The sequence below is a fragment of the Desulfosarcina cetonica JCM 12296 genome (genome assembly GCF_001311845.1).
In the GTDB taxonomy this organism is placed as follows: Bacteria; Desulfobacterota; Desulfobacteria; order Desulfobacterales; family Desulfosarcinaceae; genus Desulfosarcina; species Desulfosarcina cetonica.
On the sequence record NZ_BBCC01000009.1, the window covers coordinates 1 to 56,823 of the forward strand.

Below are 56,823 nucleotides of genomic sequence, written 5' to 3' on the forward strand. Positions count from 1 at the left end.
CGGCCCCGGCGACGCCCACCCCGGCCTCGGCCGGCAGCGGCCTGTTGGATCAGATCCTCGATGCCGGCACGCGTTGCCGGAAAAGGCCCCTGAATCCGGGCCGATATCCGACTGGGACCGTTTTCTCGATCAGGTGGTCGGCCCCTACCTGGTACCGGATATCGAAAAAGAGCAGGAGAAAATGGTTGCCGGGGTGGATCGCGCCATTGCCGGGATGATGAATGCGATCCTGCACCACCCCGATTTTCATAACCTGGAAGCCCGTTGGCGGGGATTGCGGTGGATCGTGCGTCGCCTGGAGACCGGCGAGCAGCTCCAGATCGATCTGTTGGATCTGACCCGGGCTGAATTTTCCGCCAGCCTTACCGGTAACGACGATCTGGCCGATACATCGATTTACAAAAAGCTGGCCACCGCTGGAGCGGCCGAAGGCGGCCAAACACCCTGGTCGCTGATGCTCGGCCTGTACGATTTTGCCAAGACCCGCGCCGACGCCGTGATCCTGGCCCGTGCCGGCGCTCTGGGACAGGCGCTGAACGCCGCCTTTGTCGCCGCCGCCGACGGTTCGGTCATCCATTGCCGCAACCTTGCCGAAGCACCGGACCCGGCGGACTGGACCGCTACGGCGACCGGGACCGATGCGCAGGCCTGGCAGGTGATGCGTGGATTATCCGAGGCGGCCTGGGTCGGGTTGGCCATGCCGCGTTTTCTCATCCGGCTGCCCTATGGCGTGGACACCGATCCGGTGGACGCCTTCGATTTCGAGGAAATGCCGGAAACGCCGATTCACGAAAACTATCTTTGGGCGCACCCGGCGTTTGCCGTGGCACTGGTCATGGGGCGCAGTTTCGCCCAATCCGGATGGCATTTCATGCACCACCTGGAAAACCACATCGCGGGCTTGCCGCTGCATGTTTACACCAGCGACGGTGAAAGGACATTATCCCCTTGCTGTGAGGTGCCGCTGGGCGAGCGGGCCCTGCAGCAAATGATCGCATCCGGCGTCCTGCCCCTGATCGGCCTGCAGGGGCGGGATCAGGCGGTGCTGCCCAGGTTGAGGTCGCTGGCTATGTCCGATACGCCTTTGGCCGGGCCGTGGTGATGCCTTCGCCGGCGCCGGCGGGGAGACTCTTGAAATGGGCGCCGAGAGATTCCTCAATGAACGGATAACTACCCGATGTTTCAATAAATGGCCAAAGGCTGAGGTTGACAAGAAAAGGGACGCCTGCTACATTGAGACTCAATTTTGCAATTCCACCGTTAACTGCTTTTATCCCCGTCGGGTGCGGGTAACCGAGGCAAAAAAGCAGTTGCCTGTCTTTTGGGGAACCGTTTTCCGACCGCAATCCATCCCGGTACACGCCGGTGATGGGTTTTTGCCAACTGTTCAATAAAAACGACCGATCCTGGTCAGCGTTTCCGGACGAAAAACCTTTCCGGAACAGTCGAGGACCTTTCATGAGCATCGCACCGGACAATCGTTTTATCACCGTTGAAACGCCCTTTGGCCCTGATGTTCTGGCCATCATCGGGTATCATGGGGGCGAAACCATTTCAGAGGGGTTCCGCTTCGAACTGGATCTGTTCAGCGAGGATCCCGATTTGGCGTTCGAGGAAATCGTTGGCAAACGGATCACCATCATCGTCTCCATGCGGGATGACCGGACACGCTATATCAACGGTATTGTGGCGTCCTTCGAGCATGGCCATCGGACCACGGAAAAGGAACAGGGGCTCGGCGGGCATGCATTCTACCATGCCACCATCGTGCCCTGGTCCTGGATGCTTGGCATGTGGACCAATAACCGCATCTTCCAGGAAAAGACCGTCAAGGAGATTGTCGATCAGGTCTTTGCCGATCGGGGGTTCATTGACCGCGAATGGAAGCTTGGCCAAACGCTGAATAAGCGAACCTATTGTGTGCAATACGACGAGACGGACCTCAACTTTGTCTCGCGACTGCTGGAGGAAGAGGGGATTCATTACTATTTTCGCCACGAGAAGAGCCGCCATGTGATGGTCCTGTCCGACGCTTCCGATAAAAGCGATGCCTGCGAGGGCCATGAAACGGCCCGGTTTCACGCCAGCCGCACGGAATTGTTGGATGAAGATTTCATCGAGCAATTGACCTGCGCACGCAACATCACCCCCACCCAGTATACCCTGACCGACTATAATTTCGAATCCCCCAATGCCAATTTGCTGGTCAGCACCAACACCCAGAAGGACCAGACCCATGCCGTGGACGGGCAGCGTGAGATCTATGCCTATCCGGGGAATTACATGGAGTACAACGACGGCGAACGCTATGGCAAGCTGCGCATGGAGGCCGAGGAAGTGGGGATCACGGCCATCAAGGGCGCAAGCCTGTGCCGGGGGTTTTGCGCCGGATACCAATTCCAGCTGGACGGTTACGGTCGCAGCGAGATGAACGGGATGAATTTACTGCTGGTATCGGTGGACCACCGGGCCCGGCAGGGATGGGAGGAACTCGGGGATGCCTATGACCAGGAATACCGTAATACGTTTACCTGCATCCCTGCCGACGTGCCCTTCCGGCCACCGCAAAGGAGCCGCAGGCCACGCATCAGGGGGGTTCAGACCGCCGTCGTGGTTGGCCCTTCGGGTGAGGAAATCAATACCGATGAACATGGCCGCATCAAGGTGCAGTTTCACTGGGACCGGGAGGGCAAACGGGACGACAAGAGCTCCTGCTGGATCCGCGTGAGCCAGACCTGGGCCGCCGGCAGTTGGGGGGCGGTGTTCATCCCGCGCATCGGGCAAGAGGTGATCGTCGAATTCATCGAAGGCGATCCGGACCGGCCGATCATTACCGGATGTGTCTACAATGGCAATAACAAGCCGCCCTATGGGCTGCCGGCCGAAAAGACCAAGAGCACGATCAAGTCCAACTCCTCAAAGGGGGGCGGTGGTTACAACGAGTTTCGCTTCGAGGACAAGAAGGGCGAAGAGGAGGTCTATCTCCAGGGTGAGAAGGACTGGAACATCCTGATCAAGAACAACAAGGGCCAGACCATCGGGAACGATGAAACCATGAGTGTCGGCCACGACCGCACCAAAACGGTGGGCAACAACCAAAGCGAGACGATCGGTGTCAACAAGACCATCTCCGTGGGCAGCAACCATTCCGAGGCTGTGGGCTCCAATATGTCCCAGACCGTCGGGGTCAACAAGGCCGAAACCATTGGGGCGGCCAAGGAGCTGACCATTGGCGCCGCCTACCAGGTCTCGGTCGGCGCGGCCATGAACGAAACCGTTGGGGCGGCCAAGGCCGAAGAGATCGGCGCGGCCAAATCGGTCCTCGTCGGTAAGGACAGCAGTGAATCCATTGGCAGTAACAAGTCCGTGGACGCCGCCAAGGATATTTCCGAGTCGGCGGGCAAGAACATCACCATCAACTCGGGAGAAAAGATGTCCCTGACGGCCGGCGACGATTTTTCGTTGGCGGGCAAGAAGAAGGGCGTGATCGATATAAAGGATCAGTTGACCATCAAGGTCGGCAAGGCCACGATCACCCTGAAGAAGAACGGTGACATCACGCTCTCGGGGGCGAAGATCAACATCAAGGGCTCCGGTAACATCACCATCAAGGGGTCCAAGATACTGGAGAACTGATATGGCAGGGTCGGTAGCGGAAAAAGTCAGTCCCTTGGGGCGCGTGCCGCAGATTAGCGGCATCAAAACCGGAACGATCGATCGCATCGATGAAACGGGATCCGTCTGGGTGGACTTTCCCGGAAATTTGACCGGGGGGCCGGTGAAGGCCCGTCTGACCGCCGGCGTGGTCGGGCACCTGCACACGGCCGACAGGGATAACCTGCCGCCGGTGATGCTGGCCTTTGAGGAGAATGATCCCGGACGGCCGTTGATCGTGGACCTGATCTGCGACACGCTGGCAGCGCCGCCGCCGGCAATCGGTGTCCGGCGCAACGATCTGGACGAGGTGCGTATCGACGGCGAGACGGTGACCTTTGATGCCAATAAAGAGATTGTCCTGCGCTGTGGCAAGGCCAGTATCACCTTGACCCGCGCCGGCAAGGTGCTGATTCGCGGCGCGTATCTGCTCAACCGGTCATCGGGGGTGAATCGGATCAAGGGCGGGTCGGTGCAGATCAACTAGTGCCCATCCGGAAATGGCCAATTTGTCCGATATCTGCGTTGCCCGAAAAATTTTATCCTCGGAATATCAACCATATGCCTCCGGTAAAATTTTTCGGGCGCCTTGATCTCGACCCAATTTGCCTATTTCTGGATGGGCACTGACTAAAAGATTATTTCCGTATAGGGACGGACCGGAGCAAAACGATGCGGCTGGACAATGTCACGGACATGGTGGCGGGATATACGATGGGCATGAAACCCGACGGCCGGGAACTGTTGGTGGTCTGCGTCAAGGCGACCTACGATTTCCCGAATAGCGGCGAGGTGCCCCGATTGTCCAAGAATCAGCTGCCGTTGGTGCAGGCCGACACCTTTACCGGAGATCCCGCCTGTCGGCACCCCTGGTTGAAAGCGACTACGCCTACTTCAAGCCTCGTTGCGATATCCTGCTCAACGGTGCGGCCCATGCTCCCCATCGCCAACCGGTGCGCAGGGTGCCGGTGAGTCTGCAATTCGGCAGCATGCAAAAATCCTTTGTGGTCGTGGGGGATCGCTTTTGGCAAAATGGCCTGCTATCCCTTGGAACGACTCCGCCGCGTCCATTTATTACCCTGCCGATTACCTATGACCGTGCTTTCGGTGGGGTGGATCGCATTCCTGCGGATCCTGCAAAACACGTTGCCATGATGGAAAATCCCGTGGGCGTGGGGTTCCACCAGCATCTGGATTCCCGTTTGATCGACGGGAACCCCCTGCCCAACACCGAGGCGGTCAATCAGCCGATTAAAAACCCAACGGCGAATACCGTCCCATGTCCTTCGGGCCCATCGGCCGCGGGTGGCAGCCGCGCGCGGCCCTGGCCGGTACTTATGACCAGGAATGGCTGGACAACGTCTTCCCCTTCCTGCCGGCCGATTTTGACGAAGCCTATTTCCAGGCCGCACCCGTCGATCAACAGGTGCCTTATCCAACTGGTGGCGAGCCGGTGGCACTGATGAACCTGACCGACCAGGAACGGTTTTGGTTTCCTTTCCCCAAGGTCAATGCGATGGTCTGGTTTTTCCGCAAAAATGGCGAGGAGGCCGAAAACCTGGCCGTGGTGGATACCGTGGTGATCGAGCCGGAATTGAAGCGCTTCAGCGTCACCTGCCGGACCGCGTTGCCCCTCAAGCGTAACATGCTGGAAATGGAACTGGTGGTTGTGGGACGTGATCCTCATGACTTGGAACGCGCTCGATCGCGTGAGGAACCGGTTTTCCCGCTGATCGATATGGACAATGAGGACGACGATGAAGCCCAGGAGGACCGCTAAATGGTTGCCGTCGCGGTGGATGCCTGTGGAATGGTGTCATCGGTCGGACTCAGCGCGCCGGCCGCCTGCGCGGCGGTTCGTTGCGGCTTGACCAACGTTTCCGAGACGCGCTTCATGGACGGCACCGGTAACTGGATCATGGCGGCCCAGGTGCCTCTGGAAGAGCCTGGCGGGGGCGTACCAAACTGCTGAAAATGGCTGCTGGTGCCATCCGCGAATGTATCCTGGATTTGAAGCCGACCGATCTGGCCCATACGGCCCTTTTGCTCTGCGTGGCGGAAAGGGAACGGCCGGGGAGAACCGCTGGCATCGACAACCTGCTACTGGCCGAGGTTCAGGAAGACCTGGGTGTCCAATTCCATTCTTCCTCTACCCTGATTGCCGAGGGCAAAGTCGGCGGTGCCAGTGCTATCCAGACGGCCATCGACCTCTTGACTCGCGCCGGAATGCGCTACTGCATTGTTGCCGGGACGGACAGTTACCTGACCGCCGGTACGCTAAGCGGGCTGGAAGAGAATCAGCGTCTTCTCACCGACAGCAATTCCGACGGCTTCATTCCCGGCGAGGCCGCCGCTGCTGTACGATTGGCCTTGAAGGCCAATGCCCCCACTGCCCCTGTCACCATCACCGGCATCGGGTTTGGCAGTGAGAAGGCAACCATTGTTTCGGAGGAACCGTTGCGAGCGGACGGTATGGTTGCCGCCATCAAAAGTGCCCTCGCCATGGCCGGATGCGACATGGGTGCGCTGGATTTTCGTATCTGCGACCTAAGCGGCGAACAGTATGGTTTCAAGGAAGCGGCCCTGGCGCTGACCCGTCTGCTGCGGGTCAGGAAAGAAGAATTCGATATCTGGCATCCGGCTGAATGTATTGGCGAGACCGGTGCGGCCATCGTGCCCGTGGTGCTGTGCGTGGCTGCTGCTGCCTTAAAAAAAGCTACGCCAAAGGAAACGGTATTCTCTGCCATTTTGCAAACGATGCCTCCCAACGGGCCGCCATCATCGTCAACCGGAGCTGAAAGGAACGGATTAATGGGAAATAATGTCTTCGCCAACGGCAGGGAGATTTCCTGCAAAGCCGCTGACGGCAAGGCGCTGGCCGCTTTCCCCGATGTCTGTTTCACCCCGCCGCAAACACCGGCCACTCCACCAGGCGTGCCGATTCCTTACCCGAACAATGCCTTTGCTTCGGATGCGACCAAGGGCAGCAAGAAGGTCAAGATCTCGGGCAAGGAAGTGATGCTCAAAAATAAGTCCTACTTTAAAACATCCTCCGGCGATGAAGCCGGTTCTGCGCCGAAAAAAGGCGTCGTTACCAGTAAGACCAAAGGGAAGGCTTTTTTCACCGTATGGTCCATGGATGTCAAGGTTGAGGGACAAAATGTCGTTCGGCACTTAGATCTGACGACGCATAATCATGGCTCCTTTCCATCAAATACGACGCCCTGGCCATATGCGGACAGCATGGCTTTCGCCGCAGGCGGCCCATGCGCCGGAATCAGTCAGGATTTTAAATTGGTGCCTTACAAAAGCAAAGATGAATCCGGTGAAAAAACACTTAGTTGCGGTCGAAAAAGTCCACCGATGACGGGGCATCATCTTATCCCGGGAAGATGTCTGCGAACCCGGACAACCGCGGGGGGGAACCCGGCTTATGCAAAAGGCTGCAGCCATGACAATGCTCCGTGCGTATGCGTCAACAATGAAAACCAGTATGATGGGACCCACCGGGATTGTCATTCGGTATTCGATCCCATCGAATATGGTGAAGCTCAAAAATCCCCGAAGGGGAAAATGACCTATAAAAAGGCCAGAGACGCTGCGGCGAAATCTGCTGCCGGGGTGAATGGTGGAAAGGAACCCACACAAAAGCAACAGGATTGCATCAAGGCGCAACTGGACAACTATTATAAAAATTGCCTGAAGAACAAAGATGGTTCCATTAGTCAAAATGCCCAACTCAATGCTCAGGAAGATCGGGCGGGGCTGGTACTTGATAAGCTGGATTCGGCCGGTAACGTTGGGTTCTAAGGAGCATTTTTATGAAAAAAAAGAGAAAACTGGGAGCACTCTATTTTACCGGTCTGGATATTGTAGACGATGATATTGTCGTCCTTACCGGTCATTACTACGCCCTGGAAAATACGGACGACGAGCGAACGGCATTTCTTTCTTTCAACAAAGGTGTTTGGGGGAGCCTAAACGTATCGGGTATTTCGCATGCCATACGATTCAAGCCAGGATCGAAGACGATCAAGAGAGAATGCCTTCTTCTTGAACGAAATCGTGGGTTGTACCGTATCGCCACGGCAACGGATGTGAAATTTGAAAGAATTGCCGAGAAAAGGGACGGCTTCTTGATGGATCTGCGGCAGATCGCAGGCCATTGGTATGCAGTTGGCGGACATCATCAAGTCCATGTGGAACAGAACGGCCATTGGACGCCTTTCGATAACGGCATTTACGTTCCCGGTGAAGCGGGCGAAGCCAAAATCCTTCTTGGCATTGATGGCCTTTCGCAGGATGACATATATGCCGTTGGTTTGAATGGCGTGATTTTTCATTATGACGGCGTCTCGTGGAAGCTGATGGATTCACCCACCAACCTCGGTCTGCAGCGGGTTCTTTGTATAAACAAAGACGAAGTCTATCTTTGTGGAAATGGAAACGGCCTTTACAGAGGATCCAAGAATACGTGGGTACCGCTTACCGATCCGGATAAATCCGTTACCTTTTGGGATATGGAAAGTTTTCAAGGGGAGGTGTATGCGTGCACCAAGGAGGCATTGTTTAAAATAAAAAACGATCAGCTGTCAAAGGTCGATATACCATTGGACGGTCCACTGGCTTTCTATCGCATGGCATCGAATAAGTCTCAGTTGTGGGCCTGCGGCAACGAATGCCTTTTGAGATATGATGGTAAGCGTTGGAAACAATATGCTTTTATCGACAACCAATAAATGATAGGGGTGACAATCCCATATCAATGATATGAGAAGTTCCATTTCGAAAGTGAAGAAGAAAGATGCCCACCATTCGAATGATCATTGAACAGCATGCCGAGGAGGTGGCCTTCAACTGGATCCTTCGTAATGGTGCCGTATCTGAACCCCATTACGATCTGTCCGATCTGGCCCATCTGGACGGCAGCGTCGAAGCCAACCTGGATGGCCTACGCATTGCCGGCGCGGATGGATGGGAGATCTGCCAAGCGGCCATGGCGCTTGAGGAGGCGGGGGAGATCTTTACCGCCGGCGTAATGGCCTTCGAATCCCTGGACCCCGATCGCATGGACAGCATGCTGGCGGCCGTGGAGATGGAGACCGATCTCCAGCGCGCCCTGGTTTCCGCCCTGGGTTGGATCGACTTCGACCGCATTGCCGAGCCGGCCCGTCGGCTCATGGAGGCCGATTTGCCCTTTTTACGGCTCATCGGCTTGGGTGCTTTCGGCGTACACCGCCAACCGCCCGGTCCCTTGCTGGCCCGCCTGGTCCAGGATCCGGATGAAACAGTAAGGGCCAGGGCGCTCAAGGCCGTCGGCGAACTCGGTCGTAGCGAACTTCTCGCCTTGCTGGCCGACCACCTGAAGGATGAGGACGCGAAGTGCCGTTTTTATGCCGCCTGGTCGGCCACGCTGCTGAACGACCCGTCAGGCTTGCGGGCTTTGCAGGCCCTTGCCGAAAGCGCGAGCCCCTATGCCGCCGAGGCGTGTCTTATCGCCGTCCGCAGCCTGCCGATCCAGGATGCCGCCCGCTGGCTGGAACGGATATGGCGGCAACCGCACAAGCGGCATCAACGGATGGCCGCGATGGGTGCGATGGGTGATCCGGCGGGCATTCCATTTTTGCTCGAACAGATGCACATCCCGGATCTGGCCAGGCCGGCCGGAGAGGCGTTTTCCATGATAACCGGGGTGGACCTGGCCTTTGACGACCTGGAGACGGATGCGCCGGAAGGGTTTGCGGCGGGGCCTACGGAAGATCCGGCCGACGAGAACGTGGCCATGGACCCGGATGAGGATCTGCCCTGGCCGGCCCCGGATTTGATTGAAGCATGGTGGGCTGCGAACAAGGGGCAATTCACAGCAGGCACCCGCTATTTTCTGGGACGTCCGATGACCGATGAGGCCCTTCAGGCTGCCCTTAAGACCGCTTACCAGCGCCAGCGTATCGCTGCCGCCATGGAATTGGCCATCCGTCATCCCGGCAGGCCGCTGTTCGCCTGGCGGGCGCCGGGATACCGACAGAAAAAATCCTCGGTGTGGGGTAGGGGGCTCCCCGACCGGACGTCGAGACCCATGGAACCATTGAGCCGACCGTGACCATGAACGCATCCGCACCTGCTGTCCTGCGCATCACCCTTGCCCAGGGAACATCCCTCGAATTCAACCAACCCTTTACCATCGGCCGCCATTCGGCGTGCGCGGTCTGTATTCCGGAGAGCGTGGTCAGCCGCCGGCACGCCGATGTTTTCTGGGAAGAGGGGCAATGGTGGATCCAGGATCGGCAGAGTGCCAATGGCATTTTTATCGACGGCCAGCGCATCGAACGGGCGGTGCTTTTTGGCACCGGACAGATCCGCCTGGGCGCCGCCGGGCCGCTGCTGGCCTTCGACGTGTTGCGCGCCGAAGTGACTCCGGTAATGCCAGTACCACCGGATCCCCCCAAAAGGCCTGAAAGCCCGGCCACGACGCATGCCACAACCGTTCAGCTCGACCTGGACCATTACAAGGAACACTATTTCGGCAAAACCCTTGACCAGACCGCCGGTGAACACACGATCATGGTCCGCCGGGCCTTTGCGAGGTGCAGAAGCGCCAGCGCCTGACCTATGGTGTCATCATCGGTGTCGTGGTCATGCTATTAATCGTCACCGGGGCCGTTGCCTGGTATAAACACAGCCAAATCACGGCCCAGCGCAAACTGGCCGCCGAAATTTTTTATACCATGCGCGGCCTTGAGATCGACCTGATCAAACTGCGCATGGACGCCGAGCAGCGCAAGTCCGAGGCCGCCGGCAAGCAGATCCGCGAGGCCAAGGCGCGCAAGCAGAAGCTCGAGGAGAGCTATGGCCGGTATGTGGACAGCCTCGGCATCTATGGCGAGGGGTTGAGCGAGCAGGAAAAGACCATCATGCGCATGGCCCACCGCTTCGGCGAATGCGAGATCAACATGCCCAAGGGGTTCGTGGCCGAGGTTTCCGAATACATCCAGAAATGGAAGTCCAGCAAGCGATTCCCACGGGTCATTCATCGGGCCATCGAGATGGGATACATTCCCACGATTGTATCCGACTTGCGCGATGAAGACCTTCCCATTCAGTTTTTTTACCTGGCCGTACAGGAAAGCAACCTGGATCCGGATGCCGTCGGACCGGCCACCCGCTTCGGCTATGCCAAGGGCATGTGGCAGTTCATTCCCTCCACCGCAGAGAAATATGGGCTGCGCGTCGGTCCATGGAAGGACGATGGGATCATGGATCCCGAGGACGAGCGCCATGACTTCGAAAAATCGACCCGGGCCGCCGCCAGCTATCTACGGGATATTTATACCACGGATGCTCAGGCTTCGGGATTGCTGGTCATGGCGTCCTACAACTGGGGGGAGCGGCGCGTGATCAAGCTGATCCAGACCCTGCCGGAAGACCCCAGGGAACGCAACTTCTGGAAGCTGATCACCACCTATCGGGACAAAATCCCGGACGAAACCTACAATTATGTGTTCTACATCTTCACCGCCGCCGTCATCGGTGAGAATCCCCGGCTTTTCGGATTTGATTTCGACAACCCCCTGGCATCGGCGGAGCCGTAAATGGGGTGTCAAACCGTTGGGTGATGCCGGTGATTCCTGCTTCCCGTAGGAAGGATTATTTGAAAAAACTCTTGAACAGGGATTTCGATTTCTGACGGGGCACCGAGGGCGCGCTGTCGAAGTCCGGGGCGTTGGGGTCCACATCGGTCTTCTCCAGCGGCTCGGCCGTTGGGTCCTGGACTTCTGCCAGGCGTCCACCACCAAGGAACCTGAATTTGGGTCCCTGGCTGGTCAAGGCCAGTTCCGCACCCTGGGCCAGGGCCATCTGCAAGCCCACCGGTCGCCCATTGATGCAGACCATGTTTCGCCCGGTCAAGTCCTTCACGTAGTACTCTCCCTCACTGAAAAAGATCTGGACATGACGCCCGGCGAGGGCATTGTTGTCAATGACAAATTCGCATGTCGGATCGGTCCCGACGGTAACCGGTAACAGGTTGAAGGATTGCAGGGTCGGACCGTATTGAATGACCAGCGGTGCCGTGGTGCTGACGCTCGGTTCCTGCATGGCAGGACCGACGGTAAGCCTGGCGTCGGGTGGCGGTAGCGACTCCTGGGGGGGGGCTGCCGGTGCATGTGACGCGGGCGGAGCGGGAACGGATTGCGGCGATGGCGCTTGAGGGGGGGCAGGCGTGGAAAGCGCGGGCGATGCGGCCGGAATCCGGCTGGTTTCGATCTTGGTCAGAAAGCTGGCTTTGGGGCCGTTTTCGGAAAAGGTGATTACATCACCATCCCGCAGATAGACGTCGGCGATGCGTTTTCCGTTTACATAGGTGCCATTGGTGCTGGTGTCGATGATGCGAAAGCGGTTTCCCTGGCGTTCGACCCGGGCATGCCGCCGCGAGATCGTGGTCAGGTCCTTGTCAAAACGAACCTCACAGGACGGGTGCCGCCCGATTTGAACGGGAAACTGTGAAAAATCCTGAATTTGCCCTTTTAACGGGCCCTGGATGTGAATCAATTGAATGGTGATATCCGGCATCTGGGGCATGTTAACCCACCTGCAGCGCTTTTCTTTGAAAGCCCAAAAGGGCCTGTCGGGTTGAAATTGAAGTGACTATAGCCGTAAAGGGCCGGTTGGTTCAAGGGAATTTCTTCCAAGGGATGTGCGTCAATCCGACCCCCGCTTGATCATCTCCAGCCGTTCATCCAGCTGCCGGGCCTTTTTCAGGTTCTGGCTGACATCCTTGTAGCCGGGATCCACGGCGACGACTTTTTGCCATTCGGCAATGGCCTGCTTGAGTTCCTGTTTGCCAAAATAGACAATTCCCTGGTTGTAGTGGTAGGCCTTGTACGTTTCCACACTTTTTTGAATATTTTCCTGGCACGCCTGACAATCCGGGTTCACGGCCAGGGCGTTTTCAAAATTGTTTTTGGCGGCCAGGTAATCTTTTCTGTCATATAGGGTTAGCGCCTTTTGGTAATAGGCTTGAGACATCACCTGACGGATTTTTCCGTTTTCGGGATCCACCGCAGCGGCCTGCTTGAGTGTGGTGATGGCGTTGTCGAATTTTTTTTGTTGCAGGTGCGTTTGCCCCGCGGCGATTAAACCTTCGGATTCTCCGCGGCGGCATTGCTCGAGCAGCTCGCGGCATTGCTGGCAGGTTGCATCGTAATCCAGAGCCGTGGTGAGGGCGCCCTTGGCGTCCTTGAATCGGCCTGCGGACAGGTGTTGCCGTCCCACTTCCGTATAGGCGCGTGACAGATAGGACGTCGTGGTCGTGTCTTGCGGGTCGGCATCATGAACTTTCTCCAGTTCGGTGATGGCGCCCTTAAATTTGTTGGCGTTGAAAAGCGCGATGCCGGCCTTGCGGTACTCGACCATGGGATCGTCCGGCGTAGCGGGTGGCGGCATGGTGGATGGCGGTGTTGCGGGTGGTGCTGTGGGCGCCGGCGGCTCGTGCTCGGCTGGCTTTGCCACTGGCACTTGCGATCGCTCACGCGGGGCGGGCCGATCTTCGAGTCGCGGCACTTTCACATGTTGACTGATCCGCCTCAAATCTTCCAAAGAAACGCCTTCGATCACCGGAATCATGATTTTTTGCCCCACTCTGACCTGTGTGGCATCGGCCATGTTATTGAAGTTGGCAATGTGAGGGTATTTGCGGTAATCGCCATAGTATTTGATTGCCAGTTTTGAGATGCTTTCCCCGGGCGCGATCGTATGCATGATATACGCGCCGTCACCGGTTGCCGATCGGCCTTGCAGCATGGCGGCGGCATCCGTATGTTCCGGACGATAATACAGCGCCTTCATGAATTCTTTTTTGGCCAGGTCCCATTTGCCTTTGTCGCGAAATTGCAGACCGGCCCGGTAATGTGCATCGGCCAATCGCGTCAACCGGGCTTCAATGCGCACGATGGCGTCATTGACAGGCGCAAGGTGGGGGTCGATGGTTTGTGCCAACTTGTATTGCTCGAGTGCCTCGACCCAATGGTTTTGACTTTCAAACGCCTGTGCCTTTTCGATATACGTGTTGGCCTGCTGGTCGGCATCCCGGGAGACCGCTGCCTGACATCCCAGAAGAAACAGCAGCATCAGGATCCCACCAAGCGATAAGCATTTGTGTTTCATGGCAAACTCACTTTGCTCAAAATTTGGTGAACGTTTTTAGCCGGGCGCTGAACAGACCCATGTCACGTTTGAGGATCTGATCTCGCCGGACCGTAAAGGGATCGGCGAAAAACGGGTTGCTACCGCGATCTACGGTCATGCCCATTTGATAGCCGGCCTGCCGTGAAAGTGAAACAACAGCCGGGTTGCGTCGACCGAAAGGGTAAGCAAACGCGATCGTGTCCTGGTTCAACGCCTTGTCGATGATCTGTTTGGAATGGATAATTTCACGTTGTAATCGGATCATGTAAGCATGCCGGTCTTCGCCGTTTTTCGGCTTGGAAAGATCGCTGTGGGCAATGGAGTGAGAGCCGATGGTAAACCCCTCGCGCTTGAGTTCACGCAACTGATCCCAGGTGATCGCCTGGCGGGATACGCCCACGTAATCGGTGTAGATGAACAGGGTCGCGGTGAAACCGTATTTTTTCAGCAATGGATATGCCACGTCAAATGTGGATCGGTAGCCGTCATCCATGGTGATCATGACGGCTTTTTTCGGTATTGCCCGGCGATACTGCAAAAAGTCCAACAACGCGTCAGCGCCAATAACGCGGTAACCATTTGTCTTGAGGTAGCGCAATTGGCGCTCAAAAATATCCGCGGGCATGCACAGGGACGAATCACAAGTCTTGGCAAAGCGGTGATAGCACAGGATCGGGACCGATTGATAGCCGTTTTCGCCGATGCCGGCACGATTGGCGATCGTCAATGGAACCACCACAAGCTGCTGCGGCGTGAATGCCGCCTTTGGGTTGGCGTCCTCGATCATCCAGGCCAGCCCTGCATCCCCCAAGTATTTGGCTGCCAACATGGCGGGGGTCTCGCCCGGTTGAAAGCGATGCAGGACCCGTTCGGATGATCGATAGACCGTGGAACCCGGCAGCGGTCCGATGCCCACCGGGCCGGCACAACCGGCAAGAACGGCCATACCGATCAGGGCGAGCGATACACCGCGGTAAGCGCGGCCGTAATGTGAGCCGTACAGGGCCATCTTCGTTGCTCCGGAATCAGTCGAGGCGATCGGCAAGCACCAAGACAATCTTGATGGATTCGTAAAAAGCCCGATATCGGCGTTACGCGTATCCTTCGTCATTGCGGAGTACGCTAAGTACACCTCATTCCTCAGGATTCGCAAGCCTTGATCTCGGGCTTTTTACGAATCCATCGGAAATGCGACTTTTTACGCGTTCATCAATCATATAAAAAGACGCGCGTTGTTTTATCTTTCAAGAATATCTTTACTTTATCTATCATAGGGTGCGGTCGAATTCAATAGCGGCAATAGGTATCCGGGCTACCGCCATGACATCCGCACAGCCGGACAGGGACTTGTCGCAATCCCTTTTGGGACAAGATAAGATCCTTGACAATCCATTGGTATTATTGTAATTTTAATCAAAACGGGGAAAATTGAGCCATTTTATGGGATTCAGGAGGAAGACGGGAGTGGTCATTCCTGCGGACGCTCCCGCAATGATTCCGGACAACAACCGCCCCTCCAACGGATCACTTGGAAGTGAAAAGGAGCTTCGACGTGAGCAACCGGCCTCACCCCGGCGTCATCCATAAAAGCCGGTGGTTCACCTGCCTGTTGGTGTGGTGGGTCATCGCTGTTCTGGTTTACTTCCTGCTTGCCGCAAAAGCAGACCGGTTGACCCAGCGGGTCATCGCCTCCGGCATCCAAACGGTTGGGACCTATGCCGGGAAAGCCGCGTTACCCCTGCTCGAACATGACATCCAGGCGCTCACCCGATTGGCCCAGGAGCTTGGCCGTCTCCATGGGGTGCTCAATGTGTTCATCATCGATCATAAGTATAAAATCATCACCTTCGCTGATGTCGACCGGTTGCTGCCAATGCCATCCGCATCGGTGGATCGACAGGATAACGTCACTTACCGGCCCTGTCGTCTGCTGGACGGGACCTCGGCGATCTGTTTCTCCGCGGATATCCTTTACGCGGATACGAAGATCGGCGAAGTCCTGATGGCCAAGGATACCAACGCCGTTGGGGCTTGGCGCACGGCTTTTTTTCTCACGGCACTGGTTTCATTTCTGCTGATGGGGGGCATCCTGCTGGTAATGGATTTTCGAGGGATACGGCCGTTGGTGATGGCGACCCGCGACCAGCTGCGTGCCTGGTCCGGTGGCAGGGCGGCCGGAACGGATGGGGGGGAAATCATGGTCTGTCCGCTGTGCGGTTGCCAGAACCCATTGAACCAAACCTCTCTGGCTGACGGCAACCCACCATTCCACCCCATTGACCATTCGGCAACCCGCCGCGTCAAAACGGTGCCGGCGGAATCTACCCGCGTCGTGACCCTGAGTGAAATGTGCCTTCGCGGCGACTTGGACTGGCTGCGTCGAAAAATCTATCTGCGTTGTGTTGATATCATCAAAACGTTGACCGACGCGCAAGGCCGCTCCCGAGCCCGGCACCCTGCAGAAGGCAGCAAGGAAACGTAGCATGACAGTCGGTGATAAAACCATAACAACCCTGATGTGGATAAAGCAACTCTCCACAACGACATCTCACACCATCGCCGAAAAGGTAAACACATTCATGTCCGGATCGTTGGTCAGACGCCATACGCTCATCGCCATCGCCATATGGATGCTTTTGAATCTGACGACGGTTTTTCTTTTTCAGACCCAAATCGATAACACCCGCGAGGCCTTTTACAATCGCGGTGTCAATTTGATCCTGAGGGTTGCCGGCAAGAGTGGCGCGCCGATTCTATCCTCCGATTTGCTTGAGCTGAATGTTGCCATTCGCGAAATGATGGAGATGCCGGAGACTCAGTTTGCCGCCATTACCGACCACCAGGGAAAGATCCTCGCCCACTCGGCGTCGGCCAGGATCGGGGGCGAGGTGGCGAAGCTGGATGGGGAAAGTCCCCTGGAGACGATCCGGGGGGTTCAGATCGTCTCCGGACGGTTGCGCGAGGGCATGCCGATCATTTTATTCCGCAGCGATGTCACTTACGCCGGCGTGAGGATTGGTGGCGTATCGATCGGCTGGAAGGGGCGGAACCTGGCGACCCAACTTCACGCCCTGCGTTGGAACATGTTCCTGCTGATGGGGATCAGCGCCGTCATCATCGCCGTCATCCTTTTTTTTGTGGAACGGACCATCCGTATTCGCAAGCGCAAGCAGGTGCAAGCCATGCAGGGTATGACCCGTATCGGGCCTTATGTATTGACGCGCAAAATCGCTCAGGGTGGGATGGCGGAGCTCTATCAGGCCGACTATCTGCGGGAGGATGGATTCCGCAAGACGGTGGCGGTAAAAAAGGTGCTTCCCCATCTGGCCGATAACCGCGATTTTATTGACATGTTCATCCGTGAAGCCCGCCTGGCGGCTTTGTTGCAACATCCCAACGTGGTCCAGATCGCCGATTTCGGGAAGATCCAAAATAGCTACTTTATCGCCATGGAGTATGTGGTAGGCAAGAACCTGGCCGAGATCATGGGGGCATTGAAAAAAGGACTCGCGGTGGACATGGCTGTTTTTCTGATTTTGAAAATCAGCACCGGGTTGCACTATTCCCATACCCGCAGGGATGACCGGACCGGTAAACCGCTGAACATCATCCACCGCGATATCAGTCCCCAGAATATTCTGATCTCCCTGAACGGAGAGGTCAAGCTCAGTGATTTCGGGATCTCCAAGGCCAGTTCCGAGCCCTCTCTGACCCAGGCGGGAGTGATCAAGGGCAAGCTCTCCTACCTTTCTCCCGAACAGGCCATGGGCCAGGAAGCGACCCACCAGGTCGATATCTATGCCCTCGGTTTGGTTTTTTATGAGATTCTGTCCGGTGAACGCCTGTATCGTTTCAGTAACGATATCGAGGCGATCCGGACGATCCCGAACCTGACGATTCCACCCATCATCGACCGGAGACCGGACATCCCCCAGGGTTTGAATGACATTGTCATGCGTTGTCTGGAAAAATCCACCGCAAAGCGGTATCAAACAGCAAGTGCACTGCATGAGGACCTGCTGGAACTAAAGAATCAAATGGGATTCACCTTTGATGATTCAGATATGGCATTTTTCATGCAGGCTAATTTCGGGAGCCCGGATACCGGAAGTATTGTCCAAGACCCTCATCCATCGCCGAAGGAATAAAAACAGAACGGGTCACTTGTGCCAACCGGGAGTGAAAGGTCAATTCAGGTGCTACAGAATTTACCGACGATCATGTATCATGGAATGACGGATGTCGGGAATGTCCGCAGCAATAATGAGGACGTGTTCCACATCAACGAGGCTTCTCGATATTGCCTGGTTGCCGATGGTATGGGCGGGGCTGCTGCCGGGGAAGTGGCCAGCCGGATTTTTGCCGAGACGGCCCGATCGGTTTTCGAGGGTCACGACGGATGCTCGGAGGAGAACACCATTGCGCGGGTACAGGCCACATTCAGACTGGCCAATGATAAAATCCTCAAACATGTGGAGCGCCATCCCCAGGACCACGGAATGGGTTGCACGGCCGAATTGCTGGCCTTTTCCGATGAACGTTTCATCATCGGTCATGTGGGCGATTCGCGGACCTATCGATTGAAAAACAGCCTGCTCAAACAACTGACCAAGGACCACTCGCTGGTGCAGGAACAATTGGATCAGGGCCTGATTTCACCTGAAGAAGCCCGTCGGCATGTATTGCGCAACGTCATTCTAAGGGCCGTTGGGGTCAACGACACTGTGGCGCTGGACATGCTTAAAGGTAAAAAACAGCCCGGGGATCTTTTTCTGCTGTGCAGCGACGGTTTGACGGATATGGTCGATGACCGGGCGGTTCATGACGTGCTGGCTGCCAAGGGGCAGTTGGACCAGAAAACCAGCGCGCTCATCCATTTGGCCAAAGCGGCCGGTGGTAAAGACAATGTTACGGTTGTACTGGCGGCAATCGCTTAGACGGATTTTTTAACAGCCCCTTAACCCCTGAAGTTGAATATGAAATACGGTCGATATGAAATAATTGAGGAGTTGGGAAGGGGGACCATGGGGGTGGTTTACAAAGCCCATGATCCGCAGATTGATCGAATGGTTGCCTTGAAAGTTCTCAGGGAGGATCGCGTGGTCAGTCAGGAATTCGTTGTCCGTTTTCTACGCGAGGCCAAGGCGATCGGCCGAATCACCCATCCGAATATCGTCACGGTTTACGATGTCGGCCAGGATCATGGAACGATCTACATCGCCATGGAGTATCTGGAAGGGCGTCCGCTTAACGATGTGATCAAAGGGCGACGGTTTCCGGTGGAGGAGGCGGTGAACATCTGTTCCCAGGTTGCCGAAGCGTTGGGATACGCCCACGGTCGTGGAATCACCCACCGCGACATCAAACCATCCAATATTATTTTGACACCGGACAACCGGATCAAATTGACCGATTTCGGCATTGCGCGCATTGAAGATCCCGATGCCGCCCAACAGACCCAGGCCGGTGATATCCTCGGCACACCTGTTTATATGTCACCCGAGCAGGTACTCGGCAAAACGGCTGACGGCCGGTCGGACCTTTATGCCCTGGGGGTGATCGCCTTTGAAATGGTGACCGGGCAGCGACCTTTTGATGGTGGCAATATCGCCGCCATTTTTCAATCGATCACCCATCAGGCGCCACCGGATCCCATGGCCCTTGGTGGCTGCGGCAGTCGCACGCTGGCCGACCTGATTTTACGGAGTCTTGCGAAGAAACCGGAGGATCGATTTCAGACCGGGGAAGCCATGGCCGCCGCATTGAAGCGGTGTCTGGATAGCGACAGCCACCCTTTCCCGGAAATGACCCGACGGCCGGTCAAGGCGGCTGCCTCCAAAAAACGAGTGCTTGCCGCGCTGGCCGGCGTTCTTCTCACCCTGGCGGTGGCCATGATCGGCATTCAGATGCTGCGCAAAACACCGCCGCCGCCCCCCCTAAAACACCCCCCGTGGAGGCTCCGCAATCAACCGCCAAATTAGCGATCAACAGCACCCCGGTGGGAGCACAGGTGTTCATCGATTCCCTGTTCAAGGGGAACACGCCCTTGGACGTCGCTCTTTCCCCTGGACATTACGAAGTCCGCCTGAGCCTACCAGACTACTATGAATGGGAGGCCCAGGTCGAGATCGGGGATACGGATCCGGCGCCGCTGGACGTTCGCATGGTTGCCATTAATTGATCGCGTCGCGTCGTGTTCGTTTCATACCTGCCCATCCTTCTTGACGGTCATGGCAATCGACGGGCGCGTGCCTGAAGATTATTCCCATGGTCCGAGCCTGACGAAGAGAAGATCAAAATTCCGTCACCCCGCCGCCAATTTTTTGTTTGTTTTCAATCCATGCCTTGATCCCCCCACCTGACCATCGGACCGATGGCGGTTGCCGATAGCTGGAAAAACTGTCGATAGCGACCGCTATCATTGGATATTGTTTCTGGATTGATGATAAATCGTGCAGTCGATGAACGTATTTTGAAAAATGGCAGATAAAATGCATGATCGATTTCAATCCCGTTCCCTGAATAACCATCACGTTTTTCCGATAGGAGAATTCAATGCTCGAACGCCGGAAACACAAGCGCCATCTTATGCCGCGTGGCACACTGGCGATTTTGCGAAGCGATCTGTGTGATCGACTGCGCCATCATGAAAAGATGAGTATCGGTGAGATCGCCATGGTCCTTTACAAATCCGATTCGGACTTGATCAGCGAGGTGGCCGATATCAGTTTCGGCGGAATTTCCTTCAATGGCGTATTCGAGCGGCATGGGGACATGCAAGATTGCCAGCTGGACCTATTGATGACCGAGCAGGGAATCTACATGCATAATATTCCCTATGCGCCCGTCCCCCTCCTTGCCGGGCGGAGGGGGGGCGCACAAAAAGGCATGACCCGAACCAATGCGCTTCGTTTCAAGCGACTCAATGCCAAGCAAAAAGACCAACTGCGCGAATTGCTGGATTATGCTGTCGACTGATCCAGCGGGTCAATAAAGACGTTTTTCGACTATTGGAAGAAAGCGAAATGATGACGACGATTGCCTCCATCCTTGAAGAGATCGATCAGCTGAAACCCATCTCGGATGTCGCCGGAAAAGTGCTCACCTTATTGGACGATCCTGATTGCGGCATGTCCGATCTGGCCGATATCATCCGTCATGAACCCGCTTTGACCGCCAATCTTTTGAAACTGGCCAACTCCGCTTATTTCGGGTTGCCAGGAAAAATCGAGGATGCCAAGCAGGCCATTATTTACCTTGGCATGACGCAGGTGGTGGATCTCGTTCTGCTGGTCAGCTGTGGAGAAACGTTCAAGGGGGGACACGATGGCTATGGGCTGGGTCGCGGGGCATTGTGGCAAAACGCGGTCTGCGCTGCCATTGTGGCCAACGATATTACCGAAAAAAAAGGCTTGAAATGTGCCGGTCTGACCTTTACCGGTGCGCTTTTGCGAGATATCGGCAAGATCGCCATCGATCAGTATGTCAAGTCAGCCATGCCCCAAATTGTCGAACGGGCCAATACCCAGGATACCTCTTTCATGGTCGCGGAACGCCAGGTCTTGGGGCTCGACCACGCCCAGGTGGGGGGGCTTCTGGCCAAGAAATGGAATCTCCCGCCATTGCTGCAATGCATTATCCGCTATTATCATACGCCGCTTTCGGCAGACGGTTGCTTTACCGAGGCCTCCATTGTCTATTTGGCCGATGCATCTGTCGTAAGATGGAGATCAGCCTCGGGGTGGACGACGCATCTTATCGGATCGATGAACGGATCGGGTATTCTCTGGGATTGGATGAATCCGCCATTCAGACGGTGATGAATGAATTTCAGGCGAAGATGGACAGAGTAACCACCCTTTTTCATGTGGTTTGATGTCTCCACGGGAATGCGACTTTTTTTCGACATTTGACTAAAGTAAGCCTACCGAAAACCGATACTACAGAATCAAAATCCATTGAAAACCAATATCATGAATCCTGGAGGTAAGTGATGGCGTATAAAATCCTAACGGTTGACGATAGTAAAACCATTCGGATGATCGTTAAGAAGGCCTTTAAACCATATAATTGTGAACTTTTTGAAGGTGAGAACGGCGTGGAAGGCCTGGCCATTGCCGCCAAGGAACAGCCTGACCTCATCATCCTGGACATTACCATGCCGGTAATGACCGGTATCGAAATGCTGGGCAAGCTCAAGGCGGAGAGCACCATGAAAGATATCCCGGTGATCATGCTGACGGCTGAATCCGGAAAAGAAAACGTCATGCAGATTGTCAAAATGGGTGTCAAGGATTATATCGTCAAACCCTTTAAAGGCGAACAGCTCATCGAACGGGCCAAAAACATTCTTAAGCTCCGGCCTGTCGAATAAGTCCGTTAAAAGGACGGTCCGGCCGAAACTTGCATATGAAGCGACCGGACCGTAAAGAAGTCATGCATCGTTTGATTTTCGCGTATACCCACGCCAACTTCCGTTTTCGGCTCGACCTGCTGCTACCGGTCGGTCGGCCCTGCATCCGCCACCGACCTTAAGCACTCTTGGGCGCTCACGCTGCTGCCCATCGCTTTTCTCTTGCAACTCGGCTTCTCCCACAGCAGAAACGACACTTCTCTTGAAGCCGCCACCGCCATCACCGGCTGCACCGATCCAAATGCGATTGCCCTGAGCGCCCATCAATTATCCTTTTTCAAATAGCGTAAGAATATGTTATGCTAATTAACTTTGGTAAGTGATGTGACGGGGCAGGATAAGCATAAAAAAGGAGGCTGTAAGCCCCCGAATCAAGTGGCGCGCCTGGCAGGATTCGAACCTGCGACCTACGGATTAGAAGTCCGTTGCTCTATCCAGCTGAGCTACAGGCGCATATAAAAAAAAGAATAAATAACACAACGATACCCAAAAGTCTACATGAAAAAAGGTTTCCCCAGGGCGATCAAAACACCATGCTGCCACGAGGGACATCGCAAACTTCCGGGTAGGTGAATGAAAACGGTAAAAAAACAAGCCAAAAGTTCAAAAGAAAGCGAAACCAACGGCCCGAACAGCGGAAAACCGTCTGAAAAATCCGTTGTCAAGTATGACCCTCTTCAGCGATATCTGACGGAAATCAGTCGCTATAGCCTGTTGACCCGAGAAGAGGAGGTCGAACTCGGAATACAGGTCCAGGAACATGGCGATCAGGAAGCGGCCTATCGTTTGGTGACCTCCAATCTGCGCCTAGTTGTTAAGATTGCCTTGGAATTCCAGCGGGTTTGGATGCAGAATCTACTGGACCTGATTCAGGAAGGCAATATCGGACTGATGCAGGCCGTGAAAAAGTTCGATCCCTATAAGAATGTCAAATTTTCCTATTATGCCTCATTTTGGATCAAAGCCTATATTCTTAAATTCATTATGGATAACTGGCGTTTGGTTAAGATCGGCACGACGCAGGGGCAGCGCAAGCTTTTTTTAAGCTGAAGAAAGAGAAACAAAAGCTCATCGAGCAGGGATTCGATCCCAAACCGAAGTTGCTTTCCCAGCGTTTGGGTGTCTCTGAACGTGAAATCGTGGATATGGACCAACGTCTCGATGGATGGGATATCTCGCTGGATGCGCCGCTCAAGGAAGATTCCGACACCGAGCGTATCGAGTTCATGAGCACAGAGTCTGATTCTGCCGAGGAGACGGTTGCCAAAAAGGAGATGGAGTCTTTGCTCCACGAAAAAATTGCCACTTTCAGAACCCAGATGACCGACCGGGAATTGGAGATTTTCGATAAGCGCATCTTTTCCGACACCCCGGTTACCCTTCAGGAGATCGGTGATAAATATGGTATCTCTCGCGAACGGGTAAGACAGGTGGAGAAGAATGTGGTTAAAAAAATGCGTGACTATTTTAAAAAGGAAATTCCCGATTTTGAGACCTACACCGAAGATGTCTCCTGATCTCCTCATCCATCCGCTTTGCCGTTCGGCCTGCTGATGCATACAATCTTGCTGAAAGCCAATAATAAAATGAAGAAACAGCATATTAGATGGTGTATGGTAATGCTTTGGATGATATTGCTGGGCGCTTGCGGTCCAACCGGCCAGGGATTGAACGCGCCCGCTACCCCCCATCTGCCTGCGGGAAAAGAACAACCCGTCAATGCCTACTACCTTTTTGCCAAAGCCCACATCGTTTTAAAGCAGGGGAACATCGATCAGGCCATTTCAATCATGCAGGCGGCCATCGCCTTGGATCCCGCTTCCGCCTATCTGAAACGCGAATTGGCCGGGATGTGGCTATTGAAAAAAAAAATTCCGGGCCGCCATTGAGCTATTGGAAGATGTCCTGGCCAGTCATCCCGATGATGTTGAGGCGCTGATCCTCATCGGTCGAATCTATCAGAATCAAGGGGAATTGGAACACGCCGCGGACGCCTTCTCGCGGGTACTCGCCATCGATCCGACACAGCAGGCTATTTATCTCATGCTTGGCGGAATCTACATGGACCAGGAACAGTGGGATCGGGCCCAGCAGGTTTACCGGCAGTTGGTAGCCCATTTTCCCGGCGCCTTCGCCGGGTATTTCTATCTGGGGCGCATCAGCGCCATCAATGGAGACAGTACTGCGGCCAAAACCTATTTCAAAAAGACCCTGCAGTTGGAACCGCGACTGATTGAATCGCGATTCGAGTTGGGAGCGCTTTACGAAGCCGAAAAAAAAATACGCGAAAGCCGCAGCTATCTATGAAGAGATCCTGACCCAGAACCCTGACAACATTCAGGCCGCCATGGCCCTTGGGGTTGTCCGGCATCATCAGGGGTTGAGACAGGCCGAGGCCAAAACGTTTGCCCGGTTGGGAAAAAAAGCTTAAATGACGAGGCGGTGATCCGAACCCTGGTGCGGACGTATTTGGATACTCGCGAATACGAAACCGCCATTGTCATTTTGCAAGGGATGCTCAAAGCGGTACCGGAAAGCGCGGATCTGCACTATTTGGCCGGCGTCGCCCTGGATGGCAACGACAATAAAACCGCGGCCATTGCCCAATTGCGACAAGTTGCCCCGGGATCGCGGTTTTTCCAGAACGCCGCGGTGCACGCCGCTCTGCTTTATCAGGAGCTGGAGAAACTCGATGCCGCCATCGCCCTAATTCAGGAGGCAATTGCCAAGCGCCGAAAAATCCCGAGTTCAGGTTGTATCTGGGTTCTTTTTATGAACAAACGGAAAACTACGCCAAAGCCGAGCAAGCGCTCAAACAAGGGCTGGCCATTGATCCGGAAAACCCCCGACTCTATTTTCGGCTTGGGGTGATCTATGATAAATGGGGGCGTAAAGATGACTCGATCGCGGCCATGAAGACGGTTATCCAGTTGGAACCGGAGAATGCCAACGCCCTGAACTACCTCGGTTACACCTATGCCGATATGGGCACCCAATTGGATGAGGCCGAACGGCTGATTCGGAAAGCCGTGGCGCTTAAACCCGGAGATGGCTATATTACCGACAGCCTGGCGTGGGTCTACTATAAGCGCGGGCAATACGAAAAAGCATTGCCACTGCTTGAGCAAGCGGTCAACCTCGTTCCCGATGATCCGATTATCCGGGAACATCTGGGGGATGTTTACGCCAAACTCGGCATGACCGAAAAGGCGTTGAAGAGTTATCGGCAATCCATTAAAAACGGCCATACCGATAAAGTGGTGGTGGAAAAAAAAATTCGGGCATTGACACCATGATCCATGTAATTTGCCATCCTCCCAATAAACATGAGCCTGTCCGTCAATCCTTTGCCAGTGCCGTGCGGGGACTCTTGTTGCTGTTTGTTTTCTTGGGGCTCACCAGTGGTTGTAGCTACCTGGTGCCGCCGGCGCCCGTTGCCGATCCCGCTGCCGAGGCCTTGGTGACACGGTTGAACCACGCCAATGCAGGCCTGGCCCAATTCAAATGGGTGGGCCGGTTGAGCCTGGCGCGTCCCAACCGACCTGTCCAGGTGTATCGTGCCGCTGTTGCCGGTCAGCATGACGATCGACTGCGCATTGACCTTTTCTCACCCGTGGGCGGATCGGCCGCTAGTTTTTCCAGCGATGGCAGTGACTTTTATGTCATCGAGCATGCCTCGCGCGAGTACCATAAAAAAGCCGTCGGCCGTGGCAGCCTGCGTGCGTTCGTCGGCTTGGATATTCATATCAAGGACCTGCTTGAATTCATGGCCGGCCGCATTCCCGTCGAGACCGAATGTGTCGCCCAACGGGTGCCGGTTGAAGAGGAGGATGCGCCGCTTGAGCTGAGGCTCGTCGATCGACGGGGGCGGGTTCGCCAGCGGATCACCTTGGATCAGACAATGCGGCCGGCAGCGGTGGTGTGGTTTGACAGCAGCGGCAAAGCGATCTATACGCTTACGATCACGTCCTTGCAGGACATTGATGGCTTTACGGTGCCCAGACAGATGGCGTTGTCGGATATAACCGGTCGGCGACTGTCGTTTCGCCTTGACCGTTTCATGGCCAATGCACCCATGTCTGAGGACCTGTTTGTGTTGCCCCCGCCGCCCTAAAAGGTGCAATATGAGGTTTGCGGTGGATGCTTCATTGGGAAAATTGGGCCGTCTGCTGCGCAGTGCCGGTTTCGACACGCTCTGTCAACACGAGTGCCGCCAAGGGCGGTTTTGGGATCGGATTGAACCGGAGCGAGTGATTTTGACGCGCACGCAGGCGATCCAGCGGCGGTTCAGTGGTCGAAGCCTTGTATTTATAAAGAATAACGATCCCTTGCGGCAGCTCCAGCAGGTCGTCACGGAACAAGGTATCCTGAAAGAGGATATTCATCCCTTCAGCCGCTGCATCGTTTGCAACGCGGCCATTGTCAAGGTTGACAAAAGGTCCGTGTGGGGAAGGGTGCCGGCTTATGTCTGGCACCATTATCCGGCTTTTAACGAATGCCGCTGCTGCCATCGGATTTTTTGGGCCGGCAGTCACCATGACCGGGTCTGCCGAAAGTTCGAGACGATATTTCAAAACGAGGAAAGGCAATCGCATGCATGATCATTCAGCCAAAACAGGGGGCAGTGGGGGTGGCGGCAATAGTCCGCAGGAGCCCAATCCACAGGACCAGAATATCGATAATGCCCTCTCCAAAATAAAACACAAAATCATCGTGATGAGTGGCAAGGGCGGTGTCGGCAAATCCAGCTTCGCCACCAATCTGGCCGTCAGCCTGGCCGGTAAAGGCTTCTCGACGGGGCTATTGGACGTGGACCTGCACGGTCCCAGCATCGCCGGAATGATGGGCCTTAACGGACTTCTGGAGGTGAGCCAGCAGGATCAACGGGTGGTGCCCAAGCAGGTGGGCGACCATCTAAAGGTCGTTTCCATGCAATCCCTGATGAAGGATCCCGATCAGGCGGTCATTTGGCGCGGACCGGCCAAGACCGGCGTCATCCGTCAGTTCATCGCCGATGTCACCTGGGACGACCTGGATTTTCTCATTGTTGATTCACCGCCGGGCACCGGTGACGAACCGCTGAGCGTGGCTCAAACCATCACCGGCGCCAAGGCCTTGATCGTCACAACACCCCAGGATGTGGCCCTGGCCGATGTCCGTAAATCCATCAATTTTTGCCGGGCGGTGAATCTCGAGGTGGTCGGATTGGTGGAAAACATGGGGCCCTTTGCCTGTCCCTGCTGCGGAAAGACCGTCGAGTTGTTCAAGAGTCAGGGGGGGCGGGTAACAGCCGAGACCATGGGGATTCCTTTCCTGGGCACGCTGCCTTTCGATCCGAAAGTCGTCAAAGCCTGCGATGAAGGCGCCCCCATTGCCGCCGGTGGCCAGGACGGCGACTTTGTAACGGCCCTGGAAAACGTGGTCCAGACCATCGTCGGCAGTTTATAGGATGAAGCGGCAGGTCCTCGCCCTTGAGTCACGTCTGCGTTCCTGCCGCAATGTTCTTACTGTCGGGGTGCGTCCCAACTTCGGTGACTACACCGAAGCCGAGGCACGCCTTATCCATGATGCCGATAAAATCTACTACCCCTCGGCCTTTTACGCGGAGCATTTCGAGGCTCTGGGAAAAGCCATTTTTCCCAGCTGCCACAGTTATCGCTGTGCCCAGGACAAGATCAAGCAGAGTACCTTGTTTCAGCTGGCCGGTCTGCCCCATCCGCGAACACGGGTGTTTTACGGGAGGCGGCAACAAGCGGGCATTCAGGACTATTTTTCATTCCCGCTGATCGCCAAAGATCCACGCGGATCCGCCATGGGAAGGGGGGTTTCCTGATCCGCAGCGCTGCCGAACTCGACACCTATACCCATCATCGCCATGTGGTCTATATCCAGGAGTATCTGCCCATCGACCGTGATATGCGTATCGTTGTGGTCGGTGGGCGGGTGGTTCACGCCTACTGGCGGATTGCCTGCGCCGGGGAGTTCCGCACCAATGTGGCCAAAGGCGGGCGCATCGGCCTGGATGCGGTCCCAACGTCCGCGCTGGATCTCGCCTGCCAGATTGCTCAAACGTGCCACTGGATGATGTCGGCCTGGATATCTGCTGTCATGACGGTCAATACATGGTGCTCGAAGCCAACATGAAATATGGCCGGGGAGGGTTCCGGGCCGCCGGCATCGATTATTTTGCACTCATGGAACAAATGATAGAAAATGGATATATTTGAAGCGGTGACGACGCTTCCGATAATGGATCGGCTGAAACAGGAATTGAATGCACGGGAGCAGTGCCTGTTCTCGCAGCGGCCACCTGGAGTGATGCCGGTGTGCGGCGTCATCCCATTTTCGATTCCGCGGCCGGCTATCGTCAGGCCTTCTCCCTGGATGCCGACCGCATCCTGCACAGCCGTGCCTATACCCGCTACATCGACAAAACCCAGGTTTTTTCCCTCATCGAAAACGACCATATCACCCACCGCGTTTTGCATGTCCAGCTGGTTTCCAAGATCGCCCGAACCATCGGCCGGTTTCTGCGGCTCAACGAAGATCTGATCGAAGCCATCGCTTTGGGGCACGATATCGGCCACACCCCCTTCGGCCACGAGGGCGAGCGTTACCTGTCCGAATTGTGTCGGCAGGCCGGCATCGGTAATTTTTTGCACAATGTGCAAAGCATCCAGTTTCTCGATCGGGTGGAGCGCAAGGGAAAGGGGTGGAACCTGTGTCTGCAGACCCTGGACGGAATTCTGTGTCATGATGGTGAAATCCATAACCGTGTGCTCAGGCCCAACCTTGATAAAACCTTCGATACCTTCGAAGCGGAGGTCGCTGCCAAAAAGGCCGATCCAAAAGCCGTGCTGGTCCCCATGACCACCGAAGGCTGTGTCGTGCGCATGGCCGACACCATCGCCTATGTGGGCAGGGACCTCGAGGATGCCATCCGCCTTGGCTTGCTCGGGCGCAAGGATATCCCCGTGTCGATTGCGCGGACTCTGGGCAACACCAACGGCAGCATCGTCTACCGACTGGTGACCGACGTTATCCAGCACAGCCATGCCAACGCGTTTGTCGCCTTCAGCCCCGAGATTTCCGATGCCCTCAAAGCGCTCAAGGACTTTAACCTCGAGCGAATTTACCTCAATCCGAGAAACAAGATTCATTCGGCGACCATTCGGACGCTTTTTGGCCGCCTGTTCGAGACCTGCCTGGATGACTTGACGACGCAAAACCACCGGTCGGAGATCTTTTCCGGTTTCCTGGCGGACATGTCGGCCGATTATGTGGAAGACCATAGCCCCGCAGAGATCGTCAGAGATTACATTGCCGGCATGACCGACCGCTATTTTCTGCACCGGTTCCCGGAATCGCAACGGCCGGTTGCCCAGGCCTGATCCATGTCCCCCAAGCCTACCGCACCGCTCAATTACCGCGAACGGACCTATCGGCATCGGGTGCACGCGTCCGGAATGGCCAGTTTCCAGGTCGTCTGTGAGGAAACCGATTTGATGATCCAGGCCGATCGGGTGCTGGCGCGTGAGGCCCGGGAACTTGTATTGACCTACCGTGCCCAAATTTCCGGTTATATTCAACGCTTTCCAGCGTTTGGTACGACATTGCAGCCTTGGTCGGACACGGACATGGCCCCCGCGATCGTCCGTCGGATGATGGATGCATCAAGAAGTGCCGGCGTCGGACCCATGGCGGCCGTGGCCGGCGCCATTGCCGAGGCGGTTGGCCGTGCATTGCTCAGCGACAGTCGGCAGGTTGTCGTGGAAAACGGTGGTGACCTATTCGTCAAGCGGGATGGCCCGGTTGTCGCCGCACTGTTTGCCGGTGCCTCGCCCCTTAGCATGCGGATCGGCGTGCGGGTGGCCGATGCCGGCCACGGGCTTGGCATCTGCACCTCCTCGGGCACCGTGGGGCACTCCCTGTCGCGCGGGGTTGCCGATGCGGTCTGCGTCATCTCTCCCAACAGTGCCTTGGCGGATGCGACGGCCACGGCGATCGGTAATCGGATCCAGACCCCGGCGGACATCCAAGGCGCCATCGAAGCCGGACGCCAGGTCGGCGATATCCTCGGCATTGTCATTGTGGTGGGGGAGCGGATGGGGGCTTGGGGCGCGTTGGAACTGGTCCCGCTGGACCGAAAAAAAGGTTGAGTTTTAGGGTGGAAAAGGTTAGAGATGCTTGATAATCTAAGGGTTTTAGGGAGGCCTTGAAGATTGGATCCGCGACCCCCAGCGGAATCCCCAACGCAACCACAACGCGAACGCGGTGAGGGAGAAAAACGCGATGAAAAAGGTGAAGATCGCCTTCTGGATCGTTATTTTTGGTTTTGTCGGGCTGCTTATCTATCAGAATCGGATATTTTTCATGGCCGAGAGCCACTTGGTTCTCAACCTGGGCTTTTTTCATTATGAAACCCCATTTCTGGCCAATGCCGTTTTCTTCGTCGCCTTTTTCCTGATCGGTATCTTGATGACTTACTTTTTGAGCCTTTTCAAGCAGTTCAGGGATGCCAAAGTTATCAAGGCCCTCAAGGCCAAGGAGTCGAGCTTGGTGGAAACCGTGGCAACCCTGGAACGGCAGCTTCAGCAACAGAAATCCGCTGCCGCCGCGACGCCGCCGCCTGTAAGCGAACCCCCTGTGATGGATGATACCATCGACGTGGCTGCCGAAACGAAATGATTCGGATTGTACCGCCGGTTACGGTCAAGGAGAAAACCTACCCCATTTCATCCGCCTCCCCAGCCGGGGTGCTGTCCAGGACATTCGTTAATGTGTTCGACTTAATCCATTCGGGCGCTGTGATTCTGCTGGTGAGAGGCTGAGGGTAGACCTCACGCCAACCCAGCAACGACCGAGGAGCCTGCCGGTCACCGAATCCCAAGGCCTTTTGCTTGATAACGATTGATTGATGGCCCCTGTCAAAGCGACACCCATGATGCAGCAGTACCTCTCCATTAAGGAGCGGTATCCCGATACCCTGCTGTTCTACCGCATGGGTGATTTTTACGAGATGTTTTTCGAGGATGCCCAGGTGGCCTCCCGGGTGCTGGAGATTACCCTTACTTCCCGGAACAAAAACAACGATGCCGCCGTGCCCATGTGCGGGGTCCCCTACCGGGCAGCCCAAGGCTACATCGCCCGCTTGATCGAAAACGGGTTCAAGGTGGCCATCTGTGATCAGGTGGAGGATCCCAAAGCCGCCAAAGGCTTGGTTAAACGGGAAGTGGTCCGCGTGGTCACCCCGGGAATGATCGTGGAGGATGAACTCCTCGATGCAAAGACCAACAACTTCATTTTGGCCGTTTCCCGGCATCAGAAAAATATGGGGTTGGCCAGTCTGGATATCTCCACCGGAACCTTCCGGCTGACCGAAAGCGGTGATGCCTCGGCCATTATCGACGAAATCCTGAGGGTGGCCCCCCGCGAACTGTTGATCCCTTCCGGGCTCGAAAAGGAAGAACCCTTCGCGGCGCTCGCCAACCATCCGCTGCATTTTGCCATTACCGTGTTGGACGATGCGGTTTTCGATCTTTCCGCCGGGCGGCAACGGCTCCTCGATCAGTTCGACACCCTGTCTCTGGAAGGCTTTGGTTGTGAAGGGCTCGTCGCCGGCATCTGTGCGGCGGGCGCTGGTGCATTACGTCAGCGAAACCCAACGCCAAAAACTCGAACACCTGCACGCCATCCAAACCTATTTTCTGGGCGGCTTTCTCATGGTGGATGACCAGAGCTGCCGTAATCTCGAGCTGTTGCGCAGCCTTCGTTCCGGCGGCCGCAAAGGCGCCTTGTTGGATGTCCTGGACCAGACGGTCACGGCCATGGGCGGGCGCCTGATGGCCCACTGGCTGCGCTATCCGCTAATGGACATCCAACGCATCCGGAATCGCCATGCTGCCGTGTCCGATGCCGTGCAGCAGATGCAGGCGCGCAAGGATCTGCGCCAAGCCCTCAAGTCCGTGCGGGATCTGGAACGTCTGGGCAGTAAGATTGCCATGGGGCATGCCAATGCCCGGGATCTCACGGCGCTGAAATTCTCCATCCAGGCGCTTGGCGAAGTTTATACCGCCCTGGACGGGTTTTCAGCGGATCCCTACGTTTTCCCCCAGGATCCCCAGCCCCTGGCAGATTTGGCCGATCTCATCGATCGGGCGATCCGTGAGGATGCCCCCCCCGTTACCAGCGAAGGCGGCATGATCTGCAATGGATACGATGCGGATCTGGATGAATTGATCCGTATCAGTCGGGACGGGAAGGGCTGGCTGGCCGAACTGGAAGCCAAGGAGCGCAGTACCACGGGGATCAATTCGCTCAAGGTGCGTTTCAACAAGGTTTTCGGTTACTATATTGAAATTCCGCGCGCTCACAGTGAGGCGGTTCCCGATAATTACGTGCGCAAGCAAACCCTGGTCAATGCCGAACGGTATATTACCGATGATCTGAAGCATTTCGAATCGCGGGTGCTCAACGCCGAGGAACAACGCAGCGCCCTGGAACTGAAACTGTTCACCGAGGTGCGGGAACGGGCCAAGGCCCATCACGCGGACATCCAGGTCGTCGCCGACTTTATCGCCCGCATCGATTGCCTGACCACGTTTGCCGAGGTGGCCCAGAACAATGCCTACTGTCTTCCCCAGGTCAATGACGAAGGCATTTTGGATATCACGGATGGACGTCATCCGGTGGTGGAGAAGCTGATCACCGGGGAGCGATTCGTGCCCAATTCGATCCGTCTGGATAACCAGATCAATCAGGTGCTCATCATCACCGGTCCCAATATGGCGGGTAAATCCACGGTCCTGCGCCAGGTGGCCCTGATTACGATCATGGCCCAGATGGGAAGTTTCGTTCCGGCCCGAAAAGCCGATGTCGCCCTGACCGATCGTATTTTTACCCGTGTGGGTGCGCTGGACAACCTTTCCGCCGGGCAAAGCACCTTTATGGTGGAGATGCAGGAAACTGCCAATATCGTCAACAATGCCACCGTGCACAGCCTGGTGATTCTGGATGAGATCGGCCGGGGAACGTCGACCTACGACGGGCTCAGCATCGCCTGGGCGGTCGCCGAGTACCTCCATGAGCTCAACGGTACGGGAACGCGTACCCTTTTCGCCACCCACTATCATGAATTGACCGAACTGGCCGAACAACTTGAGCGGGTGAAAAATTACAACATCGCCGTCAAGGAGTGGAACGACGGGATTATCTTTCTGCGAAAGCTGGTCGAGGGCGGAACCAACCGCAGCTATGGCATTCAGGTGGCCCGCCTGGCCGGCATCCCCGAAACGGTGATCCGGCGATCCAGACAGGTCCTCGCCCAGATCGAGGCCGGCAGCCATCCCACGGTGGGCGATAAGAAGCAGAAGCGCACGGAGACCCGAAAAAAAGCGGGCACATGCAATTGGGGCTCTTTAGCCCGGTTGAGCGGAAGCTGGTCGAAACCTTGCAAATGCTGGATCTGGGCCGCATGACGCCCATCGACGCGCTCAACACATTGAACGAGCTGCAAAATCAGGCACAGACGGTCGTCTATTGATCCAAAGCGAAAATCATATGCAGGATGTCCGATACACATCAAGGCGAGTCGGGGGAATGCGCGTCGTCATGGCGGCGCTTCTTGCCAGTCTCTTTTTCCTGGGTACGGCATGGGCCCTGACGATCAAAGATCGCTATTACCAGGCCGAAAACGCCTACGCGGCCTTGAAGAAAAATCCGAAACACCAGAAATATCGGGATAAATGGCTGGCCTGCATCGAAAAGTACAAACTGGTGCAGCGTCTTGACCCGGATGGGCCCTGGGCCGCTGCCGGGTTTTACAAGGCCGGCCTGCTTTATCTCGAGCTTTATCAACGTTCCCGTCTGGGTGCCGACCAACAGGAAGCGGTCGATCTTTTTCAACGCATTATCCAGAAGTATCCCAATAGCCGTTACACACCCAAATCGCGCGACCAACTTTCCAGATTGGGAAAACCGGTCGTTTCTCCGAATACCGCGGCGGCGGCCAAGCAGCTTGAACACGCCCACGCGGCCTATGACCGGCTGAGTGCCAGCGCGAACCGCCAGAAGTATCGCGATCAGTGGCAACGCGGCATCGATTTGTTTCAAAAGGCCTACCAAACCGATCCCAAAGGTCCCTATGCGGCCGAGTGCCTTTACATGACCGCTGTCCTTTATCGCGGGTTGTCCAAAGCATCCCATCGAACCGATGACGGTGATGCCGCCGTCGACTATTTCCGCCGGGTTCAGCGCGAATTTGCCAACAGCACTTACGCGGCCAAAGCCGCCGATGACCTGAAGCCGGGAGGGGGCGCCGGTCGTGCGCGAGCGGCATCGGCAGCCCGTCCCTCACCGGCCGGCAATTCGGCGGATCCCTTGGCCGAATTGATTGCCCAGTCGGGGAAGCCGTCCGCCAAGGCGTCCCCGGGTAAGACCGGCAACGGCCCATCGGGATCCAAGCTGGTGACCGTGCAGGACTTGCGCGTCTGGTCCAATCCTAAATACACCCGGGTCGTGGTCGATGCCGACCAGGAGACCCCTTTTACCCATCGGTTGCTCAAGAAGGATCCCTCGATCAACAAACCCCCGCGACTCTACCTTGAACTCAGTCGCAGCCGGCTGGGCAAGAATATCGACAAACTCGTACCCATCAACGACAACCTGCTCATCGATGCGCGTGCCGGCCAGTATACCAACGATTCGGTCCGGATTGTCGTGGATATCAAGTCCTTCAAAAACTACAAGATTTTTTCCCTGAAAAATCCCTTCCGCATCGTCATGGATGTCTGGGGCGTGGACACGACGGGCAAGCCATCCACCAAGCAGCTGGCCAGCATTCCGCCACCGCAATCCACCGGAAAGCTGCCCCCGGGTGCGATTGCCCGTCAGCTGGCCCTGGGCGTTAGCCGTATCATCATCGATCCGGGACACGGTGGAAAGGATTATGGGGCCCGGATACGCGAAGAACGTACACGAGAAAAACGTGGTTCTGCAGATTGCCAAACGACTGGCCAGAAAAGTGGAACGTGAGCTCAAATGCGATGCCATCCTTACCCGGTCCACCGACCGATACTTGACGCTTGAGGAGCGCACGGCGATCGCCAATACGCAGAATGCCGATCTGTTTATCTCCATCCACACCAACGCGGTGCGGAATTCACAGGCTTACGGCATCGAAACCTATTTCCTCAATCTCGCCACGGACGATGACGCCATTCGTGTGGCAGCGCGGGAAAATGCCACCTCGGCGAAAAATATCAGTGATCTCGAGTCCATTCTCAATGATCTGATGCAGAATGCCAAGATCAATGAATCCAGTCGCCTGGCCACCATGGTCCAGGAGTCGATGTGTACACACCTTAAGAAAGGATATGGCGATATCCGTAACAAAGGTGTGAAACAGGCGCCTTTTTACGTGCTCCTGGGGGCACAGATGCCGGCGATTCTGGTGGAGACCGCGTTTATTTCCAATCCCCGCGAGTGCCGCCGGCTGACCAGCGCCAAATATCAGGAAGACGTGTGCGACGGGATCATCCGGGGCATTCGGACCTACATCAAGGATACCCTTCCGACGGCATTTGCCGATCCGCCCCGGGCGACCAAACGGAGAGGGTGAAAATCGATTACGTGTCATTGTGAATTGGCGGAAATGGGGCATTCAACACAAAACGAGCAGGAGGAGAAACATGGCTTACGAGAACATTCTTTTTGAGGTTACCGATGGCGTCGCCGTCATCACGTTCAATCGTCCCAAGGCCCTCAACGCGATCAACGGTGCCTTGCTGAACGAGCTATCGGCCGCCTTGGACGAGATCGAAGGCAACGAGGACATCCGCGTGTTGGTCCTGACTGGTGCGGGTGACAAGGCGTTTGTCGCCGGTGCGGACATTACCGAGCTGGCCACATTCAACACTTTGCAGGGTAAGCTCTTTTCCCGCAAGGGGCAGTTGATTTTCAACCGCTTGCAGGAGATGGCCATCCCGGTGGTCGCGGCGGTCAATGGCTTTGCCCTGGGAGGCGGAAGCGAGATCGCCCTGGCCAGCGACTTCATCTATGCCTCGGAAAACGCCACCTTCGGTCTGCCCGAGATCACGTTGGGGATTATTCCCGGATTCGGCGGCACTCAGCGCCTGGCCCGCTTGGTTGGCATTAACCGAGCCAAAGAGATGATCTTTACCGGCAGCATGGTTCCCGCCCCGGAAGCCGAGAAGATTGGTCTGGTCAACCGGGTGTTTCCCCAGGACAAGCTGATGGATGAAACCCTCAAGACGGCCAAGGGTATCGCCAAGAAGGGCAAGGTCTCTTTGCGTGAGGCCAAGAAGGCGGTCAACACCGGCCTCAACGTGGAACTGGGGATCGGTTGCCAGATCGAGGCCGACGCCTTTGGTATTTGTCTGGCCAGCCCGGACGCCAAGGAGGGCACAGGTGCCTTTATCGAAAAACGCAAGGCGGTATTCAAGGGCTCATTGCTCAAATAGATGGGCATGTGAATGATGTTATCGGTCAGGCTCGCTTCTCCGACGGGGGCCTGACCATTTGTATCGGAACAATGCCCTGAGGTGGTCGTTTCGCTTGACACGATCCATCGAATTATTTAATCCGTCAGGGTTGCCGACACGGGGTAGAGGCCGCGGGGATGATCCTCACGGCCTTTTTCATGATGGTACGCAACCCCATTATCTTTTCCATGTCTATATTTTACTTCCCGGTGAAATGGAGCGCGCACGATGATTTATGACATTGAATACGAAACCATGCCCCGTGAAGCCCTGGAGGCCATCCAGCTCCGGCGGCTTCAGACCACGCTGCAGCGTGTCTATGCAAGTGTCCCTTTCTATCGCAAAAAATTTGAAGAAGCCGGGATTACACCGGCCGACATTAAAAGTTTGGACGATTTGCGACGCGTTCCTTTTACTACGAAGATGGACCTGCGGGACAATTATCCGTTTCATATGTTCGCCGTCCCCATGGATAACGTGGTGCGCATCCACGCTTCCTCCGGGACCACCGGAAGACCCACCGTGGTCGGTTATACGGCCCGGGATGTGGGCACCTGGTCGACCTTGATGGCCAGAGCCCTTACCGCCGGTGGCGCCGGAAGAGGGGACATCATTCACAATGCCTATGGTTACGGGCTTTTCACCGGTGGCCTGGGGGTGCATTATGGTGCCGAACGCCTGGGCGCATCGGTGATCCCGGTGTCTGGCGGCAATACCAAGCGCCAGGTGGTGATCATGAAGGACTTCGGTCCCACGATCATTACCTCCACGCCGTCCTATGCACTGCATTTGGCCGAGGTAGCCGAGGAGATGGGGGTTTCCTTCAAATCGTTGAAGTTCAAGCACGGGATATTCGGTGCCGAACCCTGGTCCGAAAAAATGCGTGCGGAGCTCGAACGCAAGTTGAATATCACTGCCGTGGATATTTACGGGCTCAGCGAAGTGATGGGACCGGGGGTGGCGATCGAGTGCCATGAAGCCAGGAAGGGCTTGCATGTTTTCGAGGATCATTTTATCGCCGAGATCATCGACCCCAATACGCTCGAACCGCTGCCTTACGGCGAAGCCGGCGAGCTGGTGTTCACCTCGCTCACCAAGGAGGCCTTCCCGGTGGTTCGGTATCGCACGCGCGACATTACCTCGCTCAACCCGGAACCCTGCATCTGTGGTCGAACCCACGTGCGCATGAACCGGGTCACCGGCCGCAGCGATGATATGCTGATCATCCGCGGCGTCAACGTCTTTCCTTCCCAGATCGAAAGCGTGTTGATGGAGATCGATGCGGTCGAGCCCCATTATCAGCTGGTGGTCGATCGCGAGGATAATCTGGATGTCCTCACCGTCAAGGTGGAGATCAGCGAACGGGGATTCACTGACGAGGTCAAGGGGTTGCAGCAGTTGGAACGGCGCATTACAAAAAATATCAAGGAACTTCTTGGTGTCACGGCCCAGGTTAAACTGGTCGAGCCCAAGGCCATCGAACGGAGCCAGGGAAAGGCTATTCGGGTTGTGGATAACCGCCAGATCTGATAGTCCTATTTATACGATCCACGGCTCAAGTTGAATATCGATTGACCGATTAGTAAGGGGAGAAACGCAAATGCAGGTTGAACAGATTTCCGTGTTTCTGGAAAACAAATCGGGCCGCTTATCCGAGGTGACGGCGATTTTGAGTGAAGCCAAGGTCAATATCCGTGCGCTGGCACTGGCCGACACTTCCGATTTCGGCGTTCTGCGGTTAATTGTGAATGACACCGAAAAGGCGCGCCAGGTCCTGAAAAACAACGGTTTCACCGTTGGAAAGACCAATGTGGTAGCGGTGGAAGTGGCTGATCGTCCCGGTGGTCTGCATGAGATTCTGACCTTGTTGCACAATGCCGACCTCAATGTGGAGTATATGTACGCTTTTGTAAGGTCTTCTGGAGACAACGCGGTCATGATTTTCCGTTTCGAAAAAGATCAGGAAGCGATCCGGCTGCTGCAATCCAAGGGGGTTAGCGTAATTGATGGGGAGCGGTTATGTGCACTTTGATCCGCTTGCGACATTTATAGGATCCATTGCGGGTGATTTTATGGCCGATAAGCAGGTGAATCAAGGTCAGGTGGTTTGGGCGGTTGCATTGATCCTGGCGGGTCTGGGTGTCTTTTACCGCCTGCCCCAGGTCATGCCCAAGATTGAAGCGATTCCCCAATTTGCCGCTGCATCCGGAATTATCCGGTTCTGTTTCTATTTTATGGGCCTTTTTCTGATTGGTGGCGGATGTAAAAAACTCTACCAACAGTATCGTAAGTAAAGGCGTTGGATCACAATTATGGCAAATGCAGAAATAAGCCTCTCCATCGACGATGATGCCGCCGGTAGATCCTTGTCCGAGGCGGAGTACAAAGCCAGAATTCAGGCCATTGGGAGCCGACTGAACGGTACCAACAACCTCAACGACGCTTTGGCGAACACCAAGGACGAGATCTGTGAGCTGTTCGGTTCCGATCGACTTACCGTTTATGTGGTGGATGGTGTCAAGCGTGAACTGGTATCGCGTTTCAAGTCCGGCAATGAACTGGCCGAAATTCGCATCCCCATCGCGCAGACCAGCGTGGCCGGGTATGCCGCGCTGAAGCAGGCCCTATTGAACATCAAGGATGCCTACGATCAGAATGAACTGACCGCCATTGATCCGAGCCTGCAATTCGATTCCAGCTGGGACCGTCGGAGCGGGTATCGGACCCGGCAGATCCTGGCCTATCCCATCGTCTATCAGAAGTATCTGATGGGTACCGTGGAGTTGATCAACCACAAATCGGGCGTTGAATTCGGTGCCGCGGAACAGAGCGCGATCCAGGAACTCGCCAAAATCATGGGCGTGGTCCTTTACAACCAGAAGCGGATCGCCGCCAAGGGTTCAAGAACCAACAACAAGTACGATTACCTGCTGGAAAACCATCTTTTAACCCAGAAAGAACTGGCAAAGGCCGCCGTCGAGGCCGCCCAGCGCAAGGAACCGGTTTCCGCCGTCCTGATGAAGGATTACAAGATCCCCAAAAAGGAGATCGGCAGCGCGCTCGAGAAATACTACAAAACCAATTTCATCGAATACAACGCCAACTACCCCATTCCCGGTGATCTCATCGCGGGCCTCAAGGTACCCTTCATGCGCAACAACATCTGGGTGCCCCTGAAGGGTGAGGATAACAAGGTCGTCGTGGCGGTGGACAACCCCTTCGACCTGAAAAAAATTGACGAGATCAAGGCCCTCTTTCCCGGTCGCCAGGTCACCTTCTACGTCAGTCTCAAACAGGATATTCTCGATTTCATCAAGCTGTTCACCCATGATGAAAAGGAACTGGCCGAAATCGATGACATCCTCTCCCAGCTGCAAGTTGAGGCCGATGAGGTGGAAGAGGCCGAGTCCGGCGTCGGCGATGAGGACAGCGCCGTTGTCCAGCTGGTGAACAAGATCATTCTGGATGCGTACCATCGCAACGCCTCGGATATTCATATCGAGCCCTATCCGGGCAAACAGAATACTCAGGTGCGCATTCGCGTGGACGGTGCCTGTACCGTTTACCAGACGATTCCCTTTTCCTATAAGAACGCCGTGGTTTCCCGAATCAAGATCATGTCCGATCTGGATATCGCCGAGCGGCGCCTGCCCCAGGACGGCAAGATCAAGTTCAAGAAATACGGCGGCAAGGACATTGAGCTACGTGTCGCTACGATCCCCACCCAGGGCGGCCTTGAAGATGTGGTGATGCGTATCCTGGCCGCCGGGGAACCCATCCCGCTGGATAAAATGGGTTTCTCCAAGCGGAATTACAAGAACTTTATCAGCGTGATCACCAAACCCTACGGCCTGATTTTCGTGTGCGGCCCCACCGGTTCCGGTAAAACCACCACGTTGCACTCGGCATTGAGTTTCATCAACAAGACCGAGACAAAGATTTGGACCGCCGAGGATCCCGTCGAAATCACCCAGCGGGGACTCCGCCAGGTGCAGGTCAAGCCCAAGATCGGGTTTGACTTTGCCGCGGCCATGCGCGCGTTTCTGCGTGCTGACCCCGATGTCATCATGGTCGGCGAAATGCGCGACAAGGAGACCACCTCCATCGGCATCGAGGCCTCCCTCACCGGCCATCTGGTTTTCTCAACCCTGCATACCAACAGCGCCCCGGAGAGCATCACCCGTCTGTTGGACATGGGCATGGATCCCTTCAACTTTGCCGATGCCATCCTGTGCATCCTGGCCCAGCGTCTCGTGCGGACCCTGTGCAAGAACTGCAAGAAGCAGTACCACCCCAGCAAGGAAGAATACGACGAGCTGGTGCGTGAGTATGGTGAAGAGGACTTCAAGGCCAATCTGGACATTCCCTATACGGACGATTTAATGCTTTCCAAGCCCGAGGGGTGTGATCAATGCGGGAACACCGGCTATCGCGGTCGTATGGGCATCCATGAATTGCTCATGGGCACGGATGAGATGAAACAACTGATTCAGAAGAAGATGCCCATGGAGCAGATCCGCAATCAGGCGATCGAGGACGGCATGTGCACCTTGAAACAGGACGGTATTGAAAAGATTTTTCAAGGCCACTGTGACCTGCTCGAGGTGCGCAAGGTCTGTATCAAGTAAGGGACAAAACCACTACTTGCCAATCGGCGTTTCACGGGCAGCCTGGAATTTTTCCAGCTGCCCGTTGTAGTAGCTGCGATTGGCATTGGCCTTCTCGAGGGCCTGTTTGGCGGTTTCGATGGCGGCCTCGATCCGGCCATTGAGGTATAAACTTTCCGCCAGCGTATCCAGCACCTGGGCCGACGGGTCAATGGCGGCCGCTTTTCGCGAATAGACCAGTGCCTGCGCAGGGTTGCGAATCGCCGGATCTTTGCTGGTGGCCAACAGCCAGGCATAGTTGTTGAGCACAATGGCATTATCGGGTTCGAGCGCAAGGGCCGAACGGTACGCCGCTACCGCCTGGGCATAGCTGTCACGGCTGAAATAAAGATCGCCCAGCATCAAATAGAGACCGGCATCGTGCTCCCCTCCGATGGAGATTGCTTTGGATATGGCCGATTCGAGCACCCGGGCATTCAGGCGTTCCCCCACCTGACCGAAGTTGAGATGGTAACCGGCCGTTCCCAGCACGATCATGAGTGCAGCCCATATAGCCAGGCTGATGCGAACCTTGCGGTCATGTTGTCGGATGCATGATGGATTCACTTCACAATGGTTCAAAAAATCGATTCTCTGGCGGATGCTGAAATGGTGCCAATTGGGTTTGTCGGCAGGATTTCCGGAAGCCACGGCGATCTTATAAAATGTAGAAATCAAAGGTCTGGCGCTATCAAACAGACGGTAAACGTAGGCATCGGCCTGACGCTCGAAGTTGCGCATGAAATAACCAAACACATAACGAAAATAAACAATAAAAATAAGTATGATAGCTGCGTTGCGCACGCCGGTGATGAACGACAGCAAATCGATGCCGGTCATGAAGATGAGCCGGTAAAGGGAATCCGAAAGAATAATGAGATACCCGGCAATGCTGTAGGTCGAAAAAGCGATAATTGAGAAACCGAGTAGAAACAAAAGATAGAACATCAAATGCCGGCGCTTGACATGCCCGATTTCATGGGCAATGACCGCTTCGATTTCCTCGGGCGATAGAATGCGCAGCAAGGCTTCGGTCACTAGAATATAGCGAAAACGACCTATCAAGCCCATCACCCCGGCCGTGATCATGCGACCCTCGAAAAGTGGCCAACGGAGGATATCGGCGACCTTAATCCGGGCGCGTCGGCAGACAGCTTCGATACGCCGGCGGTCATCGCCGGTCTCCAGGGGACGGCAACGCCAAAATTTCTGGACGATCAATGGGGCCAGTACGGCAGCGACAATCAAAAAAATAAAAAAGTAGGTGATTTCCCCGATGGGTGACGCAAGCATGCGCCGCGGCAACTCGAAGGGAAACGCCATGATTAAATCGGCGAGGCCGGAGAAGAGCAGCCATGGCAACAATATCGGTACGCTGAAGGTAATATTGGACGCTACATAGGCGTTGCGAGTGATTCGGGATCGGTAGATCAGCCGGTAGGCATCATAGGCATTGGCCCACACCATGGATAGGTAGGCGATAAAAAGCGCCAGGAATAAAAGGGCGCCGATGGTGGGGATCGCGTCGAAAAGGGCGATGCCGGTGATCCATGTCGGCAGGTTCAACGCGTAGATATCCACCGCGAAAAGGCCGATGGCCAGAATGGACTGGCGGGTCAGCGCGGAGGAAAATTGCTGGTCCAACAGCCCTTGGGGTGCACGATCGGCCGCAAGCCTTGCAATCCGGCTGAACTGGCGCCTTGAAACAATAAAGAAGAACAACGCCAGCGATACGAACAACAGCAGGCTATCCAGAGGTGAGAAATTGGTTTGTTCGGCAGGCTGGTAGGTGGAGTAAATCAACAGGGCGACGATGAAATAGATGAAATTTCCGAACATGATTTGGCGTAGTCCTGTCGGTGAATTTTTTTAGGTGGCGATGCCCGTCTTATCGACACGCGACACGGGGGCGCGCCCCTTGGGCGCGTGATAATAGCGCGCCTTTTCACTGTAGATGCAGCCGCAGTATTGCTGGCGATACATGCCCAGCCGCTTGGAGGCGTCGATGCCTGCCCGCCAGCCGTCCCGGAAATCCTGGTAGTAGAAGGGCACGCCGATCGTCTTGCCCACGCTTCGCCGATGGAACGGATCAGATCGTGATTTTGAAAGCGGCTGTAGAGCAGAGTGGTGGAAAAGGCGTCGAATTTACCCTTTTTGGCGACATGCGCCGTTGAGGTCAGGCGATCGTGATAACAGTATGTGCAGCGTTCGGCCTCGCGAAAGGCGACATTACGTAAAAAGGTCTCCAGCTCATAGCCGGATTGGTAGATCACCTTGAGATCGATGGCTTGGGCATAGGCTTTGAGGGCCTCTTCGCGGCGCAGACATTCGGTGAAGGGATGAATATTGTAGCGGTAGAAGAACCCCATGACATCGTGGCGCGCGTTGCGCAGAACATCCAAGGGATAGATGCTGCACGGGGCGCAGCAGATATGCAGCAGAAGCTTCATTGGCGGGCTCCAAACAGGGCCGTGCCGATGCGCACCAGGGTGGCACCCTCGGCGATGGCGACTTCGAAATCGCCGGTCATGCCCATGGAGAGTTCCTGCATGCGGATGCCGGGGATCGCCTGGCGGGCGATGCGGTCTCGCAGGCCCGCCAACCGACGGAAGAACGGACGCGCCCGTTCAGGCTGGTCAAAAAAAGGGGGCATGGTCATCAGCCCCATCACCTGAAGATGGTCAAGCCGACTGACGGCGGTTACCAGATCGACGGCCTCGTCTTCCGTGGTGCCCGACTTGGTCTCCTCCTGGCTGATATTCACCTGAATCAAAACCTGCTGAACCTTTGCCAGTTTTTGGGCTTCTTTGTTCAGTGCTTCGGCCAGTTTCAACGAGTCGACCGAATGGATCAGGTCGAACATGCGGACGGCGTATTTGGCCTTGTTGGACTGGAGATGGCCGATAAAGTGCCAGCTTACCTTGCGGTCGTAAAGCGTATTGAATTTGTCGCGGGCCTCCTGAATGTAGTTCTCACCCACGATCGTAACGCCGGCATCGATGGCTTCGGCCACGCGCTTGGCTGCCACGGTTTTTGTGACCGCCACCAATTGGCTGCTTCGGGGATCGCGTCCGCAGGCCCTGGCCGCCTCAGCGATCCGTCGCTGGAGCTTTTCAAGTATCTCTTTCACACCGCCACCTCTTTGGCGTTTTTATGGCTCAGGTGGACCGCGCCAAGCTTGAGGAGGATTTCGACCACTTCACAGACGGGCAGGCCGACCACGTTGGTGTAGGAGCCGTTGATGGCGCGGACCAGGAAGGTGCCCAGTCCTTGGATGGCATAGGCCCCGGCTTTGTCAAAGGGTTCGCCGGAGTCGATGTACCAGTCAATTTCGGCCGCGCTGAGTTCCTTGAACAATACTTGGGTCTGGGCTGCCGTGCAATGGCAAACGTTTGCCTTTTTACAAACGATCGCGTATCCGGTATAAACGAAGTGGGTCTGACCGCTGAGCCGCTCCAGCATTTCACGGGCCTGGCGGGCATCGGCCGGCTTGCCGAGAATGGCATCATCGATGGTAACGATCGTGTCCGCCCCGATGATCCAGCTACTCGGGTAGCGGCTGGCGACCTCGTCGGCCTTGGCCTGGGCCAGGGTTGTAACGTAGTCGGCCGGATTCTTCAATTGGACCGTGTCTTCATCGAAAACGCTGGGAACCACATCAAAGGTCAAGCCGGCCTGCTCGAGCAGGTAGCGTCGACGTGGCGATTGGGATGCCAAAATCAATTGTGGGCTGGTGGATTGCATGACGCATTCAATCATTAAAGGACATTGTTGCGGTGTCGCGGGTGAAGCGCGATGACATTTCGCATGTTTTCAAAATCGTTATTTTTTACCAAATGCCATGCATAATAACAAGGAACAAAGCGCCAACGCTGATGGCCACCGGCGTTTTTGGGTGATCGGAGCCGGGCATTTCGGGAAAATCGCCGTCCGTCGGATCGCAAGGCATATCCCCGGCGCAAAAATCAAGGTCGTGGATCGATGCCTGCCAGGATCCGGGCTGGAGAGTGCCATTCAGGTCCGGGCAGACGGTGTGGCCTGGCTGAAGGAGATGCTCATCCCCGGTGCGCCCGTTGATATGATCGTTCCGGCGATTCCGGTGCACGTCGTAGCGGGCTGGATCCGCCTCGTGTTGAGCAACCGTTTCGATGCCCATCCGCTGGCCATTTCGGCAGACTGGCTGGCGCAGCTGCCGCACGCAATGGCAGCAGGATCAGCGGGCCAAGCCTATGTCAGCCACGCCGACTTCATTTGCCCGGACAATTGCCCCGAGCCGCCGGATCGCTGCACCCACACGGGGAAGCCCCGGCCCATGGATTTGTTTCGCCTATTGGCAAGGCTTCAACTCGATGACGTATTGCCCATTGTCCTGCGCAGCCATCAACTGCTGCCCGGCGTCGGCGGACTTTTGCCGGCCGATCTGTTCAGCGCCTTGAAATTCGCAGAACAGAACTATCGGCGTCCCCTGATGATTGCCACGGCTTGCCGCTGCCATGGTGTTGTGGATTTCATGCGTCTGATCAAGCGCATTCCCAATATGGAAGAAGGCAGCCGATTTCCTTGACATTTTTCAGGATACTGGTTAAAAGCAGCCTCACAAACGCCGTGTCGTCGTGTGCTCCTCAGTAAGTACTCAGTATCCATCGCCCGGGTGGCGGAATAGGTAGACGCAAGGGACTTAAAATCCTCGAAGTTTAACTTCGTGCCGGTTCGATTCCGGCCCCGGGCACCAGTAAAAACAGGCATTTGCAAGATTTTGGTGGATGCTTTTTTATTGGTTGCGCCAATTTGCCCCACTTCTGCCCCACCTTTGAAACAATTTTCCCACCGGCCTTTCTAACCAACGCCATCAGTCTTTGGGATTCCCCGTCACCCAAAAAGGTACATTGCGACCTGAATATTTGCAGAAAAGTTACCCATTGGAATGGGCGTGTTGCATTTTGCAACGACATTCTATGTTTTTGTATAGCTATCAGCTATATTCATCTGTTTTTAAAGGGAAAAGTACTAAAAATTAAAAAAGGAGGTTTGTGAAAAGATAAATCTGTGTGCATCAAGATCGTCATGACGGCCGAGAGTCCTTAATTATGAACGGCCAAAAAAAGGAGAAGAATCATAATGTCCCAAAAAGTCGATCTCAGCGACATGGCCGAAAAATGGTCCTCAACCGTGGTTACCCGCACGAAGATCGGGGAGTTCAGCGGAGGGATGATCACGCCAGGCTACATGGCGAACCTTGATGCTGCCGGCGAAGGCCCCGCAGATAGTTTCATGATGGGCGGTAAAAAATGTTACCGGGTCAAGAGCCTAATTTCCTGGCTCGAAGCGCGTATAGAGACGGCCGCTCCGCCTAAAACCCCGGCGGCCCATGGTAGAAGATGATGGGCATGCCAGCAACAAAGGGACGCCAAGCTGCCGTATCTCTACCGAATAACACCAACGCCGAAGAGTCCCTCATTGTAGCGATGATGCTGGATCCGGACGTTATAGCTGCAGTCAGGGATCTTGTCGATCCCGGCGACTTTTACCGGTCGCGACATCAGCCGATTGTCAGGGCGATCTATGATCGTCACGGCAATGACCTGTCTTGTGACCTTATGGGCATGGGGTTGTCTTTGGACGGCGAGGCCGCGTACCTCGCTGGGTTGATTGACAAGGTACCGGGGGCTAGCAGTATTCAAACCGCCGTCGAGGCTGCGGAAAAAATTGCTGCCGATGCGAGGGCACGGCGGCTCGCTGCCGGCATCAGCCAGATAAACCAACGACTTTTTGATCCGTCCGCCAACAAAGATGATGTAGTCAAATTCGCGCGGGACACTATTGATGCCGTAATAGCCGATGCGACCAAGGACAACGCATGGCCTGACCCATTGCCGCTGGTGGCGGATGAGCGGCCAGCACCCTATCCCATGGATGCGTTGATAGGAATGATTGGCGATGCAGTTCGCGAGGTGACGGAGTTTGTCCAGTGCCCGGCCGCCCTCGCTGTTGGATCGGCCGTGGCGGCGATTTCCACGGTAGCGGCCGGTCTGGTCGATGTGCGGCGAGACGAAGGGTTGCAGGGGCCGGTTGGTATTGCGGTGATCTGCATCGCTGATTCGGGCGAACGGAAATCAAGCGCAGACAGCTATTTCACAGGGCCGATAAGAGATTGGGAACTCAGTGTTGCCGATGAGATGGCGCACGAGATTCAGGCTTGGCAGGCTGATGATACAGCATGGCGGGCTAAGCGTGACGGCATCGTAAACGCAATTCGGTCGGCCGCCCAGCATGACGACGAAACTTCTGAATTAGAAGATAGGCTGGCCGAGCATGAGGCCCGGCAGCCGGAACGACCACGGGTCCCTCGCCTGCTTATCGGCGACGCAACCACCGAGGCTCTGACATGGCGGCTGGCGCATGTGTGGTCGGTGGCTGGTGTTCTTTCGTCAGAGGCTGGGATTGTTTTTGGTGGCCACGCCATGGGACGGGAGACAATCATGCGCAACTTGTCAACCCTAAACACCCTCTGGGACGGCGCACCCCTTCATATTGACCGGCGCACCACCGATTCCTATACCGTCCCGGCGGCACGGATCACGCTCGGGCTGGCAGTTCAACCCCAAACCATACAGCGATTTGTTGACGGCTCACAGGGGTTGGCACGTAGCATTGGATTCCTGGCCCGGTTCTTGATCGCCTGGCCGGAATCAACTCAAGGCACCCGGATGTATCGCCCGGCACCCAAGGGCTGGCCGGCCCTAAATCGATTCCACGACCGGCTCCGTGTACTACTCGACTTCCCGGTGCCGTTCGATGACGCGGGCAAACTGACACCTACCGTCCTTGATCTTTCACCCGACGCCAAAATTGTGGATAAGGTTCCATGACGACATCGAGCGCGAACTGGCCGATACCGGCGAATTGGGTGACGTGCGCGACGTCGGATCAAAGGCCGCCGACAATGCCGCGCGGCTGGCAGCACTGTTCCATGTGTTTGACCATGGCCCCCAGGGCGAGGTTGGCCAGGAACATATGCAGGCGGCTGCCCGCATCGTGACATGGCATGTGTTCGAGGCTCGGCGGTTCTTGCGGCGGGTTTCGTCGGAAACCGAAGGGCAAGGCGATGCAGTGATGCTCGACGCCTGGTTGATTGATCGATGCCAGCAGGATGGGGTGATATCGATACCTATCAGCACCATCCAAAAATCCGGCCCGAACCGACTACGGAAAAAAGCCGCGTTGAATGCGGCCCTGGCCGAACTGGAAGATGCCAACCGGTTTAAGTTGACCACGGCTGGCAAAAAAAAATCGTCAAAATAAATCCCAAACTGTTGGAGGTGGCAGATGGCGCTGCATGACTGGCTGACCGCAGGCCCACAACCGGTTGCGGCTGAGGTTTCTGCGGTTATTGCGGTTCCAAACCGGGAAAGGCCCCGTAAAACCGCAAAAACCGCAAGAACCGCAACCGCAACAAGGAGCAATAGGCCCACGAAAACCGCAAAAACCGCAACTACCGCAGCCGCAACCAATCTCCCCGACCGTTGCCCACTACGCGGCGGTCCGGTTCCGAATGAGTGCCGATTCGCCCCCATGCCCTTTCGGCGGCTAATCCGGGAAAGGTTGCTGCCCCTGCCCAACGGTGGATGCCCGTTCGTCGATGTGTGCGGGTTCACAACAGGACGGCGGGAGCAACTGCCAATGACGACAAGATGTTTCAATCTCGATTGCGAGCACGTTCAGCGCCGGCAGCATGATGGGATCAAGAAGTTGTGGTGCGACCGAGCTTGTCTTGCTGTTATCGATATGGACCGCTGCCCGGCGGGACGATGGACGCGTGACGGACACGGGCGACCGGTGCTCATGGATGAGGACAACAGATGACCGTTGCCGCAATGAATTTCAGGCCTTTCGACCGTGGCTCCATCCAAGGATTTTTCGACCTGCGATACCACGGCCTGACAATCCGCGGCTGCCGCCTCATAAGCACGAACGGCGGTCAATGGATCGCTTTCCCGCAACGACAGGGTGAGCAGGATGGCGAAGTCAAATACTACGAGTTGATGCACCTGACCGCCCCGGAAATGGATCACGTCCGCAAGCTGGTGTTGGCCGACCTACAGGCACAGGGGCACTTTGAACGGTCGAAAAAAAAGGCAACATCGAAACCTCCGGCTAAGGCCACCCACCGAACACCGGAGGGCGAAGATCTGACTGAGTACTACAGCCAGCCCGAGAGTGATGACATCCCGTTTTGAAAGGATCCGCAACATGGCATTCGCATGGAACCAAAAAGGCATCAAAATAGTGGCAACGCCGACAAGAACCTATCCCCTTACCTCAAATGCTGGGTTATGCAAGGCAACACCTGCGTGGTCGGCGCCATCGGTGAGGGCACGACCAAGGAGATCCAGGTCAACTGGAACAGCCCGTTTGAAGAGGACACGATCGGCGGGACATTCCAGAAGATAGGCGGCCTGGTCCAAGAAGAAACCGGACGGACATCCAAGACGCTATTGTCGTCTGCCCAGATTTGGGAAGGAAACCAACCGCACCAATTCAATTTGGTGATGAAATTTTACGCCCTGTCCGACGCCAAGGCAGAGGTCATGGATCCGTGCCGCGAATTGGAGAAGATGCTTTCGCCCAACGTGAACGCGAGCCTGCCATTCGAAGTGGGGAGTGACGGGGATCTGCACGTCGGCCGGGTCCCTGGAAGGGTATGGATCAACGTCGGCCGCAACGCCCTGTATGGCCCCTGCGTGATCACCGGTATGACCATGCCGCTCGATAAGGAAAAAACCAAGGACGGGTATCTCATCCGTTGCGAAGTTAATCTGCAGGTTGAAACAAAACAGATGCTCAATCGATCTGACATCGACAAGACATACGGGTAAAGGACAGCAAAATGAGCCAAATTTTGATGGACAAAATTAAAAAATTAGAAGCACAGATCAATCGCCTGCAACAGGCCACGGGCTTGGCTGAGCCACAGGCCCCCCGGCGAAAAAAAGAACCGCCCCGACCAACACATTACGAGGACTACATGGAGGCGTTGCGCAACCGTGGGCCGCGGAAGTTGAGCCGCCGGGAGAAGGCTTTGCGCAACCAGATTGCACCAGTGCCACCTCCGCTTAGGCCTACAACGGATTACGGCCACAGGGCCGTCGTTGAACGCCGGAGGGATAAACGCAAGAAGAGGTAGACGTGTCCGTCTTTTGTGCCAGGAAGACTCAAACATCGATGATTGGCTACTCCAAATACGGATAATCCATCGTGACAAATTTGGTCTGAGGGATTTAAGCCATACTCACCCGAAATTGCATAGATTGTAATTCCATCCGCCGGCTGGCCAACTGATTGACCGGCCACTTAACTGAAGGAGAAAAAATGCTGAACCATGACAATCTCGTTGTTGACGCTCAACATGCCAGACAGGTTGCGGAGTGCATCGCCAATAAACTCGATGACGGGTTTGTGATTTGCATCTCGGAGACGACCCACCACCGGCCTGAAAGCATCAGGGCCGCTCTACGCCAAATCCGCCCAGAAGCTGCGGTAACCATAATCGCCGATCGAGACTTTGCCAGGTGGGTTCATTCTCGTTGCCGGGTGCTGATCGCCAACATTCATGCACTTGGCATCATTGATCTGGGCAAACGGAGGATATCCGCCGTTTGCATCGCGACCCGACCGGTTATGGCAGATGACCAGCCCGAGACTATGTTCAGGCTACTTGCGCCTGCTCAAGATGGGGCAGCCCCCGAGCTTGTCAGTCCCTATCCGGGATACGTTCAATACGTTCGATCGAGAATTGAAAATTACAAACGCCTGCAAAACCTGTATCGCGCGGTTTGATGAGAACGAATTTAAAAACGGGCCGGTTCCGGATGCGGGTCCGGCCCCCAACCAGGAAAAAGATAAATGGTCTCCAACAAAATCAACTACGCGAACGAATGTAGGACATGGCTAACCTTGAAAGCCCAGGGCCAAAAAGTTACCCAAGCCAATTATTGTAATATGCGGTCAAAGGAAATCGGGAAAACCGTGTCATTATCGTACTTTAAAAAGAAGCTGATGGCGGTCAAACGAGAAGCTGAACCGAAACAAAAACGGGTACCGGCAACGAACCGGCGGTACCCGACCAAAATGAGCTAAATGTTCCAAAAACGGTTCGGTCAAAAAAAAGCTCATATGGGGGCGTTACCATTACCGTCAAAGCCCCTGCGGGCGACAGTTTAATCAAGATAACGATTTCCGTTGCTCCACTTACTATCAACGAACATCAAGGGGCTCAAATCCCCAAAAATACCGAGACCCCATAATTGACAACAAAACTGTACCCTCCGTTCTCCGTGAGCCGTCGGTCTCAAACGGGCCGAATATCCCAACCCAGTTTGACGACACCATGCTGACGTTGATGGCGATGGACAAAATATGACTATCAATCAAAAAACACAGTCCGAATTTAAGGCTTTCGAGAAAGTCTTTAATAAGATCCGCAGGGCCAAAGCAGAGAAACGGAGAGATGCATACGGGACGTTGACCCCCGCAACGAGGCGGCGCCACCTTGCCTCGGGCGCCCCCCTTGATCTTATCTATGGCATCAAGCCCGATGGGACGCCCTTCACTGTCGAGGATCTCAAAAAATTCGATGAACAGGCCCGTAAACGCCGGAAAGAATACGGCGCTTCGAAAAAAGGCGTCCGCGTTGACCAACTGATTGCGGCGTCACGTACTGTAGACATTGATCGCAGCAAAAAAGAGATCCGTAGCGCCATCCTTTATCGAGTTTTTAACTCCAATAACGGCATGCTCCTACACTTCCGGGTCAGCTCCGGCCCGGACAGCAAACACACACACCACCAGGTCAAAATCCGCCTTGATGAGTGGGATGAGCAGCTCGACGACAGTTCCATCAAGTTGCCCCGTGCAGCAAAGAACATACTTGACGGTCGTATCTCGTTCGATTGCGACTGCGGCCGGCACCAATACTGGTATCGGTACGTGGCCACCATCGGCGGATTTGCCGTGAGCCCATTGGAACGTGCATACCCCAAAATCCGGAACCCGAAATTGACCGGTGCCTGCTGCAAACACGTCCTCAAGGTCCTGGCAACCCTGCGCGGTCCTGCCACGCGAAGGTTGATAATGCTCGAACTGAAGAAAGAAGCTGAGCGGATCGGGTTCGGTGACGACCGTGGCGGGGTCAACCGGTATCTCACCCGGGGTGAGCTGGAGACGGCGGCCAAGTCGAGTGCGGCGATGCGGGGCGTGGACAAGGCGCAGGCCCAAAAGGCCTTCCGGGCCTTTTTGGATGGGAAGGCCGCATTCGGCAAAAAACTCAAGGAGGAGGGGGTCAAAAGGAAAATGGACGAACTGCGGAAGGCTGCGCTTGAGCGCGATACGTATAAATCGATTGCAAAACAAGAAAAGTCACGGGGAGACCGTGAGGCCCGTGACAAGGCCCTCGCCCAGCTTGGGGAATACATGGCGGTGTCCATTTACCGAGACAAGATGACACGGGATGCGGCCATCAAATCGTTTGCCAACGCCAACAAGATGAAATTAGACGATGTTAAAGAGTTGGCTGAGAATGTCAGCCACGGAAAATAGTTAGTATTTATAATTAGTTGCAAACCATAACCATACGAAAGGTAATCAAAATGATAGACCCCGTAGACAACAGTATTGGCATCATTGAAGCCTGCGAAACACTTGAGATGTTGAACCACCTCATTGAGAGCTTGCCTGGAGACCCAAGTCGCAGGCAGCTGCACGTCATGGTCGCCATGCTGCTTGGCGGCATTACCGAGGCTCTATCGCTGCTGCAGACCGAAGTTGAGATCACCGACCCCGACGACCCTGAAGACATGTCCCGGTGCCACAATCAAGATTAACCCCCATCCGGTGGGGCGGGATAGTACGGGCTCGCCTCACCGTTTTTCTCATGTTTAGTGTCAAAATGAAGTAATAAAGAAATGAAGTAAACTTTATATAACTATTTGAAGTTATTAAAAAAACTATTGACATATGACGGGGCACATGTGACTTTGATATTGCCATGGCAATAACTTTAACCACATCAGAATGAGAGGTGACTAGTGACAGCACATGCAGATGACACCATATCCCGTCTCAGCAGCGCCATGATCGAAGGCGCCGGGGCCTATGACATGCTCGGATCCGTCATCGATGTCGCTGAGACCCGGCCGGAGAACCCCACCGAGGCCCAGCTGATAGCCATCCTTGCCATGGTCCGGAGGGTATGATCGTAGCCCGGAGCCGCCTACAGGGGCTTAGTATAGTTGGCGGATCGGCGCTTGGTAATCTGATCCAGGACGCCATTGACGGAAAGGGGACAGCCGATGAGTAATCCATCCTCAACCGAAATAATCGAGCTGTACAAAGATCGTGTAAACGAAGCAGCAAGCCAATTGCAGGCATTGGACGGGTTCGTGCTGGATGCCATGGAATCCGGTACCACCGAACGCGGGTGGTATATGATCGCAGATATGGCACGGGCAGGCATTAAAAATGTGCGAGCCCATCTATTCACGATCACGGAAGAAGTTGAAAGTTTAAGGGAAAGGTCAAAAAAGGATTATTATCATGAATGAATTCAACAGAATTTACATCGATTGGGCAAGCATGAAACCCGATCCCGAACCTCCGATCGTGGTCAGGGACCCGCTGGATTATGACGATCCCCCGCGGCCAAAACCACGGCCGCCGAAAAAGCCGGAATCGTCTGAGTTCAATTATCACCGGTGGCTTGCTCAACGGCGTTGGGAATGATTATCGGCGGCCCCTGATAAAACCCGAGGCTGCCTCAATGTGCCACCGATGGTGTTCGAGATGGACCGTGGCGCATGGATGATTTTGGTGATGGGGTTTGATGGCGCCGAAGCATTACGGATCAAAAAAGAATTTGTATCTGCCTTTGACCGCCTTGAACAGATCGCAATGGGCAAGTCCATGCAGATGGTCCCCAGTGCTGACCAATTAATCTCGCAGGCAGCCACTGGAATAAGGAGAAGTCAATGACACCACAGCTTAAGAACGAATTGGTAGAAGGAATCTGCTTGGCGGCGCAAATGGTGATGGGTGCACCCGAGTCAGCGGCACTCAATCAAAAATTAAAAGATGATCCCGATCTGTTCGCCGGAATGGAAAAATCACTGCGATGGACAGAACGGGCTCTTAACGACTGCATCGCCCAAGGTGGCGTTGACATCCGCTTCCCTGGTCACGAAGATTACTCATTCCGTCTCAACGTGTCCCTTGGCGGTGTTCAACAAGCGCTCAAAATGCTTGATGACATGCGGAGCGAGTCGCAAACAGCTTGACTCCCTTGGGTAATTCCGGACGGTTATAGAGAGTGGCTGTGACCCACGCAATTCACCAATGCGGCCACCTGTGCAACTGGGTGGCCGTTTGCATTCCCGGGCCGAGAATCCTTGACCGATCAGTCGGGACAATGTATCGTCGCCGGAGACAAAATAAAAAGAGGATCACACCATGCCCGAAAAACAAACAAAACCGAAAGGACCAGGGCGCCCGAGGAAACACCCCGATGGTGCCGCCCGCCGGAAGGCCTACCGGAACCGCAAGCAGCAAGATGGTAGGAGGATTGATGGGTATGTGAATAGCCATTCGTCATGGAAGCTGAGGGCACTTGGAAAGGCTTGGGGCTTGCCGGTCGGCGGTGTCATCGACCGTTTGCTTGAGGATGCAGACGATCGGTATGGGGATATTTTGTTCCCGGAGACGGATTGACTCAATGCGTCGACGTGGCAGCACCCAATCCCGACACCACTGCAAACCATCAAAACGATTACCTGACCGCATCGCTGATTCTGTCGTTGCCGGATCCAGGGCGGCCTGCTTTGGCACGGAATCAACCATCGACCGGCCGTCTATGCACCATGTCCAGACGGTCAAGGACTTGGGGCTGAGAATAGATTTGGGGAAAATGGGCAAACCCCAGGGGAAAGGGCTTGCCCCAACTGGCGGTGCAGGGCTGGTCAATGGAAGCGGATCTGGTCTATGGGGGACAGTGCCTCTCAGTGGTGACTGTATCGGCTGATCCGGATCCGAACTTGAGCGGCGAGTTTCTTGCTGTTGCCTGGCATGCCTTGAGCGATTTACGTTTCCGGCGACGAAAATTAGTGAGACACTTTCATAAATGCGCAAAAGACCATAATAATGATAGTTTTATACTACCATTGAGACACATTTTAAATAGAGCAATTAATGTTGTATTGAATATAAAAACAAATTGTTAGAGTGCCTTTGACGTTGCTATTTAACATAATGAATGTTATCGGACATTATTGCAACTATAAGAAAATAAAGGAAAAAGTAGGACGCTATTTTGTAGCGGTAGCTTAATTTAACTTGATACGGCATCATTATTCAATATTTATCTTGATACATACCTGGTCTGACAGGAGCAAATCCCGCCACTGTACAATTACTTGATCCGCTTGATGGGGATCACCTTCCCGTTGGCGTTCAGCCTTGGTTTCATGGCCTCATGGAGACCATTCAGGGCGGCCGTTTTTGAGTCTTCATTTGAGTGCACATATCTCATAGCCATCTGAACCGTTCGCCAGCCCATAACGTCCATCAGGTCGGCGGGATTCAACGTTTTCGCCAGTTGGGTGGCGACGGTGTGCCGTATGGAATGAAAGGTGATCCTGTCCCGCTTCGTTCGTCCGTTGTTCAGCTTCAAATTTTCAACTGCGGTCCTGAAGTTGGTGGGTGCCTCCTTGAATGGGCTGCCACCTTTTTTCAAGAAAACGCGCTCTTCGAGTTCACCCTCGGGCAGTTCGTCAAAGAGGGCGATGATGGCCGGAACAATCTGGATGGTTCGGGCATCGCGGTTTTTGGTTTCAGGGAACACCAAAACACCACGGCCCTGGTCAACGTCCCGCCATCTCATATTGAAGGCTTCGGACGCTCGGCAACCGGTCAAGAAAGCAAAGCGAGTGATCCACCAAGCGTTGGCATCGATGCGCCGGAGCTCCTTTAAAATGGCGTCGGCTTCATCCGGTGAGATTACCCGAAGGCGCCGGTTGCTGTTGCCCGGTCCGGTCGCCCCGATACGTTTACCGGTCGGTGGTGGATTATCCACAAGCCCACGGTGGTAAGCATGTTTCAACAGTCGGCGAAGGGTGCCGGTTATATATTCGATGTACCGTTTTGATTTTTTGGCGTTGTTCAGTGTGGAAACCAATAAATCCCATTTCGCAAGATCGATTTCACGAATAGGCGTATTGCCAAGGGTAGGGGACAACCAAAGTTTGAAGTGACTGGCCTCTTTTTCATAGCTATTTTTCTTTTTTGTCAATTTGGCATGGTCGTAGAAGGTGGGCCAATAATCGTCGAGGGTAAGTGCATCAGCCTGTTGTCGAGCTTCTTCCCGTTTCCGCGCCTTATCTTC

General features: G+C 55.3%; 62 protein-coding genes, 2 tRNA genes and 2 pseudogenes (1 of these 66 only partly in view). 56 read left to right on the top strand and 10 right to left on the bottom strand.

Features of this window, described 5'->3' with window-relative positions:
• The 11 genes and pseudogenes from JCM12296_RS03315 to JCM12296_RS03360 form a co-directional block, all read left to right on the top strand.
• Positions 1–1,102, top strand: a 1,102-nt coding sequence (locus tag JCM12296_RS03315; protein WP_172683753.1) for a type VI secretion system contractile sheath domain-containing protein, incomplete at its 5' end; no start/stop codon positions are given.
• A gap of 356 nt (positions 1,103–1,458) precedes the next feature.
• The gene (locus JCM12296_RS03320) at positions 1,459–3,636 is read left to right on the top strand and encodes a type VI secretion system Vgr family protein (protein WP_054689813.1); all 2,178 of its coding nucleotides are present in this window, start codon (positions 1,459–1,461) and stop codon (positions 3,634–3,636) included.
• A gap of 1 nt (position 3,637) precedes the next feature.
• The gene (locus JCM12296_RS03325; protein ID WP_054689815.1) at positions 3,638–4,141 is read left to right on the top strand and encodes a DUF6484 domain-containing protein; all 504 of its coding nucleotides are present in this window, start codon (positions 3,638–3,640) and stop codon (positions 4,139–4,141) included.
• Positions 4,142–4,326: 185 nt separating this feature from the next.
• Positions 4,327–4,626 carry a hypothetical protein gene (locus JCM12296_RS43345; protein WP_246803950.1) on the top strand — a complete coding sequence of 100 codons (300 nt, stop codon included), beginning with the start codon at positions 4,327–4,329 and terminating at the stop codon, positions 4,624–4,626.
• A pseudogene (locus tag JCM12296_RS41300) lies at positions 4,524–5,434 on the top strand (DUF2169 family type VI secretion system accessory protein). Before JCM12296_RS43345 ends, JCM12296_RS41300 begins: the two are co-directional and overlap by 103 nt.
• Positions 5,435–5,626: a hypothetical protein gene (locus tag JCM12296_RS41305; RefSeq protein WP_218187952.1), complete on the top strand. Its 192-nt coding sequence runs from the start codon at positions 5,435–5,437 to the stop codon at positions 5,624–5,626.
• Between the two features lie 254 nt (positions 5,627–5,880).
• Positions 5,881–7,464 carry a PAAR-like domain-containing protein gene (locus tag JCM12296_RS41310; RefSeq protein WP_218187953.1) on the top strand — a complete coding sequence of 528 codons (1,584 nt, stop codon included), beginning with the start codon at positions 5,881–5,883 and terminating at the stop codon, positions 7,462–7,464.
• Positions 7,465–7,475: 11 nt separating this feature from the next.
• On the top strand, positions 7,476–8,393 hold the full coding sequence (locus JCM12296_RS03345; protein WP_054689818.1) for a hypothetical protein: 918 nt from the start codon (positions 7,476–7,478) through the stop codon (positions 8,391–8,393).
• 65 nt (positions 8,394–8,458) lie between these two features.
• Entirely contained in the window at positions 8,459–9,754 is a 1,296-nt protein-coding gene (locus JCM12296_RS03350; protein WP_054689821.1) for a TIGR02270 family protein, read from the top strand.
• A gap of 2 nt (positions 9,755–9,756) precedes the next feature.
• Positions 9,757–10,260, top strand: coding sequence for an FHA domain-containing protein (locus JCM12296_RS03355; RefSeq protein ID WP_054689825.1), 504 nt, complete (start codon positions 9,757–9,759; stop codon positions 10,258–10,260).
• The gene (locus JCM12296_RS03360) at positions 10,239–11,243 is read left to right on the top strand and encodes a lytic transglycosylase domain-containing protein (RefSeq protein ID WP_054689828.1); all 1,005 of its coding nucleotides are present in this window, start codon (positions 10,239–10,241) and stop codon (positions 11,241–11,243) included. The genes JCM12296_RS03355 and JCM12296_RS03360 overlap by 22 nt, the downstream gene beginning before the upstream one ends.
• 55 nt (positions 11,244–11,298) lie before the next feature.
• Here the strand turns inward: JCM12296_RS03360 and JCM12296_RS03365 are convergent, their stop codons facing one another.
• The 3 genes from JCM12296_RS03365 to JCM12296_RS03375 form a co-directional block, all read right to left on the bottom strand.
• On the bottom strand, positions 11,299–12,231 hold the full coding sequence (locus JCM12296_RS03365; protein ID WP_054689831.1) for an FHA domain-containing protein: 933 nt from the start codon (positions 12,229–12,231) through the stop codon (positions 11,299–11,301).
• Positions 12,232–12,351: 120 nt separating this feature from the next.
• On the bottom strand, positions 12,352–13,779 hold the full coding sequence (locus tag JCM12296_RS03370) for a LysM peptidoglycan-binding domain-containing protein (protein WP_054689834.1): 1,428 nt from the start codon (positions 13,777–13,779) through the stop codon (positions 12,352–12,354).
• A gap of 52 nt (positions 13,780–13,831) precedes the next feature.
• Positions 13,832–14,845 (bottom strand): polysaccharide deacetylase family protein, encoded by a 1,014-nt coding sequence (locus JCM12296_RS03375; RefSeq protein ID WP_054689837.1) that lies wholly within the window; start codon positions 14,843–14,845, stop codon positions 13,832–13,834.
• 543 nt (positions 14,846–15,388) lie between these two features.
• Here JCM12296_RS03375 and JCM12296_RS03380 point away from each other — a divergent pair.
• The 5 genes from JCM12296_RS03380 to JCM12296_RS35820 are packed head-to-tail and all read left to right on the top strand — an operon-like array spanning position 15,389 to position 20,017.
• On the top strand, positions 15,389–16,318 hold the full coding sequence (locus JCM12296_RS03380; RefSeq protein WP_054689840.1) for a hypothetical protein: 930 nt from the start codon (positions 15,389–15,391) through the stop codon (positions 16,316–16,318).
• A 1-nt stretch (position 16,319) separates the two neighbouring features.
• Positions 16,320–17,984, top strand: coding sequence for a serine/threonine protein kinase (locus JCM12296_RS03385; RefSeq protein ID WP_054689845.1), 1,665 nt, complete (start codon positions 16,320–16,322; stop codon positions 17,982–17,984).
• Between the two features lie 48 nt (positions 17,985–18,032).
• Positions 18,033–18,773, top strand: a complete 741-nt coding sequence (locus JCM12296_RS03390) for a Stp1/IreP family PP2C-type Ser/Thr phosphatase (protein WP_213181822.1) — start codon at positions 18,033–18,035, stop codon at positions 18,771–18,773.
• Positions 18,774–18,812: 39 nt separating this feature from the next.
• Positions 18,813–19,817 (top strand): serine/threonine protein kinase, encoded by a 1,005-nt coding sequence (locus JCM12296_RS03395; RefSeq protein WP_083455783.1) that lies wholly within the window; start codon positions 18,813–18,815, stop codon positions 19,815–19,817.
• A gap of 29 nt (positions 19,818–19,846) precedes the next feature.
• Complete coding sequence (locus JCM12296_RS35820) at positions 19,847–20,017, top strand: PEGA domain-containing protein (protein ID WP_172683754.1); 171 nt, start codon at positions 19,847–19,849, stop codon at positions 20,015–20,017.
• A gap of 112 nt (positions 20,018–20,129) precedes the next feature.
• Here JCM12296_RS35820 and JCM12296_RS03400 read toward each other — a convergent pair whose 3' ends face one another.
• Positions 20,130–20,366, bottom strand: coding sequence for a hypothetical protein (locus JCM12296_RS03400; RefSeq protein WP_054689852.1), 237 nt, complete (start codon positions 20,364–20,366; stop codon positions 20,130–20,132).
• A gap of 25 nt (positions 20,367–20,391) precedes the next feature.
• Between JCM12296_RS03400 and JCM12296_RS03405 the strand changes: the two genes are divergently transcribed.
• The 3 genes from JCM12296_RS03405 (at position 20,392) to JCM12296_RS03415 (ending at position 22,210) form a co-directional block, all read left to right on the top strand.
• Positions 20,392–20,814: a hypothetical protein gene (locus JCM12296_RS03405; RefSeq protein ID WP_054689856.1), complete on the top strand. Its 423-nt coding sequence runs from the start codon at positions 20,392–20,394 to the stop codon at positions 20,812–20,814.
• A gap of 47 nt (positions 20,815–20,861) precedes the next feature.
• On the top strand, positions 20,862–21,656 hold the full coding sequence (locus tag JCM12296_RS03410; protein WP_157067344.1) for an HDOD domain-containing protein: 795 nt from the start codon (positions 20,862–20,864) through the stop codon (positions 21,654–21,656).
• A 173-nt stretch (positions 21,657–21,829) separates the two neighbouring features.
• On the top strand, positions 21,830–22,210 hold the full coding sequence (locus JCM12296_RS03415) for a response regulator (protein ID WP_054689862.1): 381 nt from the start codon (positions 21,830–21,832) through the stop codon (positions 22,208–22,210).
• A 415-nt stretch (positions 22,211–22,625) separates the two neighbouring features.
• Here the strand turns inward: JCM12296_RS03415 and JCM12296_RS03425 are convergent.
• A tRNA-Arg gene (locus tag JCM12296_RS03425) sits at positions 22,626–22,702 on the bottom strand.
• A 120-nt stretch (positions 22,703–22,822) separates the two neighbouring features.
• Between JCM12296_RS03425 and JCM12296_RS50085 the strand changes: the two genes are divergently transcribed.
• The 23 genes from JCM12296_RS50085 to JCM12296_RS03525 all read left to right on the top strand — a co-directional run bounded on the left by JCM12296_RS50085 (position 22,823) and on the right by JCM12296_RS03525 (position 41,378).
• A complete protein-coding gene (locus tag JCM12296_RS50085) occupies positions 22,823–23,299 on the top strand; it encodes a sigma-70 family RNA polymerase sigma factor (RefSeq protein WP_422698514.1) in 477 nt (158 codons plus the stop codon).
• A gap of 95 nt (positions 23,300–23,394) precedes the next feature.
• Positions 23,395–23,766: a sigma factor-like helix-turn-helix DNA-binding protein gene (locus JCM12296_RS50090; protein ID WP_422698519.1), complete on the top strand. Its 372-nt coding sequence runs from the start codon at positions 23,395–23,397 to the stop codon at positions 23,764–23,766.
• 111 nt (positions 23,767–23,877) lie between these two features.
• The gene (locus JCM12296_RS03435) at positions 23,878–24,138 is read left to right on the top strand and encodes a tetratricopeptide repeat protein (protein ID WP_218187954.1); all 261 of its coding nucleotides are present in this window, start codon (positions 23,878–23,880) and stop codon (positions 24,136–24,138) included.
• 4 nt (positions 24,139–24,142) lie between these two features.
• Positions 24,143–24,556 carry a tetratricopeptide repeat protein gene (locus JCM12296_RS03440; protein WP_054689871.1) on the top strand — a complete coding sequence of 138 codons (414 nt, stop codon included), beginning with the start codon at positions 24,143–24,145 and terminating at the stop codon, positions 24,554–24,556.
• A gap of 135 nt (positions 24,557–24,691) precedes the next feature.
• Positions 24,692–25,120 (top strand): tetratricopeptide repeat protein, encoded by a 429-nt coding sequence (locus tag JCM12296_RS37815; RefSeq protein WP_054689873.1) that lies wholly within the window; start codon positions 24,692–24,694, stop codon positions 25,118–25,120.
• On the top strand, positions 25,003–25,545 hold the full coding sequence (locus tag JCM12296_RS39615; protein WP_422698515.1) for a tetratricopeptide repeat protein: 543 nt from the start codon (positions 25,003–25,005) through the stop codon (positions 25,543–25,545). Before JCM12296_RS37815 ends, JCM12296_RS39615 begins: the two co-directional genes overlap by 118 nt.
• Positions 25,542–26,363 carry a LolA-like protein gene (locus JCM12296_RS03455; RefSeq protein WP_054689878.1) on the top strand — a complete coding sequence of 274 codons (822 nt, stop codon included), beginning with the start codon at positions 25,542–25,544 and terminating at the stop codon, positions 26,361–26,363. The genes JCM12296_RS39615 and JCM12296_RS03455 overlap by 4 nt, the downstream gene beginning before the upstream one ends.
• 10 nt (positions 26,364–26,373) lie before the next feature.
• Positions 26,374–26,850, top strand: a complete 477-nt coding sequence (locus tag JCM12296_RS50095; RefSeq protein WP_054689880.1) for a Mut7-C RNAse domain-containing protein — start codon at positions 26,374–26,376, stop codon at positions 26,848–26,850.
• Positions 26,843–27,697 carry an Mrp/NBP35 family ATP-binding protein gene (locus JCM12296_RS03465; RefSeq protein ID WP_054689883.1) on the top strand — a complete coding sequence of 285 codons (855 nt, stop codon included), beginning with the start codon at positions 26,843–26,845 and terminating at the stop codon, positions 27,695–27,697. The genes JCM12296_RS50095 and JCM12296_RS03465 overlap by 8 nt, the downstream gene beginning before the upstream one ends.
• Position 27,698: 1 nt before the next feature.
• Complete coding sequence (locus tag JCM12296_RS43355; protein ID WP_054689886.1) at positions 27,699–28,082, top strand: ATP-grasp domain-containing protein; 384 nt, start codon at positions 27,699–27,701, stop codon at positions 28,080–28,082.
• Positions 28,082–28,393 carry an ATP-grasp domain-containing protein gene (locus tag JCM12296_RS43360; RefSeq protein ID WP_246803957.1) on the top strand — a complete coding sequence of 104 codons (312 nt, stop codon included), beginning with the start codon at positions 28,082–28,084 and terminating at the stop codon, positions 28,391–28,393. Before JCM12296_RS43355 ends, JCM12296_RS43360 begins: the two co-directional genes overlap by 1 nt.
• A gap of 143 nt (positions 28,394–28,536) precedes the next feature.
• On the top strand, positions 28,537–29,640 hold the full coding sequence (locus tag JCM12296_RS03475; RefSeq protein WP_281491913.1) for a deoxyguanosinetriphosphate triphosphohydrolase family protein: 1,104 nt from the start codon (positions 28,537–28,539) through the stop codon (positions 29,638–29,640).
• Positions 29,641–29,643: 3 nt separating this feature from the next.
• On the top strand, positions 29,644–30,408 hold the full coding sequence (locus JCM12296_RS03480) for a UPF0280 family protein (protein WP_157067346.1): 765 nt from the start codon (positions 29,644–29,646) through the stop codon (positions 30,406–30,408).
• A gap of 133 nt (positions 30,409–30,541) precedes the next feature.
• Positions 30,542–30,937, top strand: coding sequence for a hypothetical protein (locus JCM12296_RS03485; RefSeq protein WP_054689889.1), 396 nt, complete (start codon positions 30,542–30,544; stop codon positions 30,935–30,937).
• Between the two features lie 229 nt (positions 30,938–31,166).
• Positions 31,167–31,982, top strand: a complete 816-nt coding sequence (locus JCM12296_RS43365) for a MutS N-terminal domain-containing protein (protein ID WP_246803952.1) — start codon at positions 31,167–31,169, stop codon at positions 31,980–31,982.
• Entirely contained in the window at positions 31,891–33,726 is a 1,836-nt protein-coding gene (mutS, locus tag JCM12296_RS03490; protein WP_246803953.1) for a DNA mismatch repair protein MutS, read from the top strand. The genes JCM12296_RS43365 and mutS overlap by 92 nt, the downstream gene beginning before the upstream one ends.
• Before the next feature lie 121 nt (positions 33,727–33,847).
• A complete protein-coding gene (locus JCM12296_RS03495) occupies positions 33,848–35,281 on the top strand; it encodes a tetratricopeptide repeat protein (RefSeq protein ID WP_054689892.1) in 1,434 nt (477 codons plus the stop codon).
• Complete coding sequence (locus JCM12296_RS43370; RefSeq protein ID WP_054689895.1) at positions 35,235–35,867, top strand: N-acetylmuramoyl-L-alanine amidase family protein; 633 nt, start codon at positions 35,235–35,237, stop codon at positions 35,865–35,867. The genes JCM12296_RS03495 and JCM12296_RS43370 overlap by 47 nt, the downstream gene beginning before the upstream one ends.
• A gap of 70 nt (positions 35,868–35,937) precedes the next feature.
• Positions 35,938–36,729, top strand: coding sequence for an enoyl-CoA hydratase/isomerase family protein (locus tag JCM12296_RS03505; RefSeq protein WP_054689899.1), 792 nt, complete (start codon positions 35,938–35,940; stop codon positions 36,727–36,729).
• 249 nt (positions 36,730–36,978) lie between these two features.
• Positions 36,979–38,280: a phenylacetate--CoA ligase family protein gene (locus JCM12296_RS03510; protein ID WP_054689901.1), complete on the top strand. Its 1,302-nt coding sequence runs from the start codon at positions 36,979–36,981 to the stop codon at positions 38,278–38,280.
• A 70-nt stretch (positions 38,281–38,350) separates the two neighbouring features.
• Complete coding sequence (locus JCM12296_RS03515) at positions 38,351–38,782, top strand: ACT domain-containing protein (RefSeq protein WP_054689906.1); 432 nt, start codon at positions 38,351–38,353, stop codon at positions 38,780–38,782.
• The gene (locus JCM12296_RS03520; protein WP_054689909.1) at positions 38,772–39,044 is read left to right on the top strand and encodes a hypothetical protein; all 273 of its coding nucleotides are present in this window, start codon (positions 38,772–38,774) and stop codon (positions 39,042–39,044) included. Before JCM12296_RS03515 ends, JCM12296_RS03520 begins: the two co-directional genes overlap by 11 nt.
• Before the next feature lie 18 nt (positions 39,045–39,062).
• Positions 39,063–41,378, top strand: coding sequence for a GspE/PulE family protein (locus JCM12296_RS03525; protein ID WP_054689914.1), 2,316 nt, complete (start codon positions 39,063–39,065; stop codon positions 41,376–41,378).
• A gap of 12 nt (positions 41,379–41,390) precedes the next feature.
• On the opposite strand, the gene JCM12296_RS03530 is transcribed toward JCM12296_RS03525, so the two are convergent.
• Genes JCM12296_RS03530 through JCM12296_RS03545 form a run of 4 tightly spaced genes read right to left on the bottom strand, consistent with a single transcriptional unit; the run spans position 41,391 to position 45,140 of the window.
• Entirely contained in the window at positions 41,391–43,235 is a 1,845-nt protein-coding gene (locus JCM12296_RS03530; protein WP_054689917.1) for a M48 family metallopeptidase, read from the bottom strand.
• A complete protein-coding gene (locus JCM12296_RS50100; RefSeq protein ID WP_422698517.1) occupies positions 43,196–43,846 on the bottom strand; it encodes an epoxyqueuosine reductase QueH in 651 nt (216 codons plus the stop codon). The genes JCM12296_RS03530 and JCM12296_RS50100 overlap by 40 nt, the downstream gene beginning before the upstream one ends.
• Complete coding sequence (locus JCM12296_RS03540) at positions 43,843–44,526, bottom strand: YggS family pyridoxal phosphate-dependent enzyme (RefSeq protein ID WP_054689919.1); 684 nt, start codon at positions 44,524–44,526, stop codon at positions 43,843–43,845. The genes JCM12296_RS50100 and JCM12296_RS03540 overlap by 4 nt, the downstream gene beginning before the upstream one ends.
• A complete protein-coding gene (locus tag JCM12296_RS03545) occupies positions 44,523–45,140 on the bottom strand; it encodes a Maf family protein (protein ID WP_054689921.1) in 618 nt (205 codons plus the stop codon). Before JCM12296_RS03545 ends, JCM12296_RS03540 begins: the two co-directional genes overlap by 4 nt.
• A 97-nt stretch (positions 45,141–45,237) precedes the next feature.
• On the opposite strand from JCM12296_RS03545, the gene JCM12296_RS03550 reads away from it, so the two are divergent.
• The 14 genes and pseudogenes from JCM12296_RS03550 (at position 45,238) to JCM12296_RS03630 (ending at position 55,154) form a co-directional block, all read left to right on the top strand.
• Positions 45,238–45,960 carry a hypothetical protein gene (locus tag JCM12296_RS03550; protein WP_054689925.1) on the top strand — a complete coding sequence of 241 codons (723 nt, stop codon included), beginning with the start codon at positions 45,238–45,240 and terminating at the stop codon, positions 45,958–45,960.
• A gap of 81 nt (positions 45,961–46,041) precedes the next feature.
• Positions 46,042–46,128: transfer RNA gene (locus tag JCM12296_RS03555), tRNA-Leu, on the top strand.
• A gap of 386 nt (positions 46,129–46,514) precedes the next feature.
• Positions 46,515–46,778: a hypothetical protein gene (locus tag JCM12296_RS03560; protein WP_054689928.1), complete on the top strand. Its 264-nt coding sequence runs from the start codon at positions 46,515–46,517 to the stop codon at positions 46,776–46,778.
• A gap of 5 nt (positions 46,779–46,783) precedes the next feature.
• Positions 46,784–48,698: pseudogene (locus tag JCM12296_RS03565) on the top strand (DUF3987 domain-containing protein).
• A gap of 557 nt (positions 48,699–49,255) precedes the next feature.
• Positions 49,256–49,633 (top strand): hypothetical protein, encoded by a 378-nt coding sequence (locus JCM12296_RS03575; RefSeq protein WP_054689936.1) that lies wholly within the window; start codon positions 49,256–49,258, stop codon positions 49,631–49,633.
• Between the two features lie 24 nt (positions 49,634–49,657).
• Entirely contained in the window at positions 49,658–50,272 is a 615-nt protein-coding gene (locus JCM12296_RS03580) for a hypothetical protein (RefSeq protein WP_157067347.1), read from the top strand.
• Positions 50,273–50,765: 493 nt separating this feature from the next.
• Positions 50,766–51,233, top strand: coding sequence for a hypothetical protein (locus tag JCM12296_RS03590; RefSeq protein ID WP_054689942.1), 468 nt, complete (start codon positions 50,766–50,768; stop codon positions 51,231–51,233).
• A 684-nt stretch (positions 51,234–51,917) separates the two neighbouring features.
• On the top strand, positions 51,918–52,991 hold the full coding sequence (locus JCM12296_RS03600) for a hypothetical protein (protein WP_157067348.1): 1,074 nt from the start codon (positions 51,918–51,920) through the stop codon (positions 52,989–52,991).
• Positions 52,992–53,041: 50 nt separating this feature from the next.
• Positions 53,042–53,275 carry a hypothetical protein gene (locus JCM12296_RS03605; RefSeq protein WP_157067349.1) on the top strand — a complete coding sequence of 78 codons (234 nt, stop codon included), beginning with the start codon at positions 53,042–53,044 and terminating at the stop codon, positions 53,273–53,275.
• Positions 53,276–53,479: 204 nt separating this feature from the next.
• The gene (locus JCM12296_RS37820) at positions 53,480–53,647 is read left to right on the top strand and encodes a hypothetical protein (protein WP_157067350.1); all 168 of its coding nucleotides are present in this window, start codon (positions 53,480–53,482) and stop codon (positions 53,645–53,647) included.
• A gap of 96 nt (positions 53,648–53,743) precedes the next feature.
• Positions 53,744–53,995 carry a hypothetical protein gene (locus tag JCM12296_RS03610; RefSeq protein ID WP_054689957.1) on the top strand — a complete coding sequence of 84 codons (252 nt, stop codon included), beginning with the start codon at positions 53,744–53,746 and terminating at the stop codon, positions 53,993–53,995.
• A 226-nt stretch (positions 53,996–54,221) separates the two neighbouring features.
• Positions 54,222–54,422 (top strand): Rha family transcriptional regulator, encoded by a 201-nt coding sequence (locus JCM12296_RS03620; protein WP_054689965.1) that lies wholly within the window; start codon positions 54,222–54,224, stop codon positions 54,420–54,422.
• Complete coding sequence (locus JCM12296_RS03625; RefSeq protein ID WP_054689968.1) at positions 54,419–54,724, top strand: hypothetical protein; 306 nt, start codon at positions 54,419–54,421, stop codon at positions 54,722–54,724. The genes JCM12296_RS03620 and JCM12296_RS03625 overlap by 4 nt, the downstream gene beginning before the upstream one ends.
• A 172-nt stretch (positions 54,725–54,896) precedes the next feature.
• The gene (locus JCM12296_RS03630) at positions 54,897–55,154 is read left to right on the top strand and encodes a hypothetical protein (RefSeq protein WP_054689972.1); all 258 of its coding nucleotides are present in this window, start codon (positions 54,897–54,899) and stop codon (positions 55,152–55,154) included.
• 697 nt (positions 55,155–55,851) lie between these two features.
• Here JCM12296_RS03630 and JCM12296_RS03635 read toward each other — a convergent pair.
• Positions 55,852–56,823: the 3' portion of a tyrosine-type recombinase/integrase gene (locus JCM12296_RS03635; protein WP_157067352.1), read on the bottom strand. Its footprint extends 774 nt past the window's final position; only the last 972 of its 1,746 coding nucleotides appear in the window; the start codon falls outside the window, past its right edge — the gene reads right to left on this strand; the stop codon is at positions 55,852–55,854.

Coding starts and splice junctions, on each gene's coding strand:
- JCM12296_RS03510 (WP_054689901.1), top strand. CDS start 36,979: ATGATTTATGACATTGAATACGAAACCATGCCCCGTGAAGCCCTGGAG.
- JCM12296_RS03620 (WP_054689965.1), top strand. CDS start 54,222: ATGGTGTTCGAGATGGACCGTGGCGCATGGATGATTTTGGTGATGGGG.
- JCM12296_RS03350 (WP_054689821.1), top strand. CDS start 8,459: ATGCCCACCATTCGAATGATCATTGAACAGCATGCCGAGGAGGTGGCC.
- JCM12296_RS03415 (WP_054689862.1), top strand. CDS start 21,830: ATGGCGTATAAAATCCTAACGGTTGACGATAGTAAAACCATTCGGATG.
- JCM12296_RS50090 (WP_422698519.1), top strand. CDS start 23,395: ATGGACCAACGTCTCGATGGATGGGATATCTCGCTGGATGCGCCGCTC.
- JCM12296_RS03375 (WP_054689837.1), bottom strand. CDS start 14,845: ATGGCCCTGTACGGCTCACATTACGGCCGCGCTTACCGCGGTGTATCG.
- JCM12296_RS43365 (WP_246803952.1), top strand. CDS start 31,167: ATGGCCCCTGTCAAAGCGACACCCATGATGCAGCAGTACCTCTCCATT.
- JCM12296_RS41305 (WP_218187952.1), top strand. CDS start 5,435: ATGGTTGCCGTCGCGGTGGATGCCTGTGGAATGGTGTCATCGGTCGGA.
- JCM12296_RS03505 (WP_054689899.1), top strand. CDS start 35,938: ATGGCTTACGAGAACATTCTTTTTGAGGTTACCGATGGCGTCGCCGTC.
- JCM12296_RS03465 (WP_054689883.1), top strand. CDS start 26,843: ATGCATGATCATTCAGCCAAAACAGGGGGCAGTGGGGGTGGCGGCAAT.
- JCM12296_RS03370 (WP_054689834.1), bottom strand. CDS start 13,779: ATGCTGCTGTTTCTTCTGGGATGTCAGGCAGCGGTCTCCCGGGATGCC.
- JCM12296_RS03605 (WP_157067349.1), top strand. CDS start 53,042: ATGATAGACCCCGTAGACAACAGTATTGGCATCATTGAAGCCTGCGAA.
- JCM12296_RS03345 (WP_054689818.1), top strand. CDS start 7,476: ATGAAAAAAAAGAGAAAACTGGGAGCACTCTATTTTACCGGTCTGGAT.
- JCM12296_RS03610 (WP_054689957.1), top strand. CDS start 53,744: ATGAGTAATCCATCCTCAACCGAAATAATCGAGCTGTACAAAGATCGT.
- JCM12296_RS03590 (WP_054689942.1), top strand. CDS start 50,766: ATGCTGAACCATGACAATCTCGTTGTTGACGCTCAACATGCCAGACAG.
- JCM12296_RS03320 (WP_054689813.1), top strand. CDS start 1,459: ATGAGCATCGCACCGGACAATCGTTTTATCACCGTTGAAACGCCCTTT.
- JCM12296_RS03455 (WP_054689878.1), top strand. CDS start 25,542: ATGATCCATGTAATTTGCCATCCTCCCAATAAACATGAGCCTGTCCGT.
- JCM12296_RS03580 (WP_157067347.1), top strand. CDS start 49,658: ATGGAACCAAAAAGGCATCAAAATAGTGGCAACGCCGACAAGAACCTA.
- JCM12296_RS03575 (WP_054689936.1), top strand. CDS start 49,256: ATGACCGTTGCCGCAATGAATTTCAGGCCTTTCGACCGTGGCTCCATC.
- JCM12296_RS50095 (WP_054689880.1), top strand. CDS start 26,374: ATGAGGTTTGCGGTGGATGCTTCATTGGGAAAATTGGGCCGTCTGCTG.
- JCM12296_RS03515 (WP_054689906.1), top strand. CDS start 38,351: ATGCAGGTTGAACAGATTTCCGTGTTTCTGGAAAACAAATCGGGCCGC.
- JCM12296_RS03410 (WP_157067344.1), top strand. CDS start 20,862: ATGATGACGACGATTGCCTCCATCCTTGAAGAGATCGATCAGCTGAAA.
- JCM12296_RS03550 (WP_054689925.1), top strand. CDS start 45,238: ATGCATAATAACAAGGAACAAAGCGCCAACGCTGATGGCCACCGGCGT.
- JCM12296_RS03560 (WP_054689928.1), top strand. CDS start 46,515: ATGTCCCAAAAAGTCGATCTCAGCGACATGGCCGAAAAATGGTCCTCA.
- JCM12296_RS03545 (WP_054689921.1), bottom strand. CDS start 45,140: ATGCAATCCACCAGCCCACAATTGATTTTGGCATCCCAATCGCCACGT.
- JCM12296_RS03435 (WP_218187954.1), top strand. CDS start 23,878: ATGATATTGCTGGGCGCTTGCGGTCCAACCGGCCAGGGATTGAACGCG.
- JCM12296_RS03325 (WP_054689815.1), top strand. CDS start 3,638: ATGGCAGGGTCGGTAGCGGAAAAAGTCAGTCCCTTGGGGCGCGTGCCG.
- JCM12296_RS03400 (WP_054689852.1), bottom strand. CDS start 20,366: ATGGTTATTCAGGGAACGGGATTGAAATCGATCATGCATTTTATCTGC.
- JCM12296_RS03495 (WP_054689892.1), top strand. CDS start 33,848: ATGCGCGTCGTCATGGCGGCGCTTCTTGCCAGTCTCTTTTTCCTGGGT.
- JCM12296_RS03405 (WP_054689856.1), top strand. CDS start 20,392: ATGCTCGAACGCCGGAAACACAAGCGCCATCTTATGCCGCGTGGCACA.
- JCM12296_RS03530 (WP_054689917.1), bottom strand. CDS start 43,235: ATGTTCGGAAATTTCATCTATTTCATCGTCGCCCTGTTGATTTACTCC.
- JCM12296_RS03525 (WP_054689914.1), top strand. CDS start 39,063: ATGGCAAATGCAGAAATAAGCCTCTCCATCGACGATGATGCCGCCGGT.
- JCM12296_RS03355 (WP_054689825.1), top strand. CDS start 9,757: ATGAACGCATCCGCACCTGCTGTCCTGCGCATCACCCTTGCCCAGGGA.
- JCM12296_RS03365 (WP_054689831.1), bottom strand. CDS start 12,231: ATGCCCCAGATGCCGGATATCACCATTCAATTGATTCACATCCAGGGC.
- JCM12296_RS43355 (WP_054689886.1), top strand. CDS start 27,699: ATGAAGCGGCAGGTCCTCGCCCTTGAGTCACGTCTGCGTTCCTGCCGC.
- JCM12296_RS43345 (WP_246803950.1), top strand. CDS start 4,327: ATGCGGCTGGACAATGTCACGGACATGGTGGCGGGATATACGATGGGC.
- JCM12296_RS41310 (WP_218187953.1), top strand. CDS start 5,881: ATGCGCTACTGCATTGTTGCCGGGACGGACAGTTACCTGACCGCCGGT.
- JCM12296_RS03385 (WP_054689845.1), top strand. CDS start 16,320: ATGACAGTCGGTGATAAAACCATAACAACCCTGATGTGGATAAAGCAA.
- JCM12296_RS50100 (WP_422698517.1), bottom strand. CDS start 43,846: ATGAAGCTTCTGCTGCATATCTGCTGCGCCCCGTGCAGCATCTATCCC.
- JCM12296_RS03480 (WP_157067346.1), top strand. CDS start 29,644: ATGTCCCCCAAGCCTACCGCACCGCTCAATTACCGCGAACGGACCTAT.
- JCM12296_RS03485 (WP_054689889.1), top strand. CDS start 30,542: ATGAAAAAGGTGAAGATCGCCTTCTGGATCGTTATTTTTGGTTTTGTC.
- JCM12296_RS03630 (WP_054689972.1), top strand. CDS start 54,897: ATGCCCGAAAAACAAACAAAACCGAAAGGACCAGGGCGCCCGAGGAAA.
- JCM12296_RS03395 (WP_083455783.1), top strand. CDS start 18,813: ATGAAATACGGTCGATATGAAATAATTGAGGAGTTGGGAAGGGGGACC.
- JCM12296_RS50085 (WP_422698514.1), top strand. CDS start 22,823: ATGAAAACGGTAAAAAAACAAGCCAAAAGTTCAAAAGAAAGCGAAACC.
- JCM12296_RS03625 (WP_054689968.1), top strand. CDS start 54,419: ATGACACCACAGCTTAAGAACGAATTGGTAGAAGGAATCTGCTTGGCG.